Origin of the sequence: Arcicella sp. BE140 (assembly GCF_031456255.1) — a bacterium.
GTDB classification, from domain to species: Bacteria; Bacteroidota; Bacteroidia; order Cytophagales; family Spirosomataceae; genus Arcicella; species Arcicella aquatica.
On the sequence record NZ_JAVDUE010000005.1, the window covers coordinates 230,686 to 288,356 of the forward strand.

A 57,671-nucleotide genomic window follows, 5' to 3' on the forward strand; every position below is an offset into this window, starting at 1 on the left:
ATAACGCAAACCATTAGCCGCCAAACTATCCAACGTAGGCGTTTTGATTAAACCTCCATAAGTACTTACTGCACCAAAGCCTACATCATCGAGTAAAATCCAGACTACATTAGGAGCATTTTTAGGAGCTTGAGGAGAATGTTCTGTCCAAACTTCTTTCGTCTCTTGGAAAGTTTTACCCAATTTTCCTTGGAAAGGAAGCGTTGGATCGTGTTGTGCAAAAACACCTGAACTGGCTAATACCCCACCTAATAATAAGGAGGTCGTCAGTTTAGAAAAACGTTTTACTTTTTTTTGAATAATCATAATGCTTTTCAATGTTAATATTATATCTATCGACTTTATATATTAATTGAGGAAGTTCAAAGAGGATCTGAAAAGAAAGCCTTTATACAGGATATTATATTGCACAACCTGTGAATTGTTACTTCTTCAATTCTGGATGACGCTGGAAATATTTTTTGATATGTACATCATCAGCAGGTAAACGCTGTGGTAATGTTGCTACATTTTGACCAATGCTTTTTGCTTTTTTATCTAAAGCCGCTAACAATTCAGCTACTTTTTCAGGATTGCTTATGTATAAGTTTTTAGTTTCTGATACATCATCTTTCAAATTGAATAAAAAAGCTTCTGTAGCTGGAATATCTTTTCCGCTTAAATAATTTTTAGAGGCTGGTTGTGCTAAACGAATTTTCCAATCTCCTTTTCTGAAAGCTTCTATTTTACCGTTTGAATAGTAGATAAATTCGTCCCCTTTTCTTTTCCCATTGGCTGTTAATATTTGGCTAACATCTTCACCATCAATCGGATTAGGTAAAGTAGCTTGATAACCTGCTAATTTTAAGATGGTAGGAAAAATATCTAAATGCAAGGCTAATTCTTCATAAACACTTCCAGCTTTGATTTTTGATGGCCATTGAAAAACAGTTGGCACTCGCTGTCCACCTTCGAACGTTGTACCTTTACCATTTCTTAAATTTCCAGCCGAACCCCCTTCGATATCGAAGATTGTCCAAGGACCATTATCACTTGTAAAAATCACCAAAGTATTTTCTTCGATACCATTTTTTTTCAAGGCTTCAATTACTTGTCCTACACTCCAATCCAACTCTTCAATCACATCGCCATATAATCCTCTTTGAGATTTCCCTTCAAATGCTGGCGAAGCGTATAAAGGTAAATGTGGCATTGTATGCGGTAAATAGAGAAAGAAAGGTTCCTTTTTGTGTTTTTCAATGAAACTTATAGCTTCATCAGTATACGTTTTGGTGGTATAATGCTGATCAATATTGTATTGAACTACATCATTGCCACGCAAATAAACAGTTCCTTGCATATCGTTGCTGTAAGGAATGCCAAAGTATTCATCAAAGCCATTTTGTAGCGGTAAAAATTAGCGATGATGTCCCAAATGCCACTTTCCAATAATTCCTGTTGAATAACCTTTGGTTTTGAGGGCTTCGGCAATGGTCAGTTCTTCTTTAGGAATACCATTAAAACTTTCTGGAAAAAAAACACCATCAATTCCCTGACGACGAGGATAACGGCCTGTTAATAAGCCAAATCGTGAAGGACTACAAACGGGCGAAGTTGAATAGAAAGACGTAAATTTCAAGCCATTTGTGGCTAGTTTATCAATATTGGGCGTGCGTATATCCTTTGCTCCAAAGGTACCAATATCTCCATAACCCAAATCATCGGCCATGATGATAACAAAATTTGGTTTTTTGCTAGGAGCATTTTGAGCAATTAAAACCGAAGTGGATAATATACTGAGGAAAAAAGTAAGGATACTTTTAAATGAAAATCTCATGATAGCTTTTAAGTAGGAATTATTCAGCGAAACTTGAACGTAATTTTACACCCCATTTTCCATTTTCTTTAGTGACAACATACAGCGATTCGTACGTCTGAATCAATGAACCATCCGCACGATAGCGTGAGAATTGTGTATCAACATGCACTTTATCATCTGATGCTTGAATGATATTTCTATGATTCCACTTGCTATGATGCCAGCCCGTTTTGCCAAGTTGTATAAATACCGTTGAATCTAAAATACCTGCTTTTTCTAATACTGACATTTTGCCACTTGCCAAACGATAATGTGGGAAATGGTAAGTAGCCTGCCAAGCTTTAGCATCCTTTGCGTTGAAGGTATTCATATAGTCGTCCAATACTTTAAATACTTCTTTTTTTACCTCAGGATTACTTTCATGTGTGCCTTTTCCATCAAAAGTTTTCTTGACAAATGAGAAAAGCGTTACTGAAAACAGCAAACCTATAATGATATTTTTTTGCATAATTGAATGAATTCAAAAAAAAATAAAGATGTGTCTGTAATTTGTGAGTTGTGGACGAATAGTTACTTTATTCGTCCACAACTCACTCAATATCAATTATTTCCAAAGCGTATTTTGTTCCAATTTTGGATTATTATCAATCTCAGACTGTGGTATTGGGTACAAGCGATGCTTGTCTGTCGCATTGGTTTTACCAACCTTAACTAGGTTGCTCACAAACGTACTTTTACCTGTAGCATCTTTCTGGCGAATCAAATCGAACCAACGTTGGTATTCAAAGACTAACTCTAAACGGCGATCTAGATACAGGGCTTCACGGAATTGGTCTTTAGTCAGCCCTTCCGTAAGGTTGGGCAAGCCTGCTCTGTTTCTAACTTTATTCAAAGATTTATAGGCCTTAGCTGTAGGACCATTCAATTCATTTTCAGCTTCTGCATGAATTAGTAATACTTCTGCATAACGAATGATGGCTACGTTTGCCGCAGATTCACTAGTCAATGAAAGTGAATTCGGATCCCAAGTTTTATTAAAAAACGGAGTTGAGTCATTCGGTACGGCAGTGTTTACAATTGGTAAAGCGTATTTTCTACCATTTGTAGGGCTAGTAAAGTTGGTAACAAACGTTACTCTTTTCCTTTTATCGGTAGGCTGATACAACTTATATACACTAAAGAATTTATCATTACCTACAGTATAAAAACGAACCATATCAGCATAAGCCCCCGTCAAACCTGGAATACCCGTCAAGATTGAGCGTGGATTTTGGTTATTCCCTTGTCCCAAAGAGTTTGATTTGAACTGAGCCGAGAAAATATGCTCTTTACCGTTTTTGGTTGCTGGTAAAAACACATCTGCATAATTAGCAAACAAGTCGTAGCCATAAGCTCCTGTGCCACCATCAGCAGGGGATAATACTTCTTCAGCTTTTTTAACAGCATCCTGATAGTGTTGTGTTAGATTCAGTGGCAAAGATGCCTTTGTTAAATAAACTTTAGCCAACAAAGCTTTAGCTGCCCCAGCAGTGGCTCTACCTACATCGGGTGATGAATATGAAACTGGTAAAGTACTAGCTGCTTCGGTTAAATCTTTTTCAATTTGCTGATATACCTCTGTTGAAGGCGATTTAGCAATGGCGTAATCGCCTGCGTTAACATATTTCTGATAGCTTGTAATCAAAGGAACATCTCCATACAAACGTACCAAATTGAAGTAGTATAGAGCTCTCAAAAATTTAGTTTCTGCCAACAATCTATTTTTTAGTGTAGCATCAAAAGTAATGCTAGGGATTTTTTCTAAAGCAACATTCGCTTTTTTAATAGCAGCATAGTGCTGTTGCCATAATTCATATACACGAAGATTAGAAGATGAATGTGCCAAAACTGCTAACGAACGAACATCTGGGTTTGTAGCTCCTGGTCCTGGGTCTTCATCATCTCCGGCCATATTCATACCTGTATTGAACAAGGTATTGTAGGGTGTTTGAACAGAACTTCCACCTGAATTTAATAAGAAGTAAACAGCATTTACGGCGTTAATAGCATCTGTTTGAGTTTTGTAATATTGTTCTTCAGAAATAATTGACTCAGGACTTTCTTTTAAAAATGATTGGCAAGAGCTAGCAGCAAATCCTACGCTAGCAAGAGCTATATATTTGAATAATTTCATGATGATCTAATTTAAAATGATAAAATGGCTTTCGGGTTTCAGTCATCGGCTTTCAGCTAATGGATAAATACGTTATAGATTTAATCCGAAAGCCGACACCTGATAGCTGAAAGCTAGAATGATAATGATATCCCAACTTGATAAGACTTATTGTTTGGATATACACCGGAGTCAATACCTTTGTTAATCAATGATTGACCGTTCAAACTTACTTCTGGGTCATAGCCAGTATATTTTGTCCAAGTAGCAGCATTTTGTGCCGATATATATACTCTTAAGCTTTTGATATTGGCTTTTTTGACAATTTTAGCTGGAATTGTATATCCAAGCGAGATATTTTTCAAACGATAATATGTAGCATCTTCGATAAAACGATCTGAAATAGTAATAGCAGGGTCTTGATAAGCTGCCTTTACATCTGTATTGGTATTGGTTGGCGTCCATCTGTTTAATAAATCAGTAGAAGCATTTACATAACCCGTACCCAATTCAAGGTTAGCTCTGTTGGCATTATAGATTTTACCTCCAATAGACGCTTGGAAGAAAATAGCTAAGTCAAATCCTTTGTAATTGAAAGTGTTGGTTAACCCTGCTGTAAAAGCGGGTTGGTTTGAAATCACCACACGGTCGTAAGCCTGACTGATTACACCATCTGGAACACCATTCGGTCCACTGATATCTTTGTATTTTTGCCCACCTGGACTTTTGTTAGCTTGTGGTGTAAGAGCAACATCGCCAGATTGGATAATGCCATCTGTTTGATAAACAATGAATGACCCCAACGGATAGCCTACTTTTGCAATAGAAGGAGAAGAAATAGAAGGAATGATTTGATCTACACCGTCGCCAAGATTTAAGATTTTATTGCTGTTGTTAGAATATACTAAAGTAGTATTCCATTTCAAATCGCTATCAATATTGTGTGAATTGATATATAGTTCAAATCCTTGGTTGGCCACAGCTCCGATGTTTTGGTAAATAACAGAAGCTTGTCCGTTATAAAAATCAGATAGTCCAGAAGTACCCGGTACTGTTCTTGTCAACAATAAATCGGTTGTTTTTTTGTAATAATAATCTGCCACAAGCGAAATACGGTTATTGAAAAGACCCACATCAATACCCCCATCAATTTGGAAGGTTTTCTCCCACCCTAAATTCGGATTAGGTACAGTATTGGGTGCATAACCCGAAACCGTTGTATTAGAGAAGTTGTATCGGAAATAGCTTAACTGAGATAATGATTGATATGAAGGAATATTTTGGTTACCCGTCGAACCAGCGCTCAATCTTACTTTAAAGCTACTAACGTTCTTAACATTTTGGAAGAATTTCTCATTACTCACATTCCATCCAAAGGCCGCAGAAGGGAAATATCCCCACTTATTGCCATCTCCAAATCTTGATGAACCATCCGCACGAAGTGTCAACGTTACCAAATATTTATCATCATGAACATAGTTTACTCTTCCTAAATAAGAAGCTAATGCCCATTCGCTCGCAAATGAGCTTGGTGTTCTAGCAGTAATTCCTGTACCTAAGTTATTATATGAAAAGGCATCAGTAGCAAATCCAGCAGCCTCGGCTACTGCTCCCTTTGATTTTGACTGCTGTGCAGTAAAACCCACAACTGCATTGATTTTATTTTTAGCATCAATCTCTTTGTCATAGCTTAATGTATTCTCATTCAGCCAGTTGCTAGTGAAAGCAGTACCCACGATAGCGTCACCAGAAAGTGCTAAACCTTCCGCTGTACTGCTTGGCAAGTAACGATTCTGTTTGTTATCAACGATATCAATACCAAATAACACTTTTGCTTTCAAACCTTCAGCAAGCGTATATTCACCCGCTACGTTTCCTAAGATACGGTTGGTAATTGTTTCATTCAATTGATTGTATAAAGAGTTAATCGGGTTTTGTAAGCCTGACTCAAACGGGCTGTTTACTACAAAAGTACCATCGTCTTTATAAATAGGCAATGACGGAGGAGTAAGTAGTAAATTACCTACAATAGCCGCTGGTGCTACTTGTGATTTAGTTGTACTTACTGATAAGCTAGATGTGATTTTAAAGCGTTTATTATAGTCGTGGTCTAAGCCAAATCTACCTGAGTAACGGATGAAATCAGTATTTTGAAGTACACCATCTTGTTTAAAGTAGTTTCCTGAAATCGATAATCTTGTTTTATCTGACCCCGAAAGGATTGATAAACTATGGCTTTGAATGGCTGCTTTTCTGAATGCAGCTGCTTGCCAGTCTGTTCCAACACCCGAAGTATCTAAAGAATAGCCTGTAACCGATGGTAGAGATGTTGTCTTACCTGAGTTTTTAGCAGCGTCTTTTCTAAGTGCCCACCAGTCTCTTGCATTCAAAACAGGTAGTGTTCTGATTACCTCTTGAACACCATAGTAAGCATCATAATTAATAGAAGATTTTCCTTTTGAACCATTTTTAGTAGTTACAATCACAACTCCATTAGCACCACGTGAACCATAAATAGCAGTAGCCGAAGCATCTTTTAACACATCTATTGATTCTATGTCAGCTGTATTAATCGATGATAATGGGTTGATTTTTGAACCATTGGTTACACCAGCATCATTCAATGAATAATCATTGTTGATAGGAAAACCGTCAATCACGTATAATGGATCACTACCAGCAGTGATAGAATTGTTACCACGGATTTGAACACTAACCCCACCGCCTGGCTGTCCTGAAGTTTGCGTAACGATTGCACCAGCAACAGAACCTTGTAAAAGACGTTCTACGGAAGCCACTGGCTGAGATTTTATTTCTAAAGGTACTGACGCAATTGAACCTGTAATGTCGCTTCTTTTCTGAGTACCGTAGCCAACTACAATTACTTCATCAAGGCGTTGTCCTTTTGATTCTATCAAAGAAATGTTAAGATTTTCAAATTCAATAATTTCTATTTCTTTTTTCTTGTATCCTACAAACGTAGCGATAACAGTAAACGGAGGTTTTTGAGAGGTTTTGAGGATAAACTTACCATTAACATCGGTTGTAACCCCTATCGAGGTTCCTTTTATTGCTATTGCTGCCCCTATGATTGGTTCTTTCGTTCTGGAATCAATAATTTTTCCTGTCAATTGTTGAGATTGAGCCTTCATCGAAATGAAAACTAATGTCAACATAAAAATTAATCTTAGTAATTTGTTTTTCATTTTTATTCTATGGATTATATATACTATTAAAGGGTTTCATTTATTACAAAATGAATACGGGGGTAACAGTAAGGGTTATTTGATTATAATAAAGTTTAATCATCGGATATAGCAATTACTACCTATCCGATGATTTAAGAAAATACTACAAGGCTTGTGCCAGAGCAGTATCTAAAACACCTTTCAATTCAGCAATTCCACTTTTTTCAAAAGTCACTTTCCCTTGTTTATACAAAATAAGATAAGGGAATGAAGTAACCTTCTTCAAGGATGCGATTAATTGTGGACTTTCTTCTAGGTCTATTTCCACAATTTTTAGTGCATCACCATGTTCTTTTCTCAAGGTTTCCAGTACAGGTTTTACTTTTTTACATGACCCACAATATCTTGATCCAACATCTACTAAAACAAGTTTGTTAGAAGCTAAAATATTGTTAAAATCATTGAGTGTTAATCCTTTTTTAGCAGTAGTAAAAACCGTTTTGCCTTGCCCAACCCATGCACCAATGCCACCATCTAATACATACACTTCTTTGAAACCTTTACTTGCCAAGTCTTTTGCAAATACTACACTTCTGCCATTAGCGATTGAATAAACAAACACTGGCTGGCTAGGATTAAGTTTTTCAATAAAAGATGCATCTTGAGGAACTAGATTGATTGCTCCATTGATATGGTTTTGAGTAAACTCTTCCGCACTTCTGGCATCAATAATCTGCGGTTTTGCTTGTTGCTGAATTTTTGAAGCAAAAATAGCTGCTGAAACTAAGTTATTTGTCTCTGTATCGCTTTTCTGAGCCAATACAGTAGTACTCAATACTAGTGATAGTACAATAAATTTTAAGGTCTTAATCATTGTTATGAATTTAAGATTTGAATAATGTTTAGTAATTAAGCGTATTCCAATGCAACTGGCACTGATGACGGCTCATCTTCTGCTACTTCAGGCCCATTAGCTGATAATTCGCTTCCTTCTTTTTTAGATTTTAAAATTGGCCACAATAACTGTGCGTACCATTCTTCACTTTGATAGTTTTTGATACCATAAGCTGCAGGATACTGTCTGGTAATGAGTGCCGTACCGAAAATAATGTCCCATAAAAAGAACATATTGCCGAAGTTTCCTTTGTAATGACCAACACCATCGTCCGTTGAATCAGCGTGGTGTGCATGGTGAGTAGCGGGTGTTGAAATAGTACGTTCTAATACCCATGCTACAGGATGTAACCATTTGTTTTCGTAAAATGGTTTATCCCATTTTATACTTGAGTGAGCCAATTTAGTAATCAACGATTTCAGTCCTTTTACAAATAAGGCTGGATAGCCCAAACCTAAATAAACCAATACGGTAGTTACGTAAGACTGTGAAAAGAAAATCGTGTAAATAATATTTTGTCTCGAAGCCATAGCCATGCCCATATATGGAGCAGAATGGTGTGTACGATGAAAACGCCACATAAATGGTACTTGGTGGTGTAAACGGTGATACCAATATTGTGTTAAATCATCATAAATAGCAATAATTAACGCACCGAAAACGAAGGGAATCCAAGTAAATTCATTTTTGGCATGAGGTAACACAAATGGTAATACTTTCAACCCGAAATATGCGACTACCGGGCCAACTACTAATTTGGGTAATGTATAGCAAGCAATGTCTAATAGTTTTTCGTTATTATTCCATTTTTTGCCGTATAGACCCAAAGAGAATTCTGCAAAGCCTAAAATAAATGTTAATGCTGTAAGGCCCCAGCCGTTAAGGTTTTTAAAAATTTCTTCGATAAAATGTACCATATTATTTGTTAGCTTTAAGGTAAATATTAGTCATATTAATATATAGATTTAATAGATTAAAAAGGCGAGAACATTTACTTATTACAAGAAATCTGGAACGAACCAAAATATTTTCAATGATTAAATATTATTTATATCTTTTGTCTAGCGTCTTCCATATCATGTTTTTATATATCTATCTATTCCTTGGCACTGGCAGAAGTAGTTGTTGTGTCTTTTACTTTATTAAGCCAAGGTTTTTCACCTTTATAATAGAACCATCCCCAAAGTAAGATAACAGGGAGTGCGTAAATAAATAGACTAATTAATGCGTCTCGAAAAATTTTCCGAGCAAGGCTTTTTTCTAAGGTCATTTTGAGTGATTTTAGGAAATGGCTAATTAATTTAATAAATGTTCTACCAATAAAATACCTCCCGTTAGGATAGTAACTGGTATTAAAAATACAAGGATACTGATAAGCACTTTTTTCCCAATAGTGCTAAAATCTTGAAGAGTCATCATACTGCGTATAAATTAGGTTCAACTACATCAGCCTCAAACAGGCTGATGTAGCGATATGAAAAGAAGTAAGACAAAGAAAAGGCTAATTTTTGCTCTTAAATGAATTGTTTGATTCTACAAAAGCACTTTTATTATCATTTGCATCATTCAAGCCTACAAAGCCTAATTCTTTGACGTAAGCTTGTCCTTCATGTTTTGTCCAGTTCACAAAACGCTTCAATTCTTCATTTTCAGCATTTTTATGTGTGATAAAATACACGTTTTCTGTAGGTATAGCTTTGCTAGTAGGGTTTTTTTCTAAGAACGAAATAAGTAAATCTAAGTTTCCATAAATTTGTTCTTCTTTATCCAATTTCCCATTGTTGTTTAAATCAATCGGGAAGATAGTAAAGTCTTTCAAAGGCTGTCTTGTTTGTAAATCATATAAGTAACCTAGGTTATTATACGTAATGCCTAGTGGATCACGTTTAATAGCTTCTAATAAATTTTTGTCATCTCCTGTAATTCCTTTGCCTACAATGTTTTCAGCATCGTCTCCTAAATAACTAGCAAAAGAGATGGAAGAGCAAACTTTGCTAGCACGCGTATATACTTGGTATTTTGGTGCGTCTTTGTCTTGCTCAAGTGCATCTTCGGGGTCTTCTAAAAAGTATTTTTTCAATTCTTCTTTCTTTACACCTTTCTTTACTAATGTCTGAGCTAAAGGAGTCTTTTCATTACCAACGGGTAATAAGGCAAATCTGCTTACTGGTGTAATTTCTTTGTTATCACCAAACGCAGTTGGCTCAGCATGGTATGCGATGATCTGAATGGTAACAGATTCACCAGCATTTTTGGCTAATTGTACATCCGCTTTAGGATATATTTTTTTATACTCAGTAATCCATTTTTCAATAAGGGGATAGGTAAAGCGTGTTCCTCCTAAACTTACTTTATTATTATTGTCTTGGGCTTGGGCTGTCAATGCGCCAAGTAAAAGAAAAATACCTGTTAATTTTGCTTTCATTTTTTGATTTGTTTACGTTACATGTAAATAATTGTAAGGAATAAGCATACAAATACCTAGAAGCTCTGACCATAAAGCATATCAAGTATCTTGAATCTTATTTAAGAAAATAATTTGATGTTTGGCTATCAACAACAGCAACAGCAAGAAAAGGAAGCAAGAGATTGAACCACCTTGAGTGTGAAGTCGTGACCATTATTTTTTGAGCATTCCATTTGACTAACGCTTAATTAAAAGTTACGGTAAATTAGGCAATCATACATTGTTGGTGGCTAACAAGATAATTGCGATGAAATTATAAGTCTATAATTTCGATAGACAAAGATGGCTTAATGTTTTTAGAAAACCAAATATTTTCAAAAAAATATTCGGTCTAAAAAAATTAATTTACTGATAATCAACACAATGGAAAAATAATATTCAAAAAGTACAAATATTATTTCCAATATTTCAATGATTACTAATTTTTATCTTTTACACATCTAAATCCTAAATTATTACTAGCACTACTTGTTTCTCCTTTGCCTCTACTTCCAGCTATATAGCGTATACAATACTGATCACTGCATAGAAACGAACCACCTCTTTGCACGTGCTTTACTACGTTGGGCTCTTCGGGGTCATAGCTTGAACTAGGCCCTTTAGGATTAACTTTCGGACTGTTTTTGTAATAATCTGGTCTATACAAATCGCTACACCACTCCCAAACATTTCCATCCATGTCATATAATCCATAAGGATTCTTTGGGAAAGATTTTACGGGTGCTACATCATTGTAACCATCTTCTAAGGTATTGCCACTTGGGAAATTCCCTTGAAAAATATTAGCAAACCATTTATTGTTAGGCTTTAATACATTTCCCCAATAATATTTAGTAGCAGTTTTCCCCCCTCGTGCAGCAAACTCCCATTCAGCTTCAGTGGGTAATCGCTTACCTGCCCATTTGGCATAAGCTAGTGCATCTTCATAACAAACCTGTACAACTGGCTCATTTTCATGCCCCTTTATAGTGCTAGTAGGTCCTTTAGGATGTTGCCAGTTAGCACCAGCCACATAATCCCACCATTGAAGGTGATTATCCAATCCTACATTTTCAGTGGGAGGCGTAAAGACTGCTGAGCCTGCTACCAATTTATCAATCGATACTCCTGGATAATCTGCTGGATCTAAAGGACGTTCCGCTACAGTTTTATAGCCAGTTGCTTTTACAAATCGAGCAAATTCAGCATTGGTTACTTCATGCTCATCCATTAAAAAGCCTTTTACAGTTACCGTATGTTTAGGTTGAGCATCTGGATATTCATCAGTACCCATTGTAAATGTTCCACCCGGAATTTCTACCATATTTTGATAGCTTAGTGCCTTGCCTGCTGTAACATTGGTTTTATCAGAAGCAAACTTATTTTTAACAAAAGTTGGACTTTTTACTTTGCAAACGGCAATTTTATCTCCAGCAGCAGGTTTCTGTTGAACAGTCTGGGCATTGCCTTGGAGCATTAACCAAGCAAAACCACTAACTCCTAAAGCGGTATAAATTATTTTTCTCATGTTGAATAGTAGCTTTTTAGCATTGAGTATTAAGCCTTGAGATTACTTTACAAAAGTACTTTTAAATTTCACACTCAAAACTCACCGCTTGATTTATTATTTACTTTTTCTAACTGGTAAAAGCGGAGCACTAGGTTTAATAGTATCATAATCTACTACACCATTTGCGGCAGCCCATTTGAAATAGTCATTTGAAAGCGCATCTACTATCAATGGATATTTGGCTGCTACATTCTGTGTTTCACCTCTATCTTTATCTAAATCAAACAACTGCCATTGATAAGAAGGATAGATAGAAACTAATTTCCATTTGCCTTTTCTTACGGCTCTATTGCCTGCTCTTTCCCAGAAAATACCTTCTTCGCGTTGTATTTCCTTGTTCTCAAAAAGCAACCCTGTCAAACTTTTTCCCGGTAATTGATTGGTTTTTATGCCATTAAATGTTTCAGGATATTTCGCTTCTGCCAATTCATAAAAAGTAGGTGCTAAATCAATTAAATGTGCCGTGCCTTTACTGATAGTCCCCGATTTTATTTTCTTTGGAAACCATGCGATGAATGGCGAGCTGATACCTCCTTCGAAAGCAAAAGATTTGAATGAACGGAAAGGCGAATTTGATAAGAATGACCAGTTTTTCCCTTGCGATTCAAATGAGCCTGAAGTTCCTACAGGGCCAGCATTTTTCCCTACTTTATTGCCTAAGTGTGCTACATCTTCCGCAGGAGCACCGTTGTCAGAAATAAAAACAATTAAGGTGTTTTCATCTTGTTTCAGTGCCTTTAGGCTTGCTATTAACTTTCCGATGCCTTGGTCAACTCTATCCAACATGGCAGCATACACTTCCATTTTAGCTTTCCAAAGTTCTTTTTCATCATAGGTTAAATTATCCCATTCAGGAATCTCTGCATCTTTTTCTGCAATGGTTTGTTTTTCGTCCAGAATACCTAATGATTTTAATTTAGCTAAACGATTCTTTCTCAGCGCATCCCAACCCAAATCGTATTTGCCTTTATACTTAGCAATGTCTTCTGGTAAAGCTTGCAATGGCCAATGTGGCGCCGTATAAGCTAAATATAAAAAGAAAGGCTTTTCTTGATTAGCTGGTTCGCTAATAAATTTTATAGCATGATTCGTTACTTCATCCGTAAAATAATATGAGTTTGGTTTTGGATGAATCTGTTGATTGTTTTCAATCAAGCTTACAGGATACGGTCGCCCAAGTGGAATATCTTCTGCATCAAAATAATTAGCACCACCCCCTAAAATACCATAAAATTGATCAAAGCCTCTTTGTGTTGGCCATACAGATTTATCTTTTCCTACATGCCATTTTCCAGAAAGATAAGTATTGTAGCCCGCTGTTTTAAGTACTTCGCCGAAAGTTAATGACTCTTTATTCAAAAAACCTTGGTATGGAGGCGAACCCAAATCAATATCAAAATAGCCAACTCCAGCTTTATGAGGATATTGCCCTGTAATCAATGATGCACGTGTAGGTGCACAAATCGAATTATTATAAAATTCTTTAAGTCTGATGCCTTCAAAAGCCAGCTTGTCGATATTAGGTGTATTAATTTCTGAACCATAAGCTCCAAGATCAGAATAACCCATATCATCTACCATGACTAAAATGATATTTGGCTTTTTGCTTTGGGCAAAAGTATATTGAATAGATAGGCTTAAGGCAAATAAAATCCCTATCCAAGTAAATGCTTTATTTTTCATAAGAATGATTATGCTAATTTATCGTCTTTAAAATTTGTAATTGAGCGAGAATATTTAAAACCCTTCATAAATTCCTATAAAAGATATTTCCCTTAAGTAAGGCCTTACTTTTCTTCACTAGGCTTGCCCGTCTGATACAAGAAAAGTAACCGCGCGGCGGACCGCAAAAGAAAGTCAAGAAATTCCAAACTCGCTCCGCTCAAACAGTGGAATTTCGAAAACTGCTAACGCCAGTGATATTCTAATATTTATAGTAGTAAAATTTTCACAGCTCCTTAAAACCTCGTTCCATTTCCGATTTGAACCGCAGGTTTTATTTTATCATAATTTTCTACATTATTTTTCTTTGACCATGCTTCATAGTCAGCAATTAATTCTTTTACGATATCAGGATTCTTGGCAGACAAATCTACTGTTTCACCACGGTCTGTGTCCAAATCATAGAGTTCCCATCTTTTTTCTGGATAAGTAGAAACCAACTTCCATTTGCCTTTTCTAACTGCTCTATTACCACCACGTTCCCAGAAGATAGGCTGTTCACGGTTCAGTTCTGTACCTTCAAATAATAATTTCTTCAAACTAACCCCTGCTAAAGCATTGGTTTTTACACCATTATAATTTTCTGGATATTTTGCACCTGCTACATCATAAAAAGTAGGAGCTAAGTCGATTAAATGCCCTGTTCCACGAGCGATGCCTCCAGCTTTGATTTTTTTAGGAAACCAAGCTATAAATGGCGAACTGATGCCTCCTTCATGGAAATTGTTTTTATAAGAGCGAAATGGCGTATTAGATAATGAAGCCCAACTTTGGTCTTGGTATTCATAAGAACCTGACGACCCAATAGGACCAGAATTTCTAGCACGTTTTCTGCCTAAAGGTGAATACCCACCTTGAGCACCATTGTCGGAAATGAAAACGATTAATGTATTTTCATCCTTTTTAAGCTCCTTTAATTTGGCTAACACTCTTCCTACGTTTTGATCAACACGATCGAGCATGGCAGCGTATACTTCCATTTTCTTTTGCCACAATTGTTGCTCATCATAAGTAAAAGCATCCCAACTAGGCACTTCTTCATCGCGTGTAGCAATAGGTTGTTTAGGGTCTACCAATCCTAATTGTACTTGTTTGGCATGACGAATGACTTTTAGAGAATCCCACCCTAATTTATACTTTCCACGGTATTTGGCAATATCTTCTGGTAAAGCTTGTAAAGGCCAATGCGGAGCATTGAAAGCTAAGTACAAGAAAAATGGTTTTGAACTCTTGTTTTGTTCTTCAATAAATGAAAGCGCTTTATCTGTAATGGTATTTGTTAGATATTCTCTCTCTTTTAGGTTAATTCTTTTATTGTTTTCTACCAATTCCACTGGCGCATCTTTTGCGTCGGCATAAAAATTACTAGCACCACCGATGAAGCCATAGAATTTATCAAACCCTCTCTGATTTGGCCAATACAAACTATCGTTGCCTACATGCCATTTACCAGAAAGGAAAGTATTGTATCCTGCTGTTTTAAGTACTTCGCCAAAAGTCAAAGATTCTTTATTTAAAAAGCCTTGATAAGCGGGCAAACCTAAATTGACATTAAAATATCCTACACCCGCCTTATGGGGATATTGACCCGTAATTAATGAGGCACGCGTAGGAGCGCAAATAGAGTTATTATAAAATTCTTTCAGCCTGATACCTTCAAAAGCTAGTTTGTCAATATTAGGAGTATTGATTTCTGAACCATAAGCACCTAAGTCTGAGTAACCCATGTCATCTACCATTACTAAAATAATATTGGGAGGCGTTGAGCTTTTTTTCTTTTGTGCAAAAGATGCCATTCCCAGCGACAAAAGACTAAATAAGAATATGTATTTAATTTTCATGAAATGGATAATTCTATTTAAACTATGGATTAAGTTATATAAAATTTTTAATTTAATACTTTGTGTATTATAGAACATGCAAGATGTAATCCATAATGTTATGGAATAAATGATAGTCCAGAAATGAGGAGATAGGCTATTGTTATTAGCTACAACAGCAACAATTTTGATTTGAAAAAATGGAGCTTGCCACTGTACGGAAACTTTCCCTACATTTTAGAAAAATGTATAAATTATTTATGTTCATAATTATTTTTTTAAAACTGTATTGACTCTTTTACTTGTTGGTGGCTAACAAGCAAAACTATTAGTCTATAATTTCTATAGGCAAATATGGTTTGTTGTTTTTAATTTTGCAAATTTTTTATTTAAAATATGTATTTCTTGCCTATGACGAGCTTCTAGCAAAACAAAAGAGAAATAAGATGTTTTTGGGTGATGTCGATAGTGGTTAGCAGCTATTGTATAAAACAAATAATAGGAAAATGTTAAATGATTATTTATTTTAGTATGATTTTAAACTAGCGTTTGTGTCCTTAAGGAAGAAAATGTATTGTTAAATGCTTATTATACCTAACTGAATTATAAAGCATTATAACATTAATAATTGTATAATAATGAATTTACCGAAAGAGCAAACAGAAATTTTTTCTGTGAAGATTTCTGTACAAAATGTTTATCGGATATGTTTGGGTGTATTCTGTTGTAATCTTTTTTTTCTATTCGGAACTTGGCTGAGTAAACAAACTTTTCTTGAAAGTGCCAAGTTTTCTGTACAGCTTATAATTGTTCTTTTAGATCTTACTAATGAGAACATCGTAGCATCATGGTATGCTTCAATGCTGTATTTCTCAATAGCCATAATTGCATTCTTATGTTTCTTAATTGATAACCAACACTCTGAAACATTGGCAAATAAGGTTTTCAATAGCCTTTGGATTATTATTTCTGCTATATTTTTCACATTATCTTTTGATGAGATGGGTTCATTTCATGAAGTAATAGGTGAAACCGCACTGCTTAAAAAATTAGGAGATGGAATAAGTACAGGCTGGTATCTGTTTTATGCTTTTATAGCTATTATAGGTTTAATAATGTTGTTATTCTTTTTTGTGAAATTCAGGCGCTATAAAATAGTATTATCGTTAAGCTTTATTGGTGTGATTTTACTGTTGAGTAACCCATTTCAAGAGCAATATGAAATGTCATCATGGCAAAACGCACCAAACCCTGCTACTTGGAAACGCCCAATGCTATTCTTATTAATCGAAGAGGGATCAGAAATATTTGCTTCATTTTTTTTATTTGTTTCATTCATAGTTTACTTACTTAAAAAGAGAACAGTTTCATCAATGGGGCAAATGTTTATAAAAATGGAGTTTGCTCTAAGTAAGCATTTTCTTGGGTATCAAGTTTTTACTATAATAGCATTAGGTATACTTATGCAGGTAGTATATCACTACCCTTGGACTATTTCTGGAAGAAGCGACACAGGCTTACCACAAAACTGGTTTCCATGTATTGCTAGTTTTAGTGCTTTTATTATTTGCTTATATTTCGACTTTTCTTTTAAGAAAAAAATGGGCTTTTTAAGAAGTATTTATATAATCCTTGCTTTTGTATGCCTGTCAACTTCAATCTATTTTGGCAGTAATATGTATTATTATGATACAACCTTTATTGCCAAAATTAAATTTATGCTTTTTGGCGCCATAATATTAATAGGAACAATTGCAATCTTAGAATTTAAAGGATACATCATCAGGGTACTTATACTAGGCTGGATTACTTTTTTTGCTTTATCTATTTATTGCACTGATTTCAACGCAACCGTTTGTGGATATGTATCCTTTTCGTTTCTTCTCATTGCTTTTTTACTTCACTATAAACGTCTTTTATTATTGAAAGACGGCTATCACTATATAGTTTTATTCTTTCCTTTCTTTCTTATCTAATAGGATAAAATCGTACACTTTTCTTTATAATTTCAAAAAACTCTAACAGATGTCGATAAACTTGTGCTTTTTGTCGAATAAGGAGATGGTTTTTGCGTTTTTATTTACTATTTTTAGATTATGCTGTTTTATCCATTTTGTAGAATAGGGTTGAATAGTCTATTTTGTCACGATTTTTACCTCATTTAATTTTAACTTCAATCAACAAACCCCAATATGAATAGAAGGGATTTTATCCAATTATCTGGTATGGGCTTAGGAGCCATGATGGGCTCGTCCGTTCCTGTTTTGGGAAATATGGTTACAGCAGAACGTTTGCTAGAACCCGCTGCAGATGTAGCCTTTAAAAAAAGAATGGCTGACATCGCTTTGAATGCTACCAAATCTCGTGGTGCTACTTATACCGACGTTCGAATCGGTAGATATTTACAACAATTCTTGTTTACCCGTGAAAACAAAGTTCAGAACATTGTTAATGCTGAATCTTATGGCGTGGGTATCCGTGTAATTGCTAACGGAACTTGGGGTTTTGCCGCAACAAGTGATGTTACACCCGAAGGCATTGCCAAATGTGCAGAAACTGCGGTAGCTATTGCTAAAGCGAATGCTAAAATCCAAAAAGAGCCTGTAATTCTTGCTCCACAAAAAGGTGTTGGTGAGGTTTCATGGAAAACTCCTATCCAGAAAAATGCATTTGAAGTACCTGTTCAAGAAAAAATAGATTTGTTGATGAAAGTAAACAGCGAAGCCCTGAAAAATGGTGCAGGGTTTGTTACTTCCAACTTGTTTTTAGTGAACGAGCAAAAATATTTTGCATCTTCAGATGGTTCTTATATTGACCAAGATGTACACCGCATCTGGCCTACTTTCACGGTAACTGCGGTTGATAAAGTGGCTGGCAAATTCAAAACACGTGATGCCATTAGTTCTCCAATGGGCATGGGGTATGAATACTTAGATGGTTTGGCAAGCGAAAAAATTGCGGCACCAAATGGTTTAGTAGGTTATCGTAATTCATATGACATGGTAGAAGATGCTATCATGGCAGCTAAGCAAGCTAAGGAAAAAATGACAGCTAAATCGGTATTGGCTGGTAAATATGATTTAGTACTTGACCCTAATCATTTAGGTTTGACTATCCACGAGTCGGTTGGCCACCCAACTGAGCTTGACCGTGTATTGGGCTACGAAGCCAATTATGCTGGAACTAGCTTTGCAACATTAGATAAATGGAAAACGAAGGCTTTCAACTACGGTAGCAAACAAGTGAATATTGTAGCTGACAAGACACAGCCATATACATTAGGTACAGTAGGATATGATGACGAAGGCGTACCTTGTAAAGAATGGGATTTGATTAAAGATGGTATTTTGGTAAACTACCAAGCTATACGTGACCAAGTAAATATTTTAGGAGAAAATGCATCACACGGTTGTTGCTATGCCGACAACTGGAACTCGGTACAATTCCAAAGAATGCCAAATGTGTCTTTACGTCCTGGTAAAGAAAAGTTGAGTGTTTTTGACATGATTAAGGGCGTTGAAAAAGGTATTTATATCATTGGGCGTGGTTCATATTCTATCGACCAGCAACGTTATAACTTCCAATTTGGGGGTCAGTTATTTTATGAAATCAAAAACGGAGAGATTGTAGGAATGTTAGATGACGTAGCTTATCAATCAAATACACAAGAGTTCTGGAATTCTTGCGCACAGATTTGTGATAAAGACGATTATCGTACATTCGGTTCGTTCTTTGACGGGAAAGGACAGCCTTCGCAAGTAAGTGCTGTTTCGCATGGAAGTGCCACGACTCGTTTCAACGGTGTAAATGTGATTAACACAGGACGTAAAATATAGTTTAGCTCAGCTGTGAGCAATCAGCTTTCAGTCGTCAGCTTTCGGAATAAATTATTTTTCAATCCGAAATCCGATAGCCCAATGCTGATAGCTCGAAGAACTCTTAATCTCGAAAAAAAATGTCAATTATATTAACAAAAGAAGAAGCTAAAAAGATAATAGACAAAGTTTTAGCATTTTCAAAAGCTGATGAAATGAGTGTGGCACTAAGTGGAAGTCGCACGGGAAATATTCGTTATGCTCGAAATTCTGTTTCTACAAGTGGGGAGTCACTAGACCTCTCTTTGGCAGTAACAGCAGTATTTGGCAAACGTGCTGGTACAGCAACTATCAATGAATTTGATGATAAATCCTTAGAAAAAACTGTTAGAAGAGCAGAGGAAATAGCCAAATTAGCACCAGAAAACCCTGAATATGTACCGATGCTCGGGCCACAGAAATACATAGAATCTGGAACGTTTGCACAAAGTACAGCAAGCATTGACCCTGATTACCGTGCAAAAGCTGCTTTTGAAAGTATTGACCCATGTTCTAAAAAGAATTTGACAGCAGCAGGGTATTTAGAAGACTCTTCAGGCTTCAATGCCATTGGAAATAGCAAAGGACTTTTCGGTTATAACAAATCTACTTCCATTGATTTTTCAATTACGGTGCGTACTGCAGATGGTTTAGGTTCTGGCTATGCTATTCGTGATTTCAACGATGCTTCAAAGCTGAATACAAAGTCGGCTACTGAAGTTGCGATGCAAAAAGCATTGGCTTCAAGTTCAGCAAAGGCGTTGGAACCGGGGAAATATACTGTAATCCTTGAACCTGCGGCATCGATTGATTTATTGCAAAATATGATGCGAAGCTTGGATGCCAGAAGTGCAGATGAAGGAAGAAGTTTTTTGAGTAAAAAAGGTGGGGGTATACGTCTGGGAGAAAAATTGTTTGACGAAAGAGTAAGTATTTTTTCTGACCCTGCCAATATTGAAATTCCTAAAGCAGGATTCTCAGGGGATGGTCGTCCACAAGAAAAAATCTATTGGATAGAAAATGGCGTAGTTAAAAACCTAACCTATTCAAGATTCTGGGCAGAGAAAAAAGGAGTGAAAGCTACACCACCACCATCAGGATTTATTATGGCTGGCGGTTCAGAATCATTGGCTGACTTGATTAAAGGCACGGAAAAAGGTATTTTGGTTACACGTTTCTGGTATATCCGTGCCGTTGACCCTCAAACATTATTGTACACAGGACTTACACGTGACGGTACTTTTTATATTGAGAAAGGAAAAATTAAGTACCCAATCAAAAATTTCCGTTTCAACGAAAGCCCCGTAATTATGCTTAATAATTTAGAAGCAATGGGGGCTCCGATGCGTGTAGGAGGTAGTTTGGTTCCTCCGTTAAAAATAAGAGACTTTACCTTCAGTAGTTTATCTGATGCTGTATAGTTAATAAAAGGTGGATGGTCTGGATTGTCAGCCATTCACCTTCTTTATTTAACCATTCATCAAAATCATACTTTTCAAAGTATTTATATCTTCATCAAAAACAATATATTTAGGTATTTGGAAAAACCTATCGAACAGGTTTGAAGGATTATTTATTGATATTTTGGTAATACTCAAAAGCATCATTAGGTATAAATTCTTAGCTGTTTTTAAGTATTTTTCCTCTATCTATTCAACTAAAAAAACTAAAAGCTTTGAAAAGAAGAGATTTTATTCAAATGTCAGGCTTGGGAATGGGTGCGTTGATGCTTCCAAATATTCCAATCGTCGGAAGGCCTGTTTCCGCTGAGGCTCTTATGGATGGCTACGTAGATGTAGCAGTCAAAAAAAGATTAGCTGATGCTGCACTCAATGCCGCCAAAGCTAAAGGAGCAACTTACACAGATGTAAGAATTGGGCGTTATCTCAATCAATATGTTGTAACGCGCGAAGACAAAGTTCAAAACATTGTCAACACAGAATCTTATGGCGTAGGCGTGAGAGTAATTGCCAATGGTTGTTGGGGTTTTGCAGCCGTAGTGGATGCCAAATCAGAAGCTGATACAGCAAGAGCCGCTGAAGAAGCTGTAGCTATCGCTAAGGCAAATGCTAAATTGATGACTCAGCCTGTACAATTGGCCCCTCAGAATGGCTATGGCGAAGTAAGCTGGAAAGCTCCTATTCAAAAAAATGCTTTTGAAGTACCTATCAAAGAAAAAGTAGATTTATTACTGGGAGTAAATGATGCCGCCATGAAAAATGGTGCCAATTATGTAAACTCGGTACTTTTCTTGGTAAATGAGCAAAAGTATTTTGCTTCTTCGGATGGTTCGTATATTGACCAAGATATTCACAGAATTTGGCCAATCTTTAATGTGACTGCTATCGACCCTAAATCTGGGAAATTTGAGACACGCAGAACATTAAGTGCTCCGATGGGAATGGGCTATGAATACCTACAGACCAACCCTAGCGATAAAATAACAGGCATCACTACTCGCTACAACAAGGGTTATGATATGTTAGAGGATGTTATCGCAGCCTCAAAACAAGCTAAAGAAAAACTTACTGCCAAGTCAGTTGAAGCAGGTAAATACGATTTAGTATTAGACCCATCACACTTATGGCTAACCATTCACGAATCTGTGGGTCACCCATTAGAGCTTGACCGTGTATTGGGTTATGAAGCCAATTTTGCGGGTACTTCATTTGCTACACTTGACAAATGGCAAAGTAAAAACTTCAATTATGGTAGTAAACAAGTAAATCTATTTGCGGATAAGACACAGGTAGGTTCGCTAGGTGCCGTAGGTTGGGATGACGAAGGAGTAAAAACCAAACAATGGGATTTAGTAAAAGAAGGTACTTTGGTAAATTATCAAGCCATTCGAGACCAAGCACATATTATTGGCGAAAAAGAATCTCATGGCTGTTGCTATGCAGACAGTTGGTCGTCAGTACAATTTCAACGTATGGCAAATGTTTCGCTTGCTCCGGGCAAAGAAGCGTTGTCAGTAGATGAAATGATTAAGGATGTTAAGAAAGGAATTTATATTGTTGGTGATGGCTCGTTCTCGATTGATCAACAGCGTTATAATTTCCAATTTGGCGGACAATTGTATTATGAGATTAAAGATGGAAAAATTGTAGGAATGCTAAAAGATGTAGCCTATCAATCTAATACACAAGAGTTCTGGAATTCTTGCGTAAAAGTTTGTGATAATCGTGATTATCGTTTGGGTGGTTCGTTCTTTGATGGCAAAGGTCAGCCTTCGCAATCAAGTGCAGTTTCACATGGTAGTTCAACGGCTCGTTTTAATGGTGTGAATGTAATTAATACAGCACGTAAGATTTAATTTAGCTATGAGCAGTGAGCCTTCAGCTTTGAGTTTTTTATAAAACATCAGAGTAATAAAAAGCTTAAAGGTCATAACTCACAGCTTAAAGCTTATCAAACTCTTTAATCTCGAAATCAACATGTCAATAATATTAACTGAAAGTGAAACTAAGGCCTTATTAACAAAGGTTTTAAGCTATTCAAAAGCAGATGAATGCGAGGTAAACCTGCTGGGAGAGACTCGTGGGAATCTTCGTTATGCTCGAAATGAAGTATCAACCAGTGGAGCTTTAACTAACCAAAACCTGACTGTTCAGTCGGCTTATGGGAAAAAGGTAGGGGTAGCAACCATTGATGAATTTGATGATGCTTCTTTAGAAAAGGTAGTACGTCGTTCAGAAGAATTAGCAAAGCTTGCTCCTGAAAATCCTGAATATGTAGGCTTATTAGGACCACAAACTTATATTAAATCTACAGGGTATTTTGATTCAACAGGAAGTGTTACACCTGATACACGTGCAGAGGCCGTTGCAAAAAGTCTGAAACTATCTAGAGAGCAAAAATTAGTTGCTGCAGGCTTTTTAGAAGACCAAAAAGGCTATACAGCCATGATGAATTCAAAAGGACTTTTTGCTTATTACAAAAGTACCAATGTGAATTTTTCATTGACTGTTCGTACAGAAGACGGTACGGGTTCTGGCTATGTAGCTAAGGGTTATAGCGATGTGAATAAATTAGACACTGCGGCTGCTACTAAAATCGCTATACAAAAATCATTGGGTTCAAAAGGTGCTAAAGCATTAGAACCTGGAAAATATACCGTTATTTTAGAACCTACGGCTGCGGTAGTATTGTTGGAAAACATTTATTACGATATGGATGCCCGAAGTGCTGACGAAGGACGTTCATTTTTCAGTAAGCCTGGGGGCAAAACTAAGCTAGGAGAGAAGATTGTTGACGAAAGAGTAACGTTTTTCTCAGACCCTACCTATCCAGAATTACCTGCTTCCCCTTGGGCTGGTGACGGTCAACCACAAGAAAAATTGATGTGGATTGAAAAAGGCGTTGTTAAAAATCTATCTTATTCAAGGTATTGGGCCAAAGAAAAAGGTGTAAAACCTGTTCCTTTTCCTAATAACATGATTATGCCAGGAGGAACGGCTACATTAGAGGAAATGATTAAAAGTACGCAGAGAGGTATCTTAGTTACTAAGCTTTGGTATATACGTTCAGTAGACCCACAAACGTTATTACAAACGGGACTTACACGTGACGGTACTTTTTATATTGAAGATGGAAAAATCAAGTATCCTATCAAAAATTTCAGATTCAATGAAAGTCCGATTATCATGCTTAACAACCTTGAGATGTTAGGTAAAACTGAGCGTGTAGTCAGCACAGAATCGAATCAAAATTACATGGTACCGCCAATGAAAATCAGAGAATTTACCTTCTCATCACTTTCGGATGCGGTATAAAATAAAAGCTGTAAGTATTGAGCTCTGAGCTGTAAGATTTTAGTTTTGCATTTTTCAGTTTAATTCCTTCATCATACAAGAAGAATAAATCTATGAAACTTTGTAAAAGCTCAAAGCTTATAGCTCATAGCTTAATGCATATCAAATATGAAACCATTTATTTTTACAAGAATTCAATATGCTTCTGGAGATTGGGATACAGACCAACGAATGCCTTCAAATATCCTTAATTCTTTGGTAGAATATACAACCATACCCATTGATGATAAAGAGAAAGTAGTTCTGTTGAGCAGTAACGAGCTTTTTAAGAGTCCTTTTTGCTATCTGAGTGGGCATAAATTAGTAGAATTCTCTAGTAAAGAACGAGACAATTTTCGCAAATATGTAGAAAACGGAGGTTTTGTATTTGTGGATGATTGTAACCATGATATTGATGGACTTTTTGCCAAATCGTTTGAACAAGAAATGGGAAGAACATTTGGAGAAAAAGCCTTACAAAAAATTCCGAATACTCATCCAATTTACAATTGCTTCTTTCACTTTGATGGCCCTCCAACAACAAGTTTTGAACTTAACGGTTGGGGCGACGACCTTGTGCATGACTACCTAAAAGCCATTATTATTAACGGACGAATTGGTGTTTTGTACAGCAACAAAGATTATGGATGTGAATGGGATTATGACTTCCGAAATAAACGGTGGCTCGCAGAAGACAATACAAAATTTGGAGTAAATATCATTCAATACGCACTAACAGTTTAGACATTGGAAAATAAAGACCTTACTTATTATAAAACATTGGTGGCTAAATTGCCATTACTAAAAAAAGAAATTGCTAAAGTAATTGTTGGACAAGAAGAAGCGATTGATGAAATCCTTATTTCTCTTTTAGCAGGGGGACATTGCTTACTCGAAGGTGTTCCTGGTCTAGCAAAAACGCTGATGGTAAAAACCATTTCAGAGGCTTTGGAGATGGCATTCAAAAGAGTACAATTCACACCTGATTTAATGCCAGGTGACATTGTAGGAACAGAGATTTTGGAGGAAGACCATGAAACTGGTAAGAAATTCTTCAAATTTAACAAAGGACCTATTTTTGCAAACATCGTTTTGGCGGATGAAATAAACCGTACGCCACCCAAAACGCAGGCGGCTTTGCTAGAAGCCATGCAAGAATACAAGGTAACTTATGCAGGGACTAATTATGATTTGCCAAAGCCTTTTTTAATTATCGCTACGCAAAACCCTATCGAACAAGCGGGTACATATCCACTTCCTGAGGCACAATTAGACCGCTTTTTGTTATATATCAAACTGGGCTATCCTTCTGAAACAGAAGAATTACAAGTATTAAAAAGTACGACAGGCGTAGGTAAGCAAACTTTGCAAACCATCATGACTGATGAAGATATTATTACTTTACAGCAGCTAACACGTCAGGTACATATTAGTGAAGAATTGATTGTAAAAATCAATCAACTCGTAAGGTCAACGCGTCCAGCTAATTCTGATTCAGCTTTTGTAAAACAATGGTGTGATTGGGGAGCAGGACCAAGAGCAGGACAAGCCCTAGTATTATGTGCTAAAGCTAGGGCCGTATTGCACGAACGTTTTTCAGTTTTACCTGAAGATATCAACACCCTTGCATTCCCGATTCTAAGACATCGTGTTTCCCTTAATTTCAGAGCCGATGCCGAAGGAATTACTACGGACGATGTAATTGCTGAATTATTGAAAAATTTGAAATAATTATGGCATTATTATCCACCGAATTAATAAAACTCAACAACCTACAACTGGCTGGTAAATTAGTCAGTGAAGAGCTAATGTTGGGGATTCATCATAGTAAACGCTTTGGTTACGGAATAGAATTTGAACAATATAAGCATTATCAAGCTGGTGACGACCCTAAGCGAATCGATTGGAAACTATATGCAAGAACTCAGAAACATTTAGTCAGAGAATCTTCAACTGAAAGTAATTATCACCTTAGATTTATTATTGATTTATCAGGGTCGATGAATTATACAGAGAATGGTGTAAGTAGGTTACAATATGCTAAAATACTGTTGGCTTCATTAGCTTATCTGGGTTATCGTCAAGGAGATATGATGAGTTTGTATGCCTTGCAAAATGGAGAAGTACAAACATTAGTCAGTTCAGGGAAAGAGTCTTTTCAAAGAATTTTATATGCCTTAGAAAAAGCGAAAGCTAGTGGAGATTGGTTAAACGAAAATCCTAAATTTCCCATCTTTCAACAAAAGCAAAAAGAGGTTGTCATTTTTGTTTCCGACTTTTTACAAATCAATGAAGAATGGTTGAATTTGATTAAGAATCTAGCTAATCCGCATCGAGAAGTAATGGTTTTTCAGGTATTAGGCAAACAAGAAATAGATTTTGATTTAAAAGGATTTTTTCGTTTTAAAGATTTAGAAACTGGTAAAGAAGTTGAATTGCAAGCTGAAAGTATCAAAGCCGAAGTATTGAAAAATGCAGAGAGTTATCTTAAGAACCTGACATTGGCATTACAAATTCCTTTTGTGTATTTACTCAGAACCAGTCTTGAAGACCCTATTGCTAATGTAATCAGTGAATCTTTGAAAAGAAGGTAAGGGTAATTTGGGCAATTGGCTTTAGGCTAAAACATCTTACTCTGAATAGGAATTTTAATATACTTTGATTTGCATGAAGCATAAAGCTTATTGCATAAAGCAAAAAAAATGGAATTATTAAATCCTTTGATGCTGTGGGGAGCATTGGCGATTGCAGTGCCAATTATCATTCACTTTTGGCATCAAAAAAAAGGAAAAGTTATAGACTGGGCAGCAACAAATTGGTTAATCGAAAAGAATCTTCAACAATCTAGAGGCATTCGATTAGACAATATTTTTTTGCTTGTACTCAGATGTTTATTGTTGCTTTTACTCTGCTTGTTATTAAGCAAACCATTATTGCATACGTTAAACAGTCATCAGGAAGCTCATAAAGTTCATTTGGTTCAGAAAAATTCATTTGTTGTCAATAACTATAAATTTGAATTAGAAGAGGCTTTAAAAAAAGGAGAAAAATGTTATTGGTTTACCACGTCCTTAGAAGCTGTAATCGACTTTAACCAAGTTGCTAAAAACGAAAATATTGATGGTATAACAATACAAAATAGTTTAAATCAACTAAGCGAACTAATTGGTAACGAACAGATTAATATGTACTTCGTTAATTCAGAAGCATTAGCGAGCTTACCTCATATTTTTGTGCCAAATACTTTTTCGATACACAGCTTAAAGGATTCAAGTCAACAACAAACTAAGCCTTATCTGGCATTTGAAGATAATAAGAAAGTCTTCATTGGTTCGAATAATTTATTAACCGCTACATCTGATAACATTGCAAATGGAGTAGTAAAGCATACTGGTTTGATAAAAGTGCTCATTGAAAACAATGATGATAGTGAAAAGCAAAGTATTAAAGCTTCTCTCGCAGCATTATCACAAACCTACCAATTGGCATTCCAGTTAAGCGAAAAGGCAGAAAATAATGTTTCTTATGACATTATATTTAGCAACAGTCCTCTTAAAAAAGGACTTACAAACAATACACTGTATTTTTTCTCAAATACGAATAAGTGGGTGGTAACAGAACAGCAGACAAATCAGATATTAATTCCTGATTTATTAAATTCACAACATACCGAAATGGTTTATAATGGCTTACTTCCTGAATTCTTAGGAGAAAAAATTATTCAGCATTTTGGTTTACAAAACGAATACAAAGCATTAAGTCATCAACAACTCAATTCATTATTTAAAGCACAGAAATACTTCAAAGCATTGTCAAATGATTGGTTTCCAAAGTCATTGCTCTTGATTTTTATTTTACTGTTAGCTTTAGAAAGATGGATTGCCATTTATAAAAACTCATGAATCAACTAAAACAAATTATCACAAAAGTCAAGTTTCAGCTATATATTATGGCTGGTTTGATGTGCTTATTGGTGGCTGGTTCGGCATATTTCTGTTTGTTATTATTAGTAAAGTCTTCAGCTTTAGCAATAGCTGGTTTTATACTAGCCTTGCTTATAATGGCATTTATCACAAAACTTTTTCAAAACAAAAGCACAGAAACTATTCATCTGATTCATCAAAAAATTGAAAATACAGAATACAGCCTTGAATTATTAGCCATTGAAAGTCCTAATTTGGCTCAACAATTACAATTAGAACGCCTTTTTTCACAAAACCATTATCAGACTCCATGGGTTTTTAAGAAAAACTTGATAGTCTATTTTGTAGTTTTTATGTTCTCATGGGTTTGTTATGCTTTTGTGCCGAGTTTACTAAACAAACAGTCACAAAGTGTTGACCAAGAGAAACAAAGTGCCCCTCATACATCTCAACAAATTAGTATTCCTGTTTTTACAAAAGCCAAACTAACTGTTCAAGCACCTGCTTATACAGGTTTAGGTATTGTTGAAAGTCAGAACATGAATGCATCTGCCATCGTAGGTTCGTTATTAAAATGGCAAATACAATTTTCTAATACTGAACACCTTTCTATGAAACTGGTTAATAATCAAGGGGATGAAATTGCTTTTAATAATAATAAAGGATTATTTGAACATTCCGATCAGCTCTTAAGCTCGGGCTTATATGCCTTTAAAGCCTATTGGAATGATTCATTGATTTATCAATCAGACTATTATCGTCTGGAAGCCATTCCAGACTTAGCCCCAAAAATAGAACCAGCGTCTAAAGAACTATATAAATTACATTACTTAAAAGACCCTAAAAATGTACAAATTTCAGCCAAGATTTCAGATGATTTCTTGGTAAGTCAGGCATTTATTGTAGCTACCTTGGCAAGAGGTTCTGGGGAAAATGTGAAATTCAGAGAAGTAAAAATTCCTATTTCCAATGTCAATTTTAAACAAACCAATGTGATTAAAAACATTGATTTAAAGGCTTTAAATTTTGCTCCTGGCGACGAACTTTATTATTACTGGGCAGCATTTGACAATAAACGTCCAACGCCAAATTATACAAAATCAGATACGTACTTTATTGTTTATAAAGATACGACTCAAGTAGAGGAAGCAGACTTAGCAACGATGGCGATGAACATCATGCCAGAGTATTTCAGAAGTCAGCGACAAATTATTATTGATACTGAAAAGTTAATTGCCAAAAGAAAAAAGCTTCCTGCTAAAGAATTTAATAGTACTTCTAATGAAATTGGTTTTGATCAGAAGGCTCTTAGATTACGTTATGGACAATACTTAGGGGAAGAATTTGAAAATTCTATTGGCTCTGCCAATGCTTTGCCTAATGAAAACGAAGCAGGGGGAGATTTATTAAAAGGATTCCGCCACGCACACGACGAAGGCGAGCATGACCATGAAGCTGGTGAAAAGCATGAAGAACATGACCACGGTGGGAATAAACCAGATACGGATAATAAAGACCCATTAGCTGGTTTACTGGCAGATTATGTGCATTCACATGATGACGGTGAGGCAAATACCTTCTATGAGCAGTCTACTAGAAGTCTCTTAAAAATGGCTTTAGAACAAATGTGGCAGTCGGAATTACACCTACGGATGTATGAACCTGAAAAAGCGATTCCGTTTGAAAAAAAGGCCTTAGAATATTTGAAATCGGCACAACATAAGGCGCGTACTTTTGTGAAAAAGACGAGTTTTGACCCACCACCGATTAAAGAAAAAGAAAAACGTTTAACGGGTGAATTGACAAAGTTTAATGAGAAGTTTTCATTTGAAAAAAACTATTCTCAACAACAAATTGAAAGTTTGGTAGCAGAAGTAATAGGCATTGCTAGCACAAAGGCTGAGAACCAAAAATTATCGGTACAGAATAAGCAAAAGGTATTATTGTTAAGTACGATAATGAGCTCAAAAATCATCAATAGCAGTTTGAACAATTGGTCAATTCTGACAGCTTTGCAAAAAATGATTAATGATAAAGATTTATCAAAAGCTGAAACAATTTCTTTGCAGAATAAGCTCTATCAATTGCTTAACAAAACACTTCCAAGTAAAAACAACCTTTCAAGTCCGTCATATTTAGGAGAAAAGAAGCTAGAAAAAGCCTTTTGGAAGAATGTTAGTTTATAAAAAATAAAATTCATCAATGATATTAAATCTATTTACGATAAATTCTTTTGGTACTTTCGACTGGCTTATTGTTCTGGCTCTGTTGGCTTTACTGTTTGTACAAATTGTGGCGATATGGCAAAAAAAATCTGGTTCAATGTCCAGAATTTGGTTAAAAACAGGATTGAATTTGTTACTTTGGCTCACTGTCTGCTTATTTTTTATTAATCCTACCATAGAAAAGTCTATTGATTCAAATAAGATATTATTAGTAAGCGATAATATTCCCCAACAAGCCATTCAAACAGTAAAAGATAGTTTAAAGATTAGCGAAGTATTTTCTCAAAAAGCTTTCAATCGTCAAGTCATTGATAATCCACAATTGATTAGTCAGCTTGGTAAAATTTATTTGTTTGGCGAAGATGCAACGCCAGAATTATTGAGTAAACTCAATCAAAAAAGCATTTATTGGATTCCTTATTTTCAACCCGATGAATTACAAGAAATACATTGGAAAGGCGTGCTTAATAAAGGAGAAATACAGCAGATAGATGGTAAAATCAACTCCTCAAAAGCACAAATGCTTCGATTGAAATATGGCAATCAAGTGATAGATAGCCTAAAATTATCAAAAGGGTTCAATGGCTTTCAGTTACGCTTTACTAATTTTTCTATTGGCAAAACAGCTTTAATATTAGCTTTAGAAGAGAAATCGTTGCAAGAAGTTAATTTTTTCAGCCTCAAAAATCAACCTAAACATTTTCAGTTTATCTTATCAAATCCTGACTTTGAGAGCAAAACTTTAGCCGACTGGCTCGGAAAAAATGGTAACCAAGTAGAAACGATTACCACAGTAGCTAAGAATACACAAAGTACATTTTCAATTAATGCTGCCAAGAAATTTGTACCAGATATTATCATTACAGACCCTTCAAATGCAGGAAATAGTTTGGTAAAAAAGGCTTTTGCAGAAGGGAAAAGTATTTTATTTATCAATGTAGAAGAACCTGATGTTGCTATTAAAAGTATTAATCAACATTTAGGGACAAAATGGAAAGTAAGAAGAACTTCAACACAAGAAAACCTTGTTATTTCGCAAGACCTGACGGCTCATCCTTATCAGTTTGAAACTGTCGCATTTCAAAAAGTCGTATTTGAATATCCTATTGCGATACAAAAACATTATGGCAAAGTGGGCATTAGTTTGTTAAACGAAAGTTTTCCTTTGATACTTAGTGGAGATAGTATTACTTATACTAAAATCTGGCAAAGTACATTTCAGGCACTAAATCCGTCTTCTGACAATGCTATTCGTATTGATGCTCCTCTTTACCCAGATGTTGTAGAAAACCTTAAAACTGTACAGAATACTGAAAACAGGATTATCGTTGCGAAAGATACTGCCTTTAGCACTCAATCGGGTATTAATCCCTTATCTGCGGAAGCAAAATATACTTTTAGAAAAACTGGATGGAATACCTTTCAGGATAGTTTAGCGGTATATGTAGAAGAAAATCAAAATGATATTGCCAATGCAAAAAGCATCAAGCCATATTTAAAAGAAAGTATTGATAGTACAGGCAATACAGCTCAAAGTATTTCAACAAGCCTTCCTGAATGGCTTTGGTATGTTTTAATTGTGTTGCTTCTCACAGCCTTATGGCTTGAACCTAAGCTTTAATCTTCTTATCTCTATCACTAGACAGGTACTTAAGTCCCTGCCTAGTGATAAGGGTTTTACTTGCCTATTTCCCATCCATTCTTCCAATTTTAAAATTTATTCAAAAAAATCTCCAAATGACTAAGGGGCTTTTTGATAGATTGTGTCTTACCTTTATATACGATAGAATAATTCAAAGAATTTTTTGTTAAAATCATAGCTTATGAGTCCCTCAAAAATACATGAATCCGTTGATGAATTAAGTAATCTTACGGTTACTCAGCTAAAAGCTTTAGACGAGGAAGCACAAGATATTACACTTGAGGGGAAAACTGCATTCAATGATTCTGAGCTTTTCATTCGCAAGGCTTTTGAGGAATCTCCGCAAAAAGGTTGTGAAATGTTGTTTAGGCGTTATCATAAAATTCTTTGCAGTCATGCTGTGCGTTTTGTGTATTCAAAAGAGCTTGCAGAAGATTTAGTCAGTGAGGTATTTTGTAGATTTTGGAAAACCAAAGCTTACCTTACTATCACTTCTTCCTATCGTTTTTATTTGTTTAGATGTGTTCGGAATGAGGCTTACAATCATATTCGTTCTGAGTTTAAACAGTTGGATGAGCTAGATTCAGCTATTCATTTTGAATCAGCACTTGGACAACGACCTGATAGCATTACGCAATTTGAAGAGGTATTTCATCAGGTAGAAGAATTAGTAGAATCGCTATCACCACAATGTAGAAAAGTATTTCTGTTAAATCGGTTTGAGGGCAAAAAATATCAGGAAGTCGCCACCGAATTAAATATTTCTATTAAAACGGTTGAGGTACATATTGGAAAAGCATTGGCAATTATTCGGAAAGGATTAAAAGAGCATTGGTTAATTAGTATCGTTTTATTTTTAATGCAGCATTAACGTTAGGTCATTAATATCTTGATTTTAAATGCTTCACAAGATAAAACTAAGGGGATTTTAAAAAAATAGTGTCTTAATAATATAGACCAACTTCTAATACTATTATCCGATTCTATCAAAAGCCTTGAAATACAATGAAACTAGAAATAACATACGAATTAATATTTGACCATTTTGCTCGCAAGACCTCACCTTTGCAACGCAATCTTATTGAAGAATGGCTAAAGGATGAAGCCAATGAGGAACTGTATTATCAGTGGCTAGAAGAATGGGAGAAAAGACATCCTCAATATCTAGCCGAAAGCAATGAAGCCTTGACTGGTTTTACTAGCTTTATCAAAAGTAATCCTCACGACGAATTGCTCACTGAAGATGAAGTAACAGAACAAATATCAGAAAATAATAACCGCCGAAGAATGAATTGGCTAATTGCCGCCTCAATTGTATTGCTAATAGGTTTAACGGCTTTTATTTTCCAAGATAAAATCATCTATCAAAACTACCAAACTACTTTTGGCGAAACGCAGTCTTTAGTCTTGCCAGATGGTAGTAAAGTAACCCTTAATTCAAATTCATCGCTTCGTTTACTTCGCTGGGGTTTTGGCCAAACTAACAGAGAGGTTTTTTTAAACGGAGAAGCTAATTTCTCAGTAAAGCATACAGTTGACAATCAGAAGTTTATCGTAAAATCTGCTAACGATTTTGAAGTAGTAGTGTTAGGTACTGAATTTACGGTGTATGCTAGAAAAAGAGGCTCAAAGGTTATTTTGAATAAAGGCAAAGTACAATTGCGTTATCAAGAAGGAAAACAAAGCAAAAATGTAATGATGAAGCCGGGTGAATTGCTAACACTCGACCGCCACAATCATGTACAAATCAAAGAAACTGCCGAACCACAAGCCTATTCGGCATGGGAAGAGAAACGCTTTGTCTTTGAAGAAACTACCTTAGAAGAAGTCGCCTATTTATTAGAAGAAAATTATGGATTACAAGTAGAAATAAAAGGTTCAGAGCTTTCAAAAAGAGTGCTGATGGGCTCGTTCAGGGCAGAAAATGTAGATGAACTTTTAAAATCAATTTCAGAATTATTAAACATTAATGTGGTCAGACAAGGAACACATGTGCAATTGTCGGAATACTAAAACATTTCCTAAAAACATCTCCTCCATTTATTATGAAAAAACGATTACAAAAAGCCTCAAAAATGGGGCTTATGGTCACTCTCATGCTTCTTGGTAAGCAAATAGGCCTTTCGCAAGCCCTTGCTATGGTGCAACAAATGCCTCAAAATTCGCAGGCAGAAAGAGCTCCATCCTCTAGTAAGAAACTTAAAGATGCTTTATCGGAATTAAAAAACCAGTATAAAGTAGAAATCATGTTTGAACTGAAGACGGTTGAACGCTACATGGTTCAAGCTGGAAGCATTAATAATAATTTGAGTATCGAAAAAAATCTTGATCATTTGCTTTCTCCATTCGGACTAACCTATAAAAAAGTAAACAAAACTTCTTATTTGGTTATGGACGGAAAAAAAGAAAAAGGAAGAGGTGATTCGGGAACACCCTCTTCCGAGAATATTTCCAACCAGAAAAGTGTAGAGCTTAACAATACAGCTAATACTTCCATGTCGGATGTACAAGCTGAAAGTATAGCCATTGTAGAACAAACCGTTTCAGGAAAAGTAATCGACGAAAAAGGCATGGGCTTACCCGGTGTGAACATCGTTATTAAAGGAACGAATAGAGGGGTAAATTCAGATGCGAATGGTAATTATAAAATAGCAGTACCAGACGATAAGGCAGTTTTAGTATTCAGCTTTGTAGGCTATACGAATAAAGAGGTTTTAGTAGGGAATCAAAAGAATATCAATGTTTCTTTACAAGTTGATGACAAAACTTTGAGTGAAGTAGTGGTAGTAGGGTATGGTACTGTACAAAAGAAAGATTTAACAGGCTCAGTTTCTGTATTAAAATCTGCTGATATCGTTGCTACGCCAACGAGTAATGCCTTAGAATCTCTACAAGGGAAAATTGCAGGGTTAGATTTAACCAGAAACGATGGTCAAGCAGGATCAAGCCTAAGCTTTACTTTACGTGGAAACCGTTCATTAAGTGCTTCTAACTCTCCTTTGATTTTAGTAGACGGTGTACCTTATAGTGCCTCTGCATTAGAGATTAATCCATCGGATATTAAAACGATGGTGGTATTGAAAGATGCTTCTTCAACTGCCATTTATGGTACACGTGGTGCAAATGGCGTTATTTTGATTACGACTAATAGTGGAACATCAGGCAAAACAAAAATTTCATTTAGCTCATATTATGGTGTACAAGACAACGCTGGCTTAGGAGCTATTCAAAATGGTGAAGAATACGCAACTTTCAAAAGAGAGGCGTTCCGTACCAGAGGAATTACAGATGATGCAGCGATATTCAATCCTGAAGAATTAGATGCGATTAAAAATCACAAATTTGTAGATTGGCGAGGTGAAATCTTAAAGAAAGGTTCTATTCAAAATCATGAAATTTCATTGAATGGTGGTAATGAAAAAACAACTTTTAATATTTCATTCGGTGCTTATGGTGAAAAAGGTTTGTTTAAAAATGATCAATTGACACGTTATAATGGAAGTGTGGGTGTTAATCATCAGTTGTTCCAAAACGTAAAAATTGGTTCGAAGATTTTTTACACTTATCGCGATAACGACATCCGCCAAGACCCTTTGAATCAGGCCAATAAAATAAATCCTTATGGTACTCCTTACGATGCTAATGGAAATATTATTATTTATCCTGTAGCTGGACAAAGCTTTAACATTACGCCATTGGCTGATGAAGTACCAGGGGTTTACACCAATAATTTGTTAGAAAAAAGGATTTTTAATGCTTCGTATTTAGACTGGGAAATTATCAAAAATCTTACCTTCAAAACTTCTTTTGGTTTAGATATTCAGAACAGTCGCAGAGGGTATTATTATGGCGCTCAAACCATTACGAGAGCTGGGAATATTTCTCAATCAGGTATTGAAAGTGCTAATGTTTTAAATTATACGTGGGAGAATACCTTGACATATCTTAAAACCTTGGGCAAGCATGATTTCAATTTCTTATTAGGAAATAGCTTTTTAAGTCGTTCTACAGAATCATTCTCTGGAACAGGGTTTAATCAAGTATCAGAGACTACTACCTTTTATGACTTAGGCGCAAACTCAACGCAAGTAGCTATTAAAAGTGGTTTAGTAGAAAGCACATTAGAATCCTTCTTCGGTCGAGTAAACTACCAATACAATAATAAATACTTGTTAAGTGCCAGTTTAAGAGCCGACGGTTCATCAGTATTGGCAAAGGGTCATAAATGGGGATACTTCCCTTCGGTAGCGTTAGGTTGGAGAATCTCTGAGGAATCTTTTATGAAAAATAGCTCATTGTTCACTGATTTAAAACTAAGAGGTAGTTATGGTATTTCAGGCAACTCTGCGATTTCTCCTTATCAAACTTTGGGCGGTTTAGGAAAAGTAACTTATTCTTTCGGTGAAACGGCAGCGTATGGTTATTATCCTAAGGCTATTTCAAACCCTAATCTTTCTTGGGAAACGACAGCAACAACCAACGTAGGTATCGACTTTGGTATCTTGAATAATAGAATAAGCGGAGCAATCAATTATTACCAAAGTAATACTAGCGATTTGTTAATGCAACGTGTTTTACCTAATACCTCTGGTTACACAAGTGTGTACGAAAACGTAGGAAAAACAGCCAACAAAGGGTTAGAAATAGAAATTTCAACATTGAATCTTGTAAGTCAATCACCTCAAGGTTTAAAATGGTCAACTGATTTCACTTTCTCGACCAACAAAGAAGAAATCGTAGCATTAACAGGCGGAGCTGATAGAGACTTAGGAAACGGTTGGATTGTTGGTCAGCCTACCCAAGTATATTATGATTATAAAAAGATTGGTATATGGCAATTAGGACAAGAATCTGAGGCTGCAAAATATGGTCAAGTACCAGGCGACATCAGAGTACAAGATGTAAATAATGACGGTAAAATCACACCAGATGCCGATAGAATGGTAGTAGGAACGCCTCGTCCAAACTTTAACCTTGGGGTAAATAATAATATCAGCTACAGAAATTTTGATTTATCTATCTTCATCTTTGCTCGTGAAGGACAAATGATTAAAAGTGAGGCAAGTGGGAATTATAAGATTGATGGTAGAGAAAATGGTCCAAAAGTAGACTATTGGACGCCAGAAAATCCTACTAACGACCACCCACGTCCAGATATGAATAAAAACCAAAACAGTACTTATATGAGTACGCTATATTATGTAGATGGTTCATTCTTAAAAATCAAAAACATCTCTTTAGGTTATGAAATACCTTCAAAAATAAGCAGTAAATGGGGCATCTCGAGAATTAGAATTTACACAACCATGAGAAACTACTTTACATTCAGCAAGTTAGCCCCTTACGATCCAGAACGTGGCGGAAGTTTGGCTTTCCCAATGACCAAGCAGTTGATATTCGGTTTAAATGTTAATTTTTAATTTATCGATTTTTTAAATACCAGCATTATGAAAAAGATACTCACATTCGTTATAGGCGTTGCCGCTTTCGGGCTATCGTCATGCTCAGATTTTTTAGATGAAACCAATAAAAGTGGACTAACAGGCGATACTTTTTATGCCACCACTACAGGAATAGAATCGTTAGTAAACAGTACTTATACCCCATTACGTTTTTGGTATGGCAAAGAAGGTGGTGCTACCATGACAGAATTAGCTACAGACCTTTTTCTAAAAGGAGGCGACTGTCATCATCCAGAAATTGCTGATATGAGTGCCAATTTTAATAGTCAAAGCCCTATTATCCAAGTATATTGGAGTAGACTTTATGCGGCCATCAACTATTGTAATACTGCTATCGAAAAAATACCGACTTCTCCTTTACCCGAAGCTACTAAAAAATTGCGTTTAGGGGAAGTATATTACCTAAGAGCCATGTACAATTGGCTCATTGTCGAAACGTGGGGTGGTGTACATTTATCTACCAAACCAACAATAGGCGTACAAACTACCTCTACTAGAAGTTCTGTTGATGAGTTTTACAAAGTGATATTTGCTGATTTAGACCTAGCGATTGCTAATCTTGGTGGAAGAGTTAACCATGAAGGCGGACGAGTAACCAAACCTGCTGCGGAAGCATTCAAAGCTAGGATGTTATTAACCAGAGGTCAAAATGCAGAAGCAGCAACTTTGGCAAAAAAGGTAATTAGTGATTATAATTTCAAATTATTCAGTGATTATACAGCCCTTTGGGATATTAATAATAGTGAAGGCTCAACTAATTCAGAAGTGATATTCTATGTAAATTATTCTGCTGATAACTTATTAAACCCTGCTGATTTAGAGTTTGATGGCAATTCTACTGCCAACGCTTTCAGACCTGAAGGAGGGAATCAACTACATTTAATGTTTACGCCTCGTTATGATTTTCACGCAGGAATGATTTTGGATATTCCAAACAGTATTGGTTTTCAACGTTATGCTTGTACCAGAAGATATTTAGAGCTTTTTAATAGTGATATTGACCAACGTTATGATGGTACTTTTAAAGAAGTGTGGAAAGCAAACGGCGGTCAGATTGGGGTTTATACTAGTATGATTCAGGGAGATACAGCCGTATATTGGAGTCATAAAGCACTTTCATCGGCTTTCAAAGCAAGTAAAGCTAAAAAGTATGAGTTGAAAGACATCAACGATTTATATAATGCAGACCAATCGTTAGTAGATTTCCGTAATTTTATTGAGATGCATAAACACAACAGTACAACAGATAGAACAGCGATTTTTGAATTTAGAAGTAAAAGAGATGCTTTCGTAACGAGAATTGCTGAAATGTATTTGATTGCAGCCGAAGGAGAAATGAAGGCAGGTAATACTGCTGAAGCGGTAAAATATATGAACCTATTAAGAACCAACCGTGCTAAACCCGGACGTGCCGCTGATATGCAGATTACTGCTAGTCAATTAAACATTGACTTTGTATTAGAAGAGCGTGCCAGAGAATTAGGAGGGGAATTATTACGTTGGTTTGATTTAAAAAGAACAGGTAAGCTAGTAGAATACATCAAAGCTTATAATCCGAATGCTAAAAGCAATATCAAAGATTATCAAGTATTGAGACCAATTCCGCAGTCGCACTTAGATGTCATTACCAATAAATCTGAGTTCCAACAAAACCCAGGTTGGTAAGACAGTGGTGAATGAGTGAGTTGTGAATGAGTGATTAACTATCTCTTTACTAAATACTCTATATTTTTAATGCTTCCTTGGTGGGATAAAATATCCATTCATAAAGCATTAGATTTTATAGAGTATTTGCCTTTTGATAATATTTGACGATATAAATTCAACACTTTTCAAATTCTTATGAAAATAACCCACAACTATACTTTTATAATTTTATTATTCCTGATTTCCTTTTTTGGAAATAGTCAAGCACTAAAAATTCAGCATGATTTAGTTGTTGCTAAAGATGGCTCTGGTGACTTTAGGTATATTCAGGATGCCATTGATGCTGTTAGGGTTTATCTTCCTAATCAAATTACAATTCGTATCAAAAAGGGTATCTACAAAGAAAAAGTGACCATTCCGAGTACACTAAGCAATATTGCTATTATTGGGGAAGACAGTACCATTATTTCCTACAATGATTTCTCGGGTAAAGGGAAAATGGAAACCTTTGATTCTTATACGTTAAGAGTATTGGGTAATGATATTACCTTAGAAAACCTTATCATAGAAAATACCGCAGGAAGAGTTGGGCAAGCAGTGGCTTTGCATATAGAAGGAGATCGTTGTGTAATCAAAAAATGTAGTTTCTTGGGTAATCAAGATACTATTTTCACAGCAGGCGATAATTCTCGACAACATTTTGTAGACTGTTATATTGAAGGTACAGTCGATTTTATCTTTGGCCCAGCTACTGTTTTATTTGAAAACTGTATTATTCATAGCAAAACAAATGGCTATGTTACTGCCGCCTCTACACCAAAATGGGTGAATTACGGGTATGTTTTCAAAAACTGTAAACTAACGGCTTCGGCAGATGTCAACAAAGTATATTTAGGTCGCCCATGGAGAAGTTTTGCCAAAACAGTTTTTATCAATTGCGAATTAGGAAAACACATTTTACCAGAAGGGTGGGACCCATGGGGAAAAGTTGAAAACGAAAAAACAACATTTTATGCCGAATATGGGAGCACAGGAGAAGGTGCAAAAACTGATGCTAGGGTAAAATGGTCGCATCAGCTTTCTGAAAAACAGATAAATGAATATACGTTAGAGAATATATTTTCAGGCAATCCAAATCCAGCATTAAATAATTTCTGGCATCAACCTGCTCATTTTGGCATTACGGGGAAAGTTGACACATCATATAGTAATTACAGTGCTTATGTGAATAGTAAGAAATCTCATCCTGTTACTGAGATTGTACCCGAAAAGTCATTATCAACTGTATCTGAAAGCAAAGGCATTACCTATGGAAGAATTGGAAATAGAGCATTATTGCTAGATATTTTCTCCCCTAAAAAGAAAAGTGAAAAACCATTATCTGCCGTTATGATTATCCATGGCGGCGGATGGCGGACAGGTAATAGGACACAGCACTACCAATTAGCAAGACGATTAGCTGAACAAGGTTATGTATGCTTTACGCCAGAATACAGGTTATCCACCGAAGCACTTTATCCAGCCGCTGTGCATGATTTAAAAACGGCTCTTCGTTGGATGCGTGAAAATGCTACTGAATGGAACATTGATACTAACAAAATTGCAGTACTAGGGTTTTCAGCAGGAGGAGAATTGGCTTCCTTTATGGGCGTAACAGCCGAAAATCCAGCGTATGAAGGGACAAATGGTAACTTAAAATTCTCTAGCAAAGTGCAAGCAATCGTAGATATTGATGGTACACTTTCTTTCGTCCATCCAGAATCCGGTGAAGGCAATGATTCAAAAGGTACTTCTGCGGCTACTTATTGGTTTGGTTACCCTAAAAAAGACAATCCTCAACTTTGGGATGAAGCATCACCATTATTCCATGTTGGAGCAAATACCCCTCCGACACTCTTTTTAAATAGTTCTGTAGATAGAATGCATGCTGGTAGAGACGATTTCAGAAAGGTGCTAGACCAATATAAGATTTATTCAGAAGTACATACTTTTGCAGATGCCCCACATTCTTTTTGTTTATTCAATCCTTGGTTTGAACCAACGGTAAAACATATTTCGGCTTTTTTAAAGAAGACTTTAGTTACAAAGTAGGTTTAACTTATAATTTATTAAATTTTAAGAATAACAAATTTCTATTAGGGTGCGACTTAAATCGCACCCTAATAGAAATTTGAAAAAGCGTTTTATACATTAAACCTCTAACTTATATACTTACACTCTTTGTCTAGTATAGTTGTGTAAAATAAAAATCAAACCTTTCTCTTCTTCCGCTCATTAACAGCCTTCGCACTTACCCAAAAAAGTATAAAGCCTGACAAAATAGTTAGCAATCCAAAAATAGAAAAAGCACGCAACAAGTAATTAGAAATATTATCTCTGCCTTGAAAATCCATTGTGTGTAGCATCCACAGAAAATCAAAAATTCTCCATCGCTGATTCCTAAATTTCTGAACAGTTCCTAATTCTGTTGCAACGTAAACTGTTGTTTTACTAGGATGCTCAAAAGTAATAGCATACGCAGGTAAAGGTTGTTCTCGATATTCATGATGCCCATTGGTAGTAGTTAAATATTCAATGTTACTAACTTTTGCATCCTCAATAAAACTTCTTTTGGCTACTTCAATAGCCTCAGATTTTGTTAATACTCCACGAATCTTTCCCGTCTCAGCATCGGCTAATTTGATTTTCTTGCCTCGGTCATGTTGCTGTGAATAAACAATCTGATAAGTAGGTTTTCCTAAAATCTGAACCAATTTAATATCAAAAATATAATTGACAGCATCTGTTTGTTTTATTTGCTGAATAACAATCTGCGGATTTGCCAATTGAATATTAGCACTTAAGGGATGGATATGCGCTTTTTGATGGTCACCATGTATTTCATCCATATCAGACCAACTAAAGTATAAACCCCCAATCGTCCAAAACAAAAATTGAATCCCTAGTGCCAAACCTAAATAACGGTGAATTTTACGAATACGGAAATGGAAAGATTTTTTCAAAGGATTCTATTTTAGAATTTATATATCGACACCAGACATCATTTAAAATTAATCAAATTTACTTTTTGTCTCCCTGTTGCACTCCTTTTTTATCTACTTTTATCGCATCGTTAGTTTTTTACCTTTATTTATTCATCAACCTTCTTACTTTATATGTGCGACCAACATTCAACAATACATAATCATCAACACGAACATGATGAAAATGATGAACACCATCATCACGAACATACTCATAGTGAAAATGCCGATTGGCAAGAATATTTTCCTGCTATAATTTCATTTGTATTGCTCGTTATAGGATTAGTTTTTGAACACTTTGATTTAAAATTCTTTCAAAATTACCTGCGCTTAGGTTGGTACCTACTGGCTTATTTACCAGTCGGATATCCTGTTTTGAAAAGTGCTTTTAAAAGTATTCAGAGCGGTGATATTTTTAATGAATTTTTCTTGATGGGCTTAGCTACCATCGGAGCATTTGGCATAGGCGAATACCCAGAAGGCGTTACCGTAATGCTATTTTATACCATCGGTGAATTATTTCAAGGTGCTGCTGTAAAACGAGCTAAAAGCTCTATCAAGGCCTTATTAGATATTCGTCCAGATAAAGTTTCTGTGAAACAAGATGGTAAAGTCATCGTAGTAAACCCTACTAAAGTAGCCATCGGTGAAATCATACAAGTAAAAGCAGGAGAAAAGGTCGCACTAGATGGCATCCTAGTTTCTGACTATGCCGCTTATAATACCGCTGCTTTAACAGGCGAAAGTGTTCCTGAAACCAAGAAAAATGGCGATAGCGTTTTAGCAGGAATGATTAACTTGGATACCATAAGCGATATAAAAGTAACAGCCGTTTTCAAGGATAGCAAACTCTCTAAAATCTTAACAATGGTTCAAGATGCTACTGCTAGGAAATCGCCAACTCAATTATTTATCTCGAAATTTGCCAAAATCTATACCCCAATTGTATTTGTTTTGGCAGTATTGATTACTCTTTTGCCCTATTTTATAGTAGAAAATTATATTTTCGGAGAGTGGCTTTATCGTGCTTTGGTATTCTTAGTAATTTCTTGTCCATGTGCCTTGGTAATTTCCATTCCTTTAGGATACTTTGGCGGTATTGGAGCAGCATCACAACATGGTATTTTGTTTAAAGGAGCCAATTTTCTAGACATCATGACTAAAGTAAACGTTGTTGTAATGGATAAAACAGGTACGTTGACAAAAGGTGTTTTCAAGATACAGCAAGTAGCCATCATAGATTTTGATGAAAGAAAAGCCTTAGAATTACTTGCTTTATTAGAAAGTAAATCATCACATCCTATTGCTAAGGCCATTGTTGAATTTGTAAAACCCACCCTTCCTGAAAGTACATTAAGTAATTTCCAAGAAATTTCTGGCTTTGGTTTGAGTGGACAAATAGAAGATAATCAAGTACTAGCTGGCAATTTAAAGCTTTTAGAAAAAGACAATATTGCTTTTCCTGAAACCCTTCGTGAAATCCCTGAAACCATTGTTGTATTAGCTATCAACAGACTATACGTTGGATATGTTTTAATTGCAGACGAAATTAAAGCGGATGCTCATAAAACAATTGCTGACTTACAAAAACTTCATATCAAAACAGTGATGCTGTCGGGAGATAAAACATCTGTCGTTGATAAAGTAGCCAAAGCATTAAACATTAGTGAAGCTTATGGTAACTTAATGCCAGAAGATAAAGTAACTAAATTGCAAGCACTCCGAAATCAGCAAAATACAATTGCTTTTGTAGGAGATGGTATCAATGATGCTCCTGTAATTGCCTTATCTGACGTAGGAATTGCGATGGGAGGGATGGGGTCTGATGCAACAATAGAAACAGCAGATGTAGTCATTCAAAATGACCAACCTTCCAAAATCGTAACGGCCATTCATATTGCTAAAGCTACTAAAAAAATAGTGTGGCAAAATATCTCATTAGCTTTTGGCGTAAAAGTTTTAGTACTTATTCTCGGAGCAGGGGGCTTAGCAAGTATGTGGGAAGCTGTTTTTGCTGATGTTGGCGTGGCACTTATGGCCATTCTAAATGCTGTTAGAATACAAAAGATGAGGTTTTAAAACATGAGTTATCCCAAATTTTCTTTAAAAATAGTGAGTTTTAGATGATTTTTGAGTTTTTGTAATTTATTCTCGTCCTTACTTTTTGCCTTGATGCAAAAAGTAACCGCAACGGCGGACCGTAAAAAAATCAAGAATTCCTAAACTCGCTATCGCTCAAACAGTAGGAATTCGTTGTTCATCAATCATAAAAAAGCGGTCGAAATTAGTTTTTCGACCGCTTTTTTATGATTTTAAAATTCGGGATGACTCATGTTTACGCTACTGTTTTAACACTTTAAATACAGCTTGTCTACCTTCTTTTTTAATATGTAAAAAGTATGTTCCAGTACTAACTTTTGACATATCTATTCTTTTTTGTTCTCCTCTCAGTTTCTCTTCTTGGATAATTTTCCCAGAAAAATCTATTAATTGAATATCAAGTTCTTTGCCATCGCTTTCAATATTAACAATATCAGAGGTAGGGTTTGGGAAAACGTTAATTCCTAATTTTCCTGCTTCCTCAGTGGCTGTGATTAGTTCTAATTTTACAGTTGATGGACTGAGGATGGTTCCTGTACCACATACTTGATTACTTACTGAAAAAAGGCGATAGGATGTACTATTTAATGGATCGACAGTAATGGCATAGTCATTCGACGTAGCACTGTATCTTTTTGCATTAATTTCATCAGTTCCCATATAGAACGTAATAGGTAGCAACCCTTTCAATTTAACCTTAATAGTAACAGGATTATTCCCATTTAGATAATAAGAGCTAGTATCGAAACGCACCGATATTCCTTCATAGATAGCAATCGGCCAAAGATTAGTACTACTAGTTACATCATTATCACTGGCAATTACCCTAATTAAATAGCTATCACCTAAAGGAGTATCTGTTGGTATTTTAGTTTTTAAGGGACTACTAGTGCCTTCTGTTACAAGGTCTTTAAAGTTTTTACCAGTATTGTCTGATAATTGAACTGTAAATTTATTGTTGCTAGTAAATGTCCCTTTTGTAGAAAAATATATGTCTTGGTCACTACCAGCACAAAAATTTAGTCGATAATCTATGTAATTTACTTGCTTTTCAGATATAGGATTTACCGTAATACTGGCTGAGCCACTAGCTACACCAACACCACATGTATTACTAATTGACTTAATTGTTAATAGTTGAGTTGTAGTTGTACTAAAAAGTATTCTGGTCTTCCCATCAGTATCAAAACCATTAATAGATCCTTTGAAACCACTACTTAGCTCATAATTTAGCACCTCTCCTGTATTATAAATTGATTTATAAGAATCATTATTCTTAACGTTCAGATACACATAGCTACCAGCATTAATAATTGCTCCCCCAGATAAAGTTACATCTGGTTTAGCTGTTATAAATACACTAGCGATTTCCTTAGTCATAGCAGGGTTAGTACTCTCAAACTGAATCTTATAATTGCCTTTCTTTAAGTTACTACCTAATGGTATGCTAAAGCTTCCATTGTTTACAGATTTAAACAATTCTATTTTTTCATTACTTTCATTAATACCATAAACCTTAAATACATTATCAACTTCAAATTTTCCTTGTGAATAAAATGTAGTAGCAAGATTAGAGCCTATACAATAACGGTTATCAGTAGTAGCAACAATTTTCATTCCCAATACTGGCTTAACGGTAATTTTTACCGTACTCATAGTATTACCCACACCACATTTATTAATAGCCGAAATCAATTTATATTCTTTGTTTTCCGTAAGGTACAGATATTGATAACGGGAATCGCTCTGTCGATTCACCATTTTATTGTTATCATTATCTTGTATGATGTAAGTACGGATTCCAGAAGAGGTTAGGTTCGCATCATTTATTTCTAATACAATTTGTTCGCCTGCATTAATTGTTTTTGTTACAGTCCCGTCATTTAATTGAAGCTTGGCATTTGGAGGAGTATCTACTTGAATAAGTACCTCATTAGATTTAACAACATTATCACTACTAATAAATCGGATTTTATATTTTCCTGCCATCAATGTACTTGGCAATAGTACTGTTGCTGGGCTAACCTTAATATTTGATTGTAAAGTAGTATATATTTGATCCGTTTCTTTAGCTATCTGTATTGAGAAACTCTGGTTATTGTTATTTCCTACAAACTGAAAAGGAATAGACATCATTGTATTAACACACAAATTGTTTATGTACTCATAATTAACTGGCATATCAATATAAATACGATAAGGGGAAACTTGTATAGTAATATCTTTAGTCTCTACTGTTCCCACTCCACATTGATTGTTAATGGAAGTAATTCCAAAGGTGCTAGATTGGGTAAAGGCTTTTTCAAAAGAAGTATTTAATGAACCGTTTATAGAATTATATACTTTTTTAGATCCATCACTGAAGACAACCTCATTATCACCATAACCATAAATCCATATTCCAAAAGAGGTCTTTACTCCTGCTAATAAGTCTGTGTAACTAGTTGACAATCCTATTCTGGATTTACTTTGAATTGCAATAGGTAGTGTATTGCTTTTAATCATTCCATTACTAGATGTTACCCCGATATAATAATATCCACTAGTAAGTGTAGTTGGAATTATAATTTGAGATTTCCCCCTTTTTATATTCCCAAGGGTAGTTACCTCAACAAGATAATTATTAAACAAACTTACTTTGAATAAATCGTCTGAGTTAAAGTTACTTGAAGTCAATAACATTAAATCTAATGTTCTACCAACACAAATAGTGTCATTGACAGCTTTGCTACTTAATAACCTCAGAGCATTCTCTTGAGTATTTACTTTTACATTAAGTCTATTTTGTGAACCAATCTTTGTTCCGCATACATTAGTAATAGATTTTACTGAAAAGGTTTTAGAATTAGCGACATAAACGGGTACAGTAAAGCTTTGTGTCCATATCTCTCCATTTGATAATCCATTCGTAGTAACATACTTTGTACTATCTGAAAGGACGAGTTCGAATGGTTTCCCGCCTCTTACATCTACCGTAATATTTTGCGCTTGTGGAGTGGCTAATGTTACATCATAAAAAGGGAAAGAGATTTCCGCAGAAGGTTTAGTAAGAATATCTATATAATTTGGACTCCTGAATATATTAGGTAGTTTATCTGTATAAACTATGGCAAATGCTTTACTATAAGAAGTCATACCTGACATGCCTTCAGGTATTGTAAAAGACGCAATATTTTCTTTAATAACTGTAGCTTTAAGTTCAACTTCTCTATCATAATATACAAGTTTTACTTTAACAAGACTTCCTACACTAATCTGGGCGTTGGTTAAGAACTTTACTTCACACGTACTGCCTTCACAATATTCTCCTACTTTTATAGAATCGGCCTTAATTCCTTCTAAAACTGTAATTTTCACTTTTTCTTTTCCTACGCCATTCCCACAAGTAGAGCTAAACGACTTTATATAATACTCAGTCGTTTTTAGTGGGTTTATCTCTACACTAGTATTGTCTTCTTTATTAGATGAAAAGCTATTAATAATCTGTCCATCACTCATCTCAATTTTAAAAGCACCATACCCAGAATATTTCAATATAAGGTTCTTTCTATCACCAAAATTTATAGTTGATTCTGAAGAAACTATTTCTACTACTGGTTCTGAATAAACAGTAATACCAGAGCTATAATTGTTTGATTCTATTCCTAATCTTTTAGAAACTACTTGTAGAGAATAGTGATCTAATAGTAATTCAGGATTAATTTTAATAGCAAACCCTCCATTTATTTCAGTTGCTTCAAAATCAAAAACTCTATTTGATGAATTAATTAAACGAATATAAAATTTATCATCATTTGCCCATATACCAGTTTTTGTAGTATATACTTCCAACATCTTGTTCCTGCAAACATTTATATTAGATACTCCTGTAATGTTCAAGGAATTTTGTAGCACAGAAAAGCTTGCACTACCTTTAATTATGCCAATACCGCACATATTACTTACACTTAAGAAACTGAAAGAACCTGTTTTAGCGGGATTAACCATTAAATTATTATTAATTTGATTCCCTGTTTCATAAAAATTATACTCGGTGCTTAAACTATCAATAGTCATAATGCTGATTGGACTAGACCCTTGTACATTCAACTTTATTCCGACATTTTCATACGGATATATTGTATTTTTAGTAGCTCCTATAATTTCTACTGATGGAATCGAATATAGATAGAAAGAATACTTCCGATTTTCCACTGCTGGAGACGTACTTATTACTCTTAAATCTGCGTAAACATTCGCTTCCATATATTTTATACTTAGTGCTGTAGGCAAAGTGGCTACTAAATATCCTGAAGAATCAATAGCACTTACCTCGTCCCAAGTATCACTACTGTATGCTTTTATTTGCAGTTTAAAAGTATTTCCTTGATTAAAAACCCCACTCTTGCGGTAGGAAACTTTGACTTTCTGCCCTAAACAAACTTGATAGCCCTTACCTTCAACACTATTGATTTCAATAGTTTGAGCATTTATCGAAAAGTTTAATAATAGGAGGGTAAAAAATAATTGTAGAAATCTGAGCATAGTATTTTTTTTAATAGCTTGAAAATTATTTATAAGGAAAGGCTATCTTAAAAAAATCTTTTCCCAAAATAGTCTGGTAAAAACACTTTTTTAGATAGCCTTATATTATTATTGTTTTAATACTTTGAACACAGCTTGTTTACCTTCTTTCTGAATATGTAAAAAGTAAGTTCCTGCAGGGGTTTTTGATAAATATAATTGCTTTTGTTCTCCTTTTAGCTTTTCGGCATGAATTATTTTCCCCAAAAAGTCTATTAATTGAATATCAAGTTCTTTGCCGTCACTTTCAATATTAATAATATCAGAGGTAGGGTTTGGGAAAACGTTAATTCCTAATTTTCCTGCTTCCTCAGTGGCTGTGATTAGTTCTAATTTTACAGTTGATGGACTGAGGATGGTTCCTGTACCACATACTTGATTACTTACTGAAAAAAGGCGATAAGAACTATTGGCAATTGGATTGAGAGGAATAGGAAAAGTTTTAGCACTTGAAGAATAAGTTTTAGCACTAATTTCGTCAATTCCAATAGCAAACATAAACGGTGGCGTTCCTGTCAATTTTATATTAATTGTAACAGGCTTATTACTATTAAAATAATATGAACTAGTATCAAAGCGGGCAGTTACGCCCTCTACAATAGTGTACGGGAAAATATTTGTAATACTTGTGGCATCATTATCACTGGCAAGTACTCTCATATAATATCCAGACCCTAATACTAAATTGGAAGGAATTTTCACTTTTAAGCTTGATGTTCCATTTTCTACTGCTTCTAGATTTTTAAAATTTTTACCTGTATTATCTGACAACTGTGCTGTAAATTTATTAGATGCTGAAAAACTACCTACTGTTGTAAAATATACATTAGTTGTAGAGCCTTCACAATAATTAGATACATAACTATACAAATTTACTTGTTTAGTTGAGGCAGGATTTACCGTAATTGTAGCAGAACCATCTGCTTTCCCCAACCCACAAGCATTAGTAACCGATTTCAAAGTATATGTTTGAGTAATCTGTGGATATACATATATAGACCTTGGGCTCGAAAAATAATACAAATCTATACTACCTGTTGAGCCATTACTTAATTCATAGTAAAGGACATCCGAAAAATAAGTGTTTGTATTGGGTTTATAAGGATCATTATTTTTAATTTGAATCGCTCCTTCACTACCAGCATTGATTGTTGCTTGTCCAGATATACTAATATCTACTTTTGATGTTAAAAAAATCGTCCTTACATCTTTTAATTGATATGGATTAGAGCTTTCCATTTGAATTTTGTAACTCCCTTTCTTATAATCATTACCAAATATCAGTTTGTATTCTCCATTTTTAGAAGCCTTCAATAATTCTGTTTTAACATTACTTTCATCTACAGCATATATTTTAAAGATATTATTAGGTTCAAATGTCCCTCTGGAATTCAATGTTACATCCATACTAGAACCTATACAAAGATTGCTACCATAGGTAGTATTTTTAATATCCATATTTAATACAGGCTTTACCATTACAGTTACACTCCCTGAAACTTTACCAACACCACACCTATTGACAGCAGATAAAAGTGTATAAGTAGTGGTGCTATTTGGGGTTTTGTATTCTTCTATGTAATTATAATTATTATAACCTGTAGTTTTAATCTTCTTATCATCTCCAATGACATAAGTGAGCGTATTCCCTGAATAATCTTGACTGGTATTTGAACGAATATATACACCATTCCCCGCATCTATCTCGGTATAAATTTCACCATTTGAGAACTGCAGTGAAATATCAGGAGCTGAACGTAGCGTAATATTGTAGGGCTCTGACTTAATAGATTTGTCATGATTTATTACTCTAACTTTATAATAACCCGCTTTAATGTCAGTAGGTAAAGAAACAGTAGCGGGACTTTGTTTAATATTCGATTGTAGCGTAGTATAAGCAGTATCAGTATTGTTGGCAATTTGTACAGAATAGCTCGCATTTTTATCTATTTGACCTTTAATATCAAAAGGAACTAACAGCTTCTCTTTGGTACAATATATTGAATATCCATACTGTGTTATTTGATTTTGAATTGTATAAGGTTTTACCGTAATTGTAAAATCTTTAGATTGTATCGTACCTATACCACAGAGATTACTAACTGATTGTATGCCAAATGTGGTAGTTTTAGTTAGTTTTTTCTCAGAGGATAACCTGTATTCTTCACCGTAGTTATAATTAGAAGTTTCAATAGTTTGTTTAGTACCATCTTTATAAATTACTGTCTGGATTCCTCCCCCTTTTAAATTTAGTTCTGTATAAGAACTTTCACCAGAAAGCACAGGTTCAGTATAATAGGTATAAAACTTAGCAGTAGGCAAAGTTCTAACAGTAACTGGGAACATATTACTGTAATATAATGGACTATTAGAGGAAACCCTTATGCTATATTTCCCACTAACTACATCGTTTGGTATTACAATCTGAGTACTACCAAGCGTAATAGTTCCTAAATTCTTACTACTATTATTATAATTACTCCCTTCAACCAGTTCAACTGTAAATTTATTGTCGGCCCCATATTTGCCTGTAGCAATGATAGACAAATCTATTTTGTCTCCTGCACAAAGAACTTCGCTTTGTAATTTCTTTGATATAACACGAATTGAATATTCAGCGTTTTGAACAGTTACATATTTGTACGTTGAATAGGGGGTGTTGTTAGTACCACAAATATTTGAAATTGATTTTATTCCAATAACAGTGGTTTTTGGTACAAATATAGGCAAGGCTACATCCCTTTCCCAAGCATATTGCTCTGTATCATATTTATACTTTAAACTATCACTCAAAGTGATTTCATAAGGTCCCCCACCTTTTAAGGTAAGTTCTATATCGGTAGTTTGAGGTTTATCTAGATTAATTACTATACTATTTTTATTACCAACAACACCTGAAGGGAATGTTGATACATCAAAAGTATTAGTGCTAAGACTTATTCCAGTTATATTATTTGTAAAAACACTGACATAGAAAGTATATGAATAAAAAGTACTAATTAAATTTGTTGGAATAATAAACGAGGCAACATTTTCTCGAATGATGGTAGCGTCAACATCTCGGTATTCACCTGTACCTAAATAACCATTATTCATCATTCTTACCTTAACAGTACTCCCGACAGGTAAGTTAACATTAGACGAGAAATAAACTTCATTGCTGGTTCCTTCACAATATTTCCCTGCTTTTACCGAGTCTGTTTTAATACCTTTATCTACAGTGATTAAGACTTTATTTTTACCCGTTCCATTACCACAGCCAGAGGAATAGGAATTAATATAATATTCAGTGGTTTGTTTTGGAGATACTTTAAAACCAACCGAACGATTGCTATCATCACCTATATAATAATTATTATAAATTTGTCCATCATTTAATTCAATAATATAATTTCCAAATCCAGTTACCGAAGCTATTAGTTGTTGTTGCTCACCATATTTTATAGTTGTACTCGATGTAATTAGTTCTACCTTAAATTCATTGTGAACACTAACATAATTAAAGGAGTAATCAGACTCTATTCCATTATCGCTTGCTAGTATTTTTACCCAATAGCTCCCAATTGGAATACTAGAACCAATGTTAGCTGAAAATACACCATCATCATCAGTTGCTTCAAAATCATAGAATTTTGTTTTAGTAGCATAATCTGCTAACCTGATAGTAAATTTATTTCCAGTAGTCCATTTGCCAGCCTTAGATACACTTACACTTACTTTACCATTCTTACAAATATGAGTATTGGCATTCCCAATAATTTTTAGGCTATTATCAAATATCTTTATATCGGTACTACCAGAACTTTTGCCAATACCACAGGTATTACTTGCACCAATAATGCTGTATTTACCTGTTTTATTAGGAGTTACTATGATACTTTGTTGGGAGGTGTAATTATTAGTATTTATATATACAAAGGTGCTATCACTCATTAACAACGTAATAGGTAATGAACCTGAGTAATTTATATCCATCAATACTGGCTCGTAAGGAAAAAGTGTTTTCTTTTGAAGATCAATTAAGCTAATCTCTGCTGGGAAATACATATTTTGATAAGACGCTTTAGGGCTAATTACAATAGGTGAGCTACTTACAATCTGAAAATCGGCATAATTATAATTTCCATTTGTATTAGGTATTTCATTTGGCAAAACCGCTACTAAATATCCAGAAGAATCTTTAGTCTCTAGACTTATCCATCCTTCCGACAAATAAGACGACTTCACTTGTAACTTAAAGGTATTCTCTTTATTGAATGTCCCTGTTTTAGAATAAGACACTAAAACTTTTTTACCTAAGCAAATGGTTGAATTTATTTCGCTTTGAACCTGTGTAATTCCAATTGTTTGACCTTTCAAAGCAAAAGTGAAGAACATTAGAAGTAGTGAAAACTGTAAACTTTTAATCATAGAACATTTATTAATTTATAGAGTTTGTTTGTATTTATAGCAAAAGTATTTTATTTATCTTGAATCTCCCAATGAATCCTAAAGACTTTATCGTATGGTAATTACAAGTGTTGAGTGGTCTACCGTATAATAAAAATACTGATGCGCTTCAAATCATCATTTACTTTATTTTTATCTTTGATGTTATAGCCTTTAAGGATATTGAATACTAGCTAAATCATCATTTACTATGTCTAAATTAATTGTTGTTTTCGTTCATGGATGGAGCGTCACAAACCTTGACACTTATGGAGAATTGCCCATTCGGCTACAAAATGAAGCTTTGGCTAATGGCTTTGAAATGAGTGTTGAAGAAATATTTCTTGGGCAATACATCAGTTTTCATGATGAAGTTCGATTGAAAGATATTTCTAGAGCTTTTGAAACTGCGATAAAAGATAAACTGGATGCTCAAATTAATAATAATGAAAGATTTATCTGTATCACTCATTCTACAGGTGGGCCAGTAATACGCGATTGGTGGAAAAGATATTCTTCTGATAGTAGTCCTCAATGTCCGATGAGTCACTTGATTATGCTAGCTCCTGCTAATTTTGGATCAGCATTAGCACAATTAGGTAAAGGAAGAGTAGGAAGATTAAAATCTTGGTTTAGTGCTATCGAACCTGGACAAGGTGTGTTAGATTGGCTTGAACTAGGCAGTATCGAGGCTTGGACTTTGAACAAAGATTGGATTAATAGTAATGAAGATGATATTAATCCTGACCACGTTTTCCCATTCGTACTTATTGGGCAATCTATTGATAGAAAGCTATATGATAACCTAAATGCTTATACGGGAGAGCTCGGTTCTGATGGAGTCGTAAGGGTAGCAGCGGCTAATCTAGAAAGCAATTATGTATGCTTACAACAACCATATCCTATTTCAACAAGCCCACTTGTTACGAAAGATTTTGAGATTTCTATTTATAAGCAATCTCCCAAAACGCCTTTACGAATCATTAAAGGGAAATCACACTCTGGCGAAGACATGGGCATTATGAATAGTGTCAGGATTTCGGATAATGAAGAAAGTGAGGAGACTATAAAAGCTATTTTAAATTGCATCAATGTACGAACAAAGACCGATTATAATAATCTTTATAAACAATTTGAAACAGAAACTAAAGAAGTTTTGAAAAATGAACAATTAGAAATTGAAACTAGCTTTTTCATTTCTAAGCGTTATTTTATTCATGACCAATACTGTATGGTTATTTTTAGGGTAATTGACTCAGAAGGTTATGCAATAAAGGACTATGATTTAATTATTTCAGCAGGTGATGATAATGACCCAAATCATTTGCCAGAGGGCTTTTTTCAAGACAGACAGAAGAATAAAAACAATCCTGAGAATATCACCTACTATTTAGATTATGATATTTTGAAGGGAACTGAGGCCATAAAGAGTGGGAAAAAAGAAATACGCCCGAAGCAAAAGGGTATTAATAAATTAGGCTTGAAAATCATTCCTAGACCTTCTGAAGGTTTTGTACGCTATTTACCTTGTGAAATTAAGGCTGATAAAACCATGTTCGACTATATATTAAAACCTAATAGTACAACATTAGTCGAAATCGTTATGCAAAGAATCGTAAGCAAAGAAGTGTTCCAAATCAATCCAATAAACGATTTACCTCATGGAGGAGATTTTAAGAAAGTACTTCCTGGCAATAATATTTTATAAATAAAATAGTGTCCATCCACCTTAAGAAAAGATTGATGGACATTTTTATCATCATATTATTATGATAATTTCTTTTCTGTCTTGATTTTTTTCCCCCACTTTTCTAATACGCTAATCAGGAAATCGAGGTTAATCGGTTTACTTATATAATCGTCCATTCCCGCTTTCATACATTCTTCCTTACTTTCTTCTAACGTATTGGCAGTCATAGCAATGATTACTGGCTGTGTTATATCCATTGCTCTAAGTTTAATCGTTGCTTCAATACCATCCATTTCAGGCATTTGCATATCCATTAAAATCAAATCATAATGCTGTCGGTCAAAAGCTTCGAGTACTTCTATGCCATTTTCCGCCAAATCTGCCTGATACCCAAGTTTGCTTAAAATTCTCAAGGCCAATTTCTGGTTCATGACATAATCTTCTGCTACCAAAATTTTCATTGGATAGTTCTCAGAAAAATCATTATTTAATTTTTGTGCTGGCACAGTTGACCCAGATTTATCTATTATTTTTGGCTGTTCACTCATCATTAAATTATCATGAATACTTTTACAGAGGATATGCTGTTTAACAGGTTTCATCAACACTGATTTAAACAAATTGGGATATTCCCGATGAAAAGTATCAGATATCGAACTTAATAAGATAATTGGTAAAAATGGATTTAGTCGTTGAACTGCCAAAGCAAATGCAATACCATCCATTTCAGGCATTTGCATATCAGTTATTATTAAATCAAACACTTCTTTAGCCTCTATTAAACTAATGGCATCTTTCGGACACGATGTCAAGATAACATTCATGTTCCAATGTTCCAATTGTCCTTTCAGAATACTAAGGTTTGTCTTATTATCATCAACAACTAATACTTTTTTATTTCTTAATACTTCAAGGTTAAAGGGAAATGTACTAAGCTGAGCTGAACTAATCCGCGTATTAATTTTAAATTTAAAGGTTGTTCCCTTCCCAACTTTGCTTTCTACCTGAATAGACCCACCCATTAAATTAACGATTTTCTCACTGATGATTAGTCCTAATCCTGTACCACCATATTTTCTAGTAGTAGAAGAATCAACTTGTGAGAATGGTTTAAAAAGTTTGTCTATCTTATCAGGCGGAATACCAATGCCTGAATCTCTCACCTCAAAACCTAATTCAATTTCGCCATTTTCTTTAGTTTGAACGATAAAAACCCTCACAAAAACTTCCCCTTCGTGCGTGAACTTTATCGCATTTCCAATAAGATTTAATAAAATTTGGCGTAAACGAAGGTTATCTCCAATAATTTGAACAGGAACATCCCATTCTATTTGATATAATAAATCGAGATTGAGCGTTGAAACTTTTGCTGCAAAAACATCCAAGACTTCTTCAATACAATTTCTTAGGTTGAAATCATGCTCATCTAATTCCATTTTACCAGATTCAATTTTAGAAAAATCTAAAATATCGTTGATAACCGTAAGCAACCCTTCTCCACAAGCATGAATCGTATCAGAATAACTCTTCTGTTCTTCATTCAAGGGCGTTTCCTCTAGCAGTGATGCCATTCCAATAATACCATTCAAAGGAGTACGGATTTCATGACTCATAGTCGCTAAAAAAACACTTTTAGCTTTATTAGCTCTTTCCGCTTCTTGTCGTGCTCTCAGCTCATCCTGTGTAGATTTCAATAGTTGTGCCGTCCTTACCTCTACTTCTTTCTCTAGTCTATATTTTTGTTTTTGTACTAAATTAATTCTATACCTATAAAAACTTATCGCTAATCCTAATACCATCAATATACCCAACATACGGAACCACCATGTTGCCCAAAATGGCGGTAAAATTTCTATGGTAATAGATGTCCCTTTTTCATTCCAAATTCCATCATTATTAGAAGCCTTTACATTAAATATATACGTCCCTGGGTCAAGATTTGTGTAGGTTGCTGTTCGTCTACCGCCAGCATATACCCAGTCTTTATCAAACCCATCTAATTTGTAAGCATATTCATTTTTTAAAGGTAACGTATAGTTTAATGCTGCATATTCAAATGAAAAAACAGATTGTTTATAATTTAAAACTATCTTCTTGATTTCGTTAATATGACTTGTAAGGGGTGAATCCTCAGCACCTACAATCACAGATTTATTAAAAATCTGAAAATCAGTAATAAATACAGGAGGAATAAACGTATTATCTTTTAAACTATCTGGATTAAAAAAGTTTACTCCATTTGGTCCTCCAAAAAACATTTCTCCATCATGCGTTTTATACGCCGCTCTAGGTTTAAATTCATTGCCTTGTAGTCCGTCTGAAATATTATAATTTTTAAATGTTTTTGTCAAAGGATTATACGCCGAAATCCCTTTATTAGTACTCATCCAAAAGTTACCTTTTTCATCTTCAAGGATTGCATTGATAAAATCGTTTGGTAATCCATCCTTTTCCGTAAAAGTCTGGAAAGTTCTAGTTTTTAGATTCAACAAACTCAACCCTTCTGTAGTACCCACCCATAAAAAGCCTTTTTGGGCTTCTTTAATAGTTTGAATATTATTATTACTCAAACTATTCGGATTGTTAGGATTCGATCTGAAATGGGTAAATATTTTTGTTTTTTTATTAAAAAGTTCAAGTCCGTCCTCCGTGCCTACCCAAAGTTCGTCACCATCAGTCTCATAAATGGCTTTGACATAGTTATTGCAAATACTATTGTGGTCATTCGGA

The 57,671-nt window shown here is 35.0% G+C and carries 34 protein-coding genes and 1 pseudogene (2 of these 35 only partly in view); 18 read left to right on the forward strand and 17 right to left on the reverse strand.

Annotated features, from left to right (window positions below):
• The 13 genes and pseudogenes from J2Y60_RS10410 to J2Y60_RS10475 all read right to left on the reverse strand — a co-directional run.
• Positions 1–306, reverse strand: the 5' portion of a protein-coding gene (locus J2Y60_RS10410; protein ID WP_309917374.1) for an arylsulfatase. 2,001 nt of this gene lie to the left of the window's left edge; only the first 306 of its 2,307 coding nucleotides appear in the window; its start codon is at positions 304–306; its stop codon lies off the left edge, out of view.
• Positions 307–424: 118 nt separating this feature from the next.
• A pseudogene (locus J2Y60_RS10420) lies at positions 425–1,816 on the reverse strand (sulfatase).
• 19 nt (positions 1,817–1,835) lie between these two features.
• The gene (locus J2Y60_RS10425) at positions 1,836–2,306 is read right to left on the reverse strand and encodes a hypothetical protein (protein ID WP_309917377.1); all 471 of its coding nucleotides are present in this window, start codon (positions 2,304–2,306) and stop codon (positions 1,836–1,838) included.
• A gap of 96 nt (positions 2,307–2,402) precedes the next feature.
• Positions 2,403–3,971: a RagB/SusD family nutrient uptake outer membrane protein gene (locus J2Y60_RS10430; RefSeq protein WP_309917380.1), complete on the reverse strand. Its 1,569-nt coding sequence runs from the start codon at positions 3,969–3,971 to the stop codon at positions 2,403–2,405.
• A gap of 113 nt (positions 3,972–4,084) precedes the next feature.
• Positions 4,085–7,156: a TonB-dependent receptor gene (locus J2Y60_RS10435; protein ID WP_309917383.1), complete on the reverse strand. Its 3,072-nt coding sequence runs from the start codon at positions 7,154–7,156 to the stop codon at positions 4,085–4,087.
• 145 nt (positions 7,157–7,301) lie between these two features.
• On the reverse strand, positions 7,302–8,012 hold the full coding sequence (locus J2Y60_RS10440) for a thioredoxin domain-containing protein (protein WP_309917386.1): 711 nt from the start codon (positions 8,010–8,012) through the stop codon (positions 7,302–7,304).
• 35 nt (positions 8,013–8,047) lie between these two features.
• Positions 8,048–8,950 carry a sterol desaturase family protein gene (locus tag J2Y60_RS10445; RefSeq protein ID WP_309917388.1) on the reverse strand — a complete coding sequence of 301 codons (903 nt, stop codon included), beginning with the start codon at positions 8,948–8,950 and terminating at the stop codon, positions 8,048–8,050.
• A 179-nt stretch (positions 8,951–9,129) separates the two neighbouring features.
• Positions 9,130–9,303, reverse strand: a complete 174-nt coding sequence (locus J2Y60_RS10450; protein WP_309917390.1) for a hypothetical protein — start codon at positions 9,301–9,303, stop codon at positions 9,130–9,132.
• 26 nt (positions 9,304–9,329) lie between these two features.
• Entirely contained in the window at positions 9,330–9,452 is a 123-nt protein-coding gene (locus J2Y60_RS10455; RefSeq protein WP_309917393.1) for a hypothetical protein, read from the reverse strand.
• An 82-nt stretch (positions 9,453–9,534) separates the two neighbouring features.
• Positions 9,535–10,458 carry a hypothetical protein gene (locus tag J2Y60_RS10460; RefSeq protein ID WP_309917396.1) on the reverse strand — a complete coding sequence of 308 codons (924 nt, stop codon included), beginning with the start codon at positions 10,456–10,458 and terminating at the stop codon, positions 9,535–9,537.
• A gap of 460 nt (positions 10,459–10,918) precedes the next feature.
• A complete protein-coding gene (locus J2Y60_RS10465) occupies positions 10,919–12,007 on the reverse strand; it encodes a formylglycine-generating enzyme family protein (protein WP_309917399.1) in 1,089 nt (362 codons plus the stop codon).
• A gap of 96 nt (positions 12,008–12,103) precedes the next feature.
• Positions 12,104–13,732, reverse strand: a complete 1,629-nt coding sequence (locus J2Y60_RS10470) for an arylsulfatase (RefSeq protein WP_309917402.1) — start codon at positions 13,730–13,732, stop codon at positions 12,104–12,106.
• 275 nt (positions 13,733–14,007) lie between these two features.
• On the reverse strand, positions 14,008–15,612 hold the full coding sequence (locus tag J2Y60_RS10475) for an arylsulfatase (protein WP_309917404.1): 1,605 nt from the start codon (positions 15,610–15,612) through the stop codon (positions 14,008–14,010).
• A 617-nt stretch (positions 15,613–16,229) separates the two neighbouring features.
• Between J2Y60_RS10475 and J2Y60_RS10480 the strand changes: the two genes are divergently transcribed.
• The 16 genes from J2Y60_RS10480 (at position 16,230) to J2Y60_RS10555 (ending at position 41,228) form a co-directional block, all read left to right on the forward strand.
• On the forward strand, positions 16,230–17,567 hold the full coding sequence (locus J2Y60_RS10480; protein WP_309917407.1) for a hypothetical protein: 1,338 nt from the start codon (positions 16,230–16,232) through the stop codon (positions 17,565–17,567).
• A 216-nt stretch (positions 17,568–17,783) separates the two neighbouring features.
• Positions 17,784–19,427, forward strand: coding sequence for a TldD/PmbA family protein (locus J2Y60_RS10485; RefSeq protein WP_309917411.1), 1,644 nt, complete (start codon positions 17,784–17,786; stop codon positions 19,425–19,427).
• A 119-nt stretch (positions 19,428–19,546) separates the two neighbouring features.
• Positions 19,547–20,866, forward strand: coding sequence for a TldD/PmbA family protein (locus tag J2Y60_RS10490; protein WP_309917414.1), 1,320 nt, complete (start codon positions 19,547–19,549; stop codon positions 20,864–20,866).
• Between the two features lie 254 nt (positions 20,867–21,120).
• The gene (locus tag J2Y60_RS10495) at positions 21,121–22,761 is read left to right on the forward strand and encodes a TldD/PmbA family protein (protein ID WP_309917417.1); all 1,641 of its coding nucleotides are present in this window, start codon (positions 21,121–21,123) and stop codon (positions 22,759–22,761) included.
• Positions 22,762–22,882: 121 nt separating this feature from the next.
• The gene (locus J2Y60_RS10500; protein ID WP_309917419.1) at positions 22,883–24,220 is read left to right on the forward strand and encodes a TldD/PmbA family protein; all 1,338 of its coding nucleotides are present in this window, start codon (positions 22,883–22,885) and stop codon (positions 24,218–24,220) included.
• Between the two features lie 147 nt (positions 24,221–24,367).
• On the forward strand, positions 24,368–24,982 hold the full coding sequence (locus tag J2Y60_RS10505; RefSeq protein ID WP_309917422.1) for a DUF4159 domain-containing protein: 615 nt from the start codon (positions 24,368–24,370) through the stop codon (positions 24,980–24,982).
• Between the two features lie 3 nt (positions 24,983–24,985).
• Positions 24,986–25,969, forward strand: a complete 984-nt coding sequence (locus J2Y60_RS10510; protein ID WP_309917425.1) for a MoxR family ATPase — start codon at positions 24,986–24,988, stop codon at positions 25,967–25,969.
• A 2-nt stretch (positions 25,970–25,971) separates the two neighbouring features.
• Positions 25,972–26,832 (forward strand): DUF58 domain-containing protein, encoded by an 861-nt coding sequence (locus J2Y60_RS10515; protein ID WP_309917428.1) that lies wholly within the window; start codon positions 25,972–25,974, stop codon positions 26,830–26,832.
• A 108-nt stretch (positions 26,833–26,940) separates the two neighbouring features.
• Positions 26,941–28,140, forward strand: coding sequence for a BatA domain-containing protein (locus tag J2Y60_RS10520; protein ID WP_309917431.1), 1,200 nt, complete (start codon positions 26,941–26,943; stop codon positions 28,138–28,140).
• Positions 28,137–30,347, forward strand: coding sequence for a DUF4175 family protein (locus J2Y60_RS10525; protein WP_309917435.1), 2,211 nt, complete (start codon positions 28,137–28,139; stop codon positions 30,345–30,347). Before J2Y60_RS10520 ends, J2Y60_RS10525 begins: the two co-directional genes overlap by 4 nt.
• Positions 30,348–30,363: 16 nt before the next feature.
• Complete coding sequence (locus J2Y60_RS10530) at positions 30,364–32,007, forward strand: hypothetical protein (protein ID WP_309917437.1); 1,644 nt, start codon at positions 30,364–30,366, stop codon at positions 32,005–32,007.
• Between the two features lie 202 nt (positions 32,008–32,209).
• Positions 32,210–32,899 (forward strand): RNA polymerase sigma-70 factor, encoded by a 690-nt coding sequence (locus tag J2Y60_RS10535; RefSeq protein ID WP_309917440.1) that lies wholly within the window; start codon positions 32,210–32,212, stop codon positions 32,897–32,899.
• Positions 32,900–33,033: 134 nt separating this feature from the next.
• Positions 33,034–34,041: a FecR domain-containing protein gene (locus tag J2Y60_RS10540; protein ID WP_309917442.1), complete on the forward strand. Its 1,008-nt coding sequence runs from the start codon at positions 33,034–33,036 to the stop codon at positions 34,039–34,041.
• A 32-nt stretch (positions 34,042–34,073) separates the two neighbouring features.
• On the forward strand, positions 34,074–37,448 hold the full coding sequence (locus J2Y60_RS10545; RefSeq protein WP_309917445.1) for a TonB-dependent receptor: 3,375 nt from the start codon (positions 34,074–34,076) through the stop codon (positions 37,446–37,448).
• 27 nt (positions 37,449–37,475) lie between these two features.
• The gene (locus J2Y60_RS10550; protein ID WP_309917449.1) at positions 37,476–39,155 is read left to right on the forward strand and encodes a RagB/SusD family nutrient uptake outer membrane protein; all 1,680 of its coding nucleotides are present in this window, start codon (positions 37,476–37,478) and stop codon (positions 39,153–39,155) included.
• A 177-nt stretch (positions 39,156–39,332) separates the two neighbouring features.
• Positions 39,333–41,228: a pectinesterase family protein gene (locus J2Y60_RS10555; RefSeq protein WP_309917452.1), complete on the forward strand. Its 1,896-nt coding sequence runs from the start codon at positions 39,333–39,335 to the stop codon at positions 41,226–41,228.
• 158 nt (positions 41,229–41,386) lie between these two features.
• Here the strand turns inward: J2Y60_RS10555 and J2Y60_RS10560 are convergent, their stop codons facing one another.
• Positions 41,387–42,139, reverse strand: coding sequence for a PepSY domain-containing protein (locus J2Y60_RS10560; protein WP_309917455.1), 753 nt, complete (start codon positions 42,137–42,139; stop codon positions 41,387–41,389).
• A 153-nt stretch (positions 42,140–42,292) separates the two neighbouring features.
• On the opposite strand from J2Y60_RS10560, the gene J2Y60_RS10565 reads away from it, so the two are divergent.
• On the forward strand, positions 42,293–44,239 hold the full coding sequence (locus J2Y60_RS10565) for a heavy metal translocating P-type ATPase (RefSeq protein ID WP_309917457.1): 1,947 nt from the start codon (positions 42,293–42,295) through the stop codon (positions 44,237–44,239).
• A 261-nt stretch (positions 44,240–44,500) separates the two neighbouring features.
• Here J2Y60_RS10565 and J2Y60_RS10570 read toward each other — a convergent pair whose 3' ends face one another.
• Positions 44,501–48,784 carry a T9SS type A sorting domain-containing protein gene (locus J2Y60_RS10570; RefSeq protein ID WP_309917459.1) on the reverse strand — a complete coding sequence of 1,428 codons (4,284 nt, stop codon included), beginning with the start codon at positions 48,782–48,784 and terminating at the stop codon, positions 44,501–44,503.
• A gap of 108 nt (positions 48,785–48,892) precedes the next feature.
• Positions 48,893–53,233: a T9SS type A sorting domain-containing protein gene (locus J2Y60_RS10575; RefSeq protein ID WP_309917462.1), complete on the reverse strand. Its 4,341-nt coding sequence runs from the start codon at positions 53,231–53,233 to the stop codon at positions 48,893–48,895.
• Between the two features lie 229 nt (positions 53,234–53,462).
• Here J2Y60_RS10575 and J2Y60_RS10580 point away from each other — a divergent pair, with 229 nt between their 5' ends.
• On the forward strand, positions 53,463–54,959 hold the full coding sequence (locus tag J2Y60_RS10580; RefSeq protein WP_309917465.1) for a hypothetical protein: 1,497 nt from the start codon (positions 53,463–53,465) through the stop codon (positions 54,957–54,959).
• Between the two features lie 59 nt (positions 54,960–55,018).
• Here the strand turns inward: J2Y60_RS10580 and J2Y60_RS10585 are convergent, their stop codons facing one another.
• Positions 55,019–57,671: the 3' portion of a two-component regulator propeller domain-containing protein gene (locus J2Y60_RS10585; protein WP_309917468.1), read on the reverse strand. It continues 1,490 nt past the right edge of the window; the window shows 2,653 of its 4,143 coding nt (coding positions 1,491–4,143); its start codon lies beyond the right edge, outside the window; it ends in the stop codon at positions 55,019–55,021.

What these genes read in the sequence shown, in the direction of transcription:
- J2Y60_RS10535 (WP_309917440.1), top strand. Translation starts at nt 32,210, where the DNA reads ATGAGTCCCTCAAAAATACATGAATCCGTTGATGAATTAAGTAATCTT.
- J2Y60_RS10445 (WP_309917388.1), bottom strand. Translation starts at nt 8,950, where the DNA reads ATGGTACATTTTATCGAAGAAATTTTTAAAAACCTTAACGGCTGGGGC.
- J2Y60_RS10475 (WP_309917404.1), bottom strand. Translation starts at nt 15,612, where the DNA reads ATGAAAATTAAATACATATTCTTATTTAGTCTTTTGTCGCTGGGAATG.
- J2Y60_RS10440 (WP_309917386.1), bottom strand. Translation starts at nt 8,012, where the DNA reads ATGATTAAGACCTTAAAATTTATTGTACTATCACTAGTATTGAGTACT.
- J2Y60_RS10490 (WP_309917414.1), top strand. Translation starts at nt 19,547, where the DNA reads ATGTCAATTATATTAACAAAAGAAGAAGCTAAAAAGATAATAGACAAA.
- J2Y60_RS10580 (WP_309917465.1), top strand. Translation starts at nt 53,463, where the DNA reads ATGTCTAAATTAATTGTTGTTTTCGTTCATGGATGGAGCGTCACAAAC.
- J2Y60_RS10540 (WP_309917442.1), top strand. Translation starts at nt 33,034, where the DNA reads ATGAAACTAGAAATAACATACGAATTAATATTTGACCATTTTGCTCGC.
- J2Y60_RS10470 (WP_309917402.1), bottom strand. Translation starts at nt 13,732, where the DNA reads ATGAAAAATAAAGCATTTACTTGGATAGGGATTTTATTTGCCTTAAGC.
- J2Y60_RS10430 (WP_309917380.1), bottom strand. Translation starts at nt 3,971, where the DNA reads ATGAAATTATTCAAATATATAGCTCTTGCTAGCGTAGGATTTGCTGCT.
- J2Y60_RS10460 (WP_309917396.1), bottom strand. Translation starts at nt 10,458, where the DNA reads ATGAAAGCAAAATTAACAGGTATTTTTCTTTTACTTGGCGCATTGACA.
- J2Y60_RS10425 (WP_309917377.1), bottom strand. Translation starts at nt 2,306, where the DNA reads ATGCAAAAAAATATCATTATAGGTTTGCTGTTTTCAGTAACGCTTTTC.
- J2Y60_RS10520 (WP_309917431.1), top strand. Translation starts at nt 26,941, where the DNA reads ATGGAATTATTAAATCCTTTGATGCTGTGGGGAGCATTGGCGATTGCA.
- J2Y60_RS10530 (WP_309917437.1), top strand. Translation starts at nt 30,364, where the DNA reads ATGATATTAAATCTATTTACGATAAATTCTTTTGGTACTTTCGACTGG.
- J2Y60_RS10485 (WP_309917411.1), top strand. Translation starts at nt 17,784, where the DNA reads ATGAATAGAAGGGATTTTATCCAATTATCTGGTATGGGCTTAGGAGCC.
- J2Y60_RS10450 (WP_309917390.1), bottom strand. Translation starts at nt 9,303, where the DNA reads ATGACCTTAGAAAAAAGCCTTGCTCGGAAAATTTTTCGAGACGCATTA.
- J2Y60_RS10465 (WP_309917399.1), bottom strand. Translation starts at nt 12,007, where the DNA reads ATGAGAAAAATAATTTATACCGCTTTAGGAGTTAGTGGTTTTGCTTGG.
- J2Y60_RS10455 (WP_309917393.1), bottom strand. Translation starts at nt 9,452, where the DNA reads ATGATGACTCTTCAAGATTTTAGCACTATTGGGAAAAAAGTGCTTATC.
- J2Y60_RS10575 (WP_309917462.1), bottom strand. Translation starts at nt 53,233, where the DNA reads ATGATTAAAAGTTTACAGTTTTCACTACTTCTAATGTTCTTCACTTTT.
- J2Y60_RS10515 (WP_309917428.1), top strand. Translation starts at nt 25,972, where the DNA reads ATGGCATTATTATCCACCGAATTAATAAAACTCAACAACCTACAACTG.
- J2Y60_RS10435 (WP_309917383.1), bottom strand. Translation starts at nt 7,156, where the DNA reads ATGAAAAACAAATTACTAAGATTAATTTTTATGTTGACATTAGTTTTC.
- J2Y60_RS10545 (WP_309917445.1), top strand. Translation starts at nt 34,074, where the DNA reads ATGAAAAAACGATTACAAAAAGCCTCAAAAATGGGGCTTATGGTCACT.
- J2Y60_RS10505 (WP_309917422.1), top strand. Translation starts at nt 24,368, where the DNA reads ATGAAACCATTTATTTTTACAAGAATTCAATATGCTTCTGGAGATTGG.
- J2Y60_RS10550 (WP_309917449.1), top strand. Translation starts at nt 37,476, where the DNA reads ATGAAAAAGATACTCACATTCGTTATAGGCGTTGCCGCTTTCGGGCTA.
- J2Y60_RS10570 (WP_309917459.1), bottom strand. Translation starts at nt 48,784, where the DNA reads ATGCTCAGATTTCTACAATTATTTTTTACCCTCCTATTATTAAACTTT.
- J2Y60_RS10565 (WP_309917457.1), top strand. Translation starts at nt 42,293, where the DNA reads ATGTGCGACCAACATTCAACAATACATAATCATCAACACGAACATGAT.
- J2Y60_RS10480 (WP_309917407.1), top strand. Translation starts at nt 16,230, where the DNA reads ATGAATTTACCGAAAGAGCAAACAGAAATTTTTTCTGTGAAGATTTCT.
- J2Y60_RS10500 (WP_309917419.1), top strand. Translation starts at nt 22,883, where the DNA reads ATGTCAATAATATTAACTGAAAGTGAAACTAAGGCCTTATTAACAAAG.
- J2Y60_RS10525 (WP_309917435.1), top strand. Translation starts at nt 28,137, where the DNA reads ATGAATCAACTAAAACAAATTATCACAAAAGTCAAGTTTCAGCTATAT.
- J2Y60_RS10555 (WP_309917452.1), top strand. Translation starts at nt 39,333, where the DNA reads ATGAAAATAACCCACAACTATACTTTTATAATTTTATTATTCCTGATT.